Origin of the sequence: Pannonibacter carbonis, from assembly GCF_003012935.1 — a bacterium.
In the GTDB taxonomy this organism is placed as follows: Bacteria; Pseudomonadota; Alphaproteobacteria; order Rhizobiales; family Stappiaceae; genus Pannonibacter; species Pannonibacter carbonis.
Map to the genome: position 1 here is coordinate 1 of NZ_PUDR01000008.1, position 56,362 is coordinate 56,362.

Below are 56,362 nucleotides of genomic sequence, written 5' to 3' on the forward strand. Positions count from 1 at the left end.
CGGTAGCTCGTCAGGCTCATAACCTGAAGGTCGCAGGTTCAAATCCTGCCCCCGCAACCAAAACTCACAAAAAATCACCATCACACCGATCTAAATTGCATCGGCAAAAGAACAAAAAAAGAACATAAGACGCGTCGCAGAATCGACCAACCCCAACCATCTCAACGCTACGCGTCTGACAGCCAATGAGAGCGGGCATTTGCCACACAGCTTGGTCCATTGAGTCGCCAACCAGGATGTGCAGCCCTGCGGTTCAGCTGGCGTTGGCGCTCAGCCGGGCGATATCGAAAAAGGCGCTGACCAGTTTTGCCTGCCGCCGTTCCTGCAGACAGATCAGTGCCTCGTCCATCATCATTTCTTCCTGCGGATACAGGGGGATGCGGACCAGGCGCTGGTCTTCGCCAAATTCGGCGAGCGAGACGAAGCCGACGCCGGCACCGGAGGCGACGATCTCGCGCACGGCCTCGCGGCCTTCCGCCTCGATCACAGGCTTCAGCTCGACGCCCTCGGCGCGGGCCGCGACCTCCAGCTTCATGCGGGTCTTCGAGCCTCTTTCGCGAAACACCAGCGGCAGTTTCGCCAGTTCGGCGAAGGTCACCTGCTTCGCGCCGGAAAGCGGATGATCCTTGGCGACAAACGCGATGATCGGTGAGGAATTGAGCAATTCGCAGTCGAAGTTCTTCAGCGTCGGCCGCTCGCCCAGCACGCCGATGTCGGCTTCATAGTTGTGCAGGGAGGTGACGACCGTTTCGGTGTTGCCCGCGCGTACCGAGATATGCACGCCGGGATAGCGCTGCCGGAATGCGGCCAGGATATGCAGGAGGTGATGCGCGCTGTCGGCGACAATCCGCAGGTTGCCCGACTGCAGCGCCCGGCTTTCCGACAGGAATTCCAGTGCCTGCTGCTCGCAGTCGAACAGGCGCCGGGTGACCTGAAGCAGCTGTTCTCCGGCGGCCGTCAGCGTCACCTGCTTGCGCATCCGGTTGAACAGCAGCACGTCATATTCCTCTTCAAGCTTTCGCACCTGATCGGAAATCGCCGGCTGGGTCAGAAGCAGTTCCTCGGCAGCCCGCGAGAACCCGCCGCAGATCGCGACATAATGAAACGCGCGCAGCTGAACGTAGCGCATCAAGCCCCCTCAAAACTGATGACAGCATCAAATCTAACGATTTGATTTATGGATGGCAACGGCGCTTGTTGAGAGATCATCATCTGGAGCGCCGCCATGCACCCCTTCCTCATCCTGTTGCATCTCGCCGCTGCCGTCATGCTGCTGCTCTGGGCGGTCAGGATGGTGCGCACGGGCATCGAGCGCGCCTATGGGCCGGCGCTACGCAATGCAATGCGCCATGCAAGGGGCGGCGCTCCTGGTATGGCTGCGGCTGGCGTTGTTCTGGCCATCGTGCTCCAGAGTGCGACGGCCGTCGGCGTTCTCGCGGTCGGCTTCTGCGCCTCCGGCATCATCGGTGTCGGCACCGGAATTGCGGCGCTCCTCGGTGCCGATCTTGGCTCCGCCTTGGTGGTCAAGCTTCTGTCGTTCGACCTCAGTGAACTGATCCCGGGTCTGATGCTGGTCGGTGCCACCCTGTTCCTGAAGTTCGAAAGCCGGCAGGTGCGGCAGATCGGGCGCATCACGCTGGGCATTGCCTTCATCCTCCTGTCGCTGCAGCTGGTGGGGCAGGCAACCGCGCCGCTGAGGCAGAGCGAGGTGCTGCCACAGATCGCCGGCTATCTGGCGGGCGATCCGCTGACGGCGCTGGCCGTTTCCGCCCTCATTGCCTGGGGTCTGCATTCATCGGTGGCAACATTGATCCTCTTTGCCAGCTTTGCCGCAAACGGGGTTCTGCCCGTTGAGGCCGCCGCGCCGATGGTGCTCGGTGCGAATGTTGGTGGCGGTCTCGTTGCGATCTGGCTCACGCGCGGTGCAGCGCTGCCCGCCCGGCGGATCCCGCTTGGCAACCTCATCTTCCGCTGTGTCGCGGCGGCTATCGCATTGGTCGCGTTGCAGCTGTTTCCATCGCTGCTTGGCGCGCTGGGGGGCAGTCCGGCGGTGCAGCTGGTGAATTTCCATGTTGCGTTCAACCTGTGCCTTGTGGTGGCCGCGCTGCCGTTCATCCAGCCCATGGAACGGCTGACGGCCCGCCTCAGGCCGGTTCCGGCCCAGGAGATGCAAGAAACGGCCACCTATCGCAGTGCGCTGGACCGCTCGACAACGGCCCGGCCGGTGCTGGCTCTGGCCAGCGCCCAGCGGGAGCTGTTGCGCATGGGGGAGGCCGTCGAGGCCATGCTGCGGCCGGTCCTCGACATGCTCGACGCCGGCGATCCGCTCCAGATCGGCCGCCTCAGGGCCATGGATCAGGAGGTCAACCGCCGGCATACGGACATCAAGCTGTTCATCGCTGATGTGAACCGGGGCAGCCTCAGTGCTGACGAGGCTCGCCGCAGCCTGGAGCTTGCAAGCCTTGCCATCGATTTCGAGGCGATGGGAGACATCATCGCCAAGAACCTCCTGACCCAGGCCGAGGAAATGTCCCGTCTGCGGCTGCGGTTCTCGCGGGAAGGCTGGGGTGAGATCCAGGCTCTGCATGCGCGCGTGCTGGTCAACATGCACATGGCGCTGAACGTCCTCGTGTCCTCCGACCTTGAGAGCGCGCGGCAACTGGCTGCGGAAAAATCCGTTCTGCGCCGGATGGAGCGGGAAAGCCATGACCGGCATCTGGCACGCCTGCGCGCTGGCGCTGCGGAAACGCTCGACACCAGCGACATCCACCTCGAGGTGGTGCGTGCCTTGAAGGAAGTGAACTCGCTGCTGGTGAAGGTCGCCTATCCCATCCTGTCGGAGCAGGGATACCTGCGTGACACGCGTCTGGTCGAGCACGTCTAAAACATCGATTTTATCGATTATCTGATCTTAAATAACGATTTTACAGATGAATTGCTGCGTGTGACGATCAGTCATCGAAGGCCAATCCACAGGGAGGAACGCCATGACCAAAGCCGAAAACGCATTTCCGGATCCCCAGCTGGGAGAGCCGTTCCTGCTCACGCCGGGCCCGCTGACGACCGCCTTCAGCGTCAAGGAAGCCATGCTTCGCGACTGGGGCTCCTGGGATGGTGACTTCCGCGCCATGACAAAGTCGCTGTGCGACCAGCTGGTCGAAATGGCCGGGGATACGGCTGGCGACTATGCCTGCGTCCCCATGCAGGGCTCGGGCTCTTTCTCGGTCGAGGCGATGCTGGGCACGCTGGTGCCGCGCGACGGCAAGGTGCTGGTGCTTGCCAACGGCGCCTACGGCCTGCGCGCCGCCGAAACGCTCCGCGTCATGGGCCGTGCCTTCACCCTGATCAACAAGGGCGACTACCTGCCGCCGCGCGGCGACGAGGTGGCCATGGCGCTCGACGCCGATCCGGCCATCACCCACGTCATCGCCATCCACTGCGAGACCTCGTCCGGCATTCTCAACCCGGTTGCCGAGATCGCCGCTGCCGTCATCTCGCGGGGCTGCAAGCTGCTGATCGACTCCATGAGCGCCTTTGGCGCGGTCGAGCTCGATGTCCGCCAGATCCCCTACGAGGCGATGGTGTCCTCGGCCAACAAATGCGTTGAAGGCGTGCCGGGCTTCGGGTTCGTCATCGCCCGCAAGTCGGCGCTGGAAGCTGCCAAGGGCAACGCCCACTCGCTCAGCCTCGATGTGGCGGCGCAGTGGAGCGCGATGGTCAAGACCGGCCAGTGGCGCTTCACCCCGCCGACCCATGTGGTCGCCGCGTTCCTCGAGGCGCTGCGCCTGCATCGTCTGGAAGGCGGCGTCGCCGGCCGCGGCGCGCGCTACACCCGCAACCGCGACGTGATGGTCGCCGGCATGCGTGCGCTCGGCTTCGAGACCCTGCTCGCCGACCGTTGGCTGTCGCCGATTATCGTCACCTTCTTCAATCCGGCCCATCCGAACTTCGTCTTCGACCGGTTCTACGGGCTGATGAAGGCCAAGGGCTTCATCATCTACCCGGGCAAGCTCACCGTGGTCGACAGCTTCCGCATCGGCTGCATCGGCCGGATGGACGAACACGTCATGCGCCGTGTCGTTGCCGCCGCCGCCGAGGCGCTCACCGACATGGGCGTCGACAGCGCCGCTCCGCCCGCCGCCGCCATTGCCGAGCGCGCCAAGCTCGCCGCCTGATCCTGATCCTGCCAATCGAAAGACCTGCCATGAACGCTCACGCCCGCACGCCCATCGTCGCTAACGACCGCACCTATCCCTGGCCGAAGGTGCCTGCCATCGCTATCTGCCTGGACGGCTGCGAACCGACCTATCTGGACGTTGCCATCGCCAAGGGGCTGATGCCGACGCTGAAGCGGATGCGCGAGACCGGCACCGACCGTCTCGCCCATTCGGTGATCCCGTCCTTCACCAATCCAAACAACCTGTCCATCGCCACCGGCCGCCCGCCCATCGTCCATGGCATCTGCGGCAACTACCTCTACGAGCCGGAGACCGGCAAGGAAGTGATGATGAACGATGTGCGCTTCCTGCGCGCGCCGACCATCTTCAGCCAGTTCTATGCTGCCGGTGCCCGCGTCGCCGTGGTCACGGCCAAGGACAAGCTGCGTGCGCTGCTGGGCGCCGGTCTGAAGTTTGATGAAGGCCGGGCCATCTGCTTCTCCTCCGAGAAGTCCGATGCGACGACCATGGCCGAAAATGGCATCAACAACGCCAGCGCCTGGCTCGGGCGTCCGGTTCCGGAAGTCTACTCCGCGGACCTGTCCGAGTTCGTCTTTGCTGCCGGTGTCCGCCTGCTGAAGGAGTGGAAGCCGGACGTGATGTATCTGACCACGACCGACTACGTGCAGCACAAGTACGCCCCGGAAGATGCCGAAGCGCAGAGCTTCTACAAGATGTTCGACCGCTACCTCACGGAGCTTGACGCGCTGGGCGCCGCAATCGTCGTCACGGCCGACCACGGCATGAAGCCGAAGCATCTGGCCGATGGCTCACCGGCCGTGATCTACGTGCAGGATCTCCTCGACGGCTGGCTCGGCAAGGATGCGGCCCGCGTGATCCTGCCGATCACCGACCCTTACGTCGTGCACCACGGCGCGCTAGGCTCGTTCGCAACTGCATATCTGCCGGCCGGGGCCGACCGCGCCGATATCATTAGCCGGCTCAAGGCCGTGCCGGGCATGCTGCTGGTGGTGGACAAGGACGAGGCCATCCGCCGCTTCGAGCTGCCGGGTGACCGCATCGGCGATCTCGTCATGATCTCCGGCGAGAACATGACGCTGGGCACCAGCGCCCACCGCCATGACCTTGCCGCCCTCAACGAGCCGCTGCGCAGCCATGGCGGCCTGACCGAGCAGGAAGTTCCCTTCATCGTCAACCGCGTGATCGATCTGCCGGCCGCCCCCGTGCTGCGCAATTTCGACGCCTTCTTCTATGCCTGCACGGCGGCGGTGCAGCCATGCTGAAGAAAGCTCCCCCGATCGCAATGCGGCACGAGGCGATGCGGATCGCCGGCCGCAAGGTGGATACGGTGGACCGGGTTCCGGTCCACTATCCCTGGACCAACGAGGTCATCGGTTCGGTGCCGGCCGGCACCGCCGAACACGCCCGCGAGGCCTTTGCCATCGCCGCCGCCTACGAACCGCGTCTTACCCGCTACGAGCGGCAGACGATCCTGCTCAACACCGCCCGGATCATTTCCGAGCGCAAGGCCGAACTGGCGCCGATCATCACGGCGGAGCTTGGCATCTCGCTGGCCGATGCGATGTATGAATGCGGCCGAGCCTATGATGTCTACACGCTTGCCGGGCAGATGTGCATCCACGACGACGGCGAGATCTTCTCCTGCGACCTGACCCCGCATGGCAAGGCGCGCAAGATCTTCACCACGCGGGAACCGCTGCGCGCCATTTCGGCCATCACCCCGTTCAACCATCCGCTGAACATGGTGAGCCACAAGATCGCGCCGGCCATCGCCACCAACAACTGCATCGTGGTGAAGCCGACCGAGCTGACGCCGTTGACGGCGCTGTGGCTGGCCGATGCGCTCTACGAGGCCGGGCTCCCGCCGCAGATGCTGTCGGTGGTCACCGGCTGGCCGAAGGACATCGGCGACGAGATGATCACCAACCCGGACTTCGACCTGATCACCTTCACCGGCGGTGTGCCGGTGGGCAAGATGATCGCAGCGAAGGCGGCCTACAAGCGCCAAGTTCTGGAGCTTGGCGGCAATGATCCGCTGATCATCTGCAATGATCTTAGCGATGCGGATCAGGCCAGGGCCGCCGACCTCGCCGTTGCCGGCGCCACCAAAAACTCCGGCCAGCGCTGCACGGCGGTGAAGCGCATTCTGGTCCAGGAAAGTGTCGCCGACCGGTTCGTGCCGATGGTTCTGGAGCGCGCCAGGGCGCTGCGCTTCGGCGATCCGATGGATCCGGCCACGGAACTGGGCTGCGTCGTGCACGAGCGCGCTGCCGAGGTCTTCGAGGAGCGTGTCTTCAAGGCCGAGGCCCAAGGCGCGAAGATCCTCTATCACCCCGGCCGCCAGGGCGCGCTGCTGCCGCCCATCGTGGTCGACCATGTCCCGCATGAAAGCGAACTGGTGATGGAGGAGACCTTTGGCCCCGTGGTTCCCATCGTCCGGGTGCCGGACAGCGACGTGGAGACCATGCGGATCTCCAACTCGACGCCCTTCGGTCTGTCCTCCGGTGTCTGCACCAACGACTACCGGCGCATGCAGTCCTACATCCGTGGCCTTGTGGTTGGCACGGTCAATGTCTGGGAGGTTCCAGGATACCGGATCGAGATGTCCCCGTTCGGCGGCATCAAGGACAGCGGCAACGGCTACAAGGAAGGCGTGATCGAGGCCATGAAAAGCTTCACCAACGTCAAGACCTTCTCCTTGCCCTGGGCATGAGGCCTCCCCTGACCCATCATTGAACTGGAGGCGGGCTGCTGCAGCTCGCCTCCCATTTTTCCGGGGCTTGGCTGCTTCCGGATCGCAGGATCAAGGAATTCGGTCGATGGGCCTTGGCGCGTTGGGTCTAGTGCTCCTGGCAGCCCTGCTGCACGCAGGCTGGAATGCGCTGATCAAGGCTGTCGATGACAGGGCCGGGGTGCTTGCGGCGGTGTCTGCCGCCCATGCGGTGCTGGGGCTTTGCCTCGTGCTGGTCTCTCCCGTGCCGGCATCGGCAAGCTGGCCGGCCATCGCCACCTCGGCTCTGTTACATTACATCTACTACGCCTTGCTGTTCCGGGCTTACCGGCTTGGAGACCTCAGCCAGGTCTATCCGATCTCGCGCGGGCTCGCGCCGGCTGCCGTCGCGTTGGCTGCGGCGGTCCTCATCGGCGAGCAGCTGCCACCGGCCGGCTGGGTCGGGCTTGCCTGTGTCTGTGCCGGAATTGGCCTTCTTGCCGTTAGGCGCAACCCGTCCTCGCCCGGGGCGATCGGCTTTGCTGTCGCCCTGGGTCTTCTCATCGCCGCCTATTCCGTCGCCGATGGGCTCGGGGTGCGGCACTCACAGTCCGTGTTCGGATACATGGGCTGGCTGTTCCTGCTCGAGTTTCCCGTGCCGCTCGTCATCGCGCTGAACCGGCGTATGCGGGGCGGACATTTCAGGCCAAAGGTCATCCTGCTGGGCAGCCTTGGCGGCGTCGCTGCCGTCACGGCGTATGGAATTGTCTTGTACGTCAAGACGATAGCCCCGCTTGGCGCGGTCTCCGCCGTGCGCGAATCCAGCGTCATCTTTGCTGCCCTCATCGGCATTGTCGCCTTTCGGGAACGCCCGATCCTGGCTCGCCTCTTTGCCTCGGCCGTTGTTGCGGCCGGCGTTGCAGCATTGGCCATGACATAGCGCAGATTGATCTCAGTAAAATCTATGATTGGATAAAATTAATAGATTTTACTTATTCAACGCTCATTCCCAAAGTCAGTCTTACGGTGAGCTGATCAGAACCCAGTACTGGGACTTAAAGAAGTCGGCCCCGCTTCCAGCACGCCCTGCGCGATCAAGGGAAATCGCGTCGAGGCACAGTCGAACGTAGATTTGACCAACGGGGAACCAACATGTTCGGAAAGACCCTCCTCTTTTCTGCCGCTCTTCTGGCGGCTGGCTCAATGTCCGCCGTCGCGGAGACGGAACTGACCGTCTACACCGCTTTCGAAGCAGAATTTCTTGACCGTTATGCTGCTGCTTTCAACAAGGATCACCCGGACATCAAGATCAACTGGGTGCGCGACTCCACCGGCGTCGTCACGGCCAAACTGCTGGCGGAAAAGAACAACCCCAAGGCGGATGTTGTCTGGAGTTTGGCTGCATCCTCTCTGCTGATGCTCAAGGCCGAAGGCATGCTCGAGCCCTACGCGCCGAAGGGCATCGAGGCGCTTGATCCGCGCTACGTCGACAGCGACACCCCGCCAAGCTGGGTCGGTCTGGACGCGTGGCTGGGCGCCATCTGCTACAACACCGTGGAAGGCAAGAAGCGCGGCGTGCCGCAGCCCACGAGCTGGGCCGATCTGACCAAGCCGGAATACGCCGGGCATGTCGTTATGCCAAACCCTGCCTCGTCCGGCACAGGCTTCCTGGACGTTTCAGCCTGGCTGCAGATGTTCGGCGGTGATGGCTGGGACTACATGGACAAGCTCCATGCCAACATTGCGTCCTACACCCATTCGGGTTCCAAGCCCTGCAAGATGGCGGCATCCGGCGAGACCGTTGTCGGAGTTTCCTTTGCGTTCCGCGGTGCGAAATCCAAGACCGACGGCGCGCCAATCGAGGTGATCATTCCCTCGGAGGGCACCGGCTGGGATCTGGAAGCCGCTGCAATCATTGCAGGAACGCCAAATCTTGATGCTGCCAAGACACTGATGGATTGGTCAATCAGCCTTGCAGCGATGGAACAATACAACGTTGGCTATGCGGTCCTCGCAATCCCGGGCGTTGCCAAGCCGGTGCCGAACTATCCGGCCGATGCTGAAGCCAAGATGATCCGCAATGACTTCGAATGGGCCGCGACGAACCGCAAGTCCATCCTCGAGGAATGGTCGAAGCGCTACGACACCAAGAGCGAACCGAAGTCTTGATCTGATCTCCCGAGGGGTGCTGCTGCGCCCCTCGGTCTGCCGCCAGCCGACATCAGCCGTCCGGAGTGAGCGCCATGAACGCCATCATCCCCAACTCTCTTCAATCTGCCGCCCTCCGGACCAGCTATCTCGACATCGAGAATGTCTGGAAGGCCTATGGCAATTTTGTCGCCCTTCGCGATATCTCGCTCTCCATTCAACAGGGTGAGTTCATCTGTTTTCTCGGGCCATCGGGATGCGGCAAGACGACCTTGCTGCGCGCGATTGCCGGGCTCGATCCGCAAAGCCGTGGTTCCATTCGTCAGGCCGGTCGCGACATCTCGAACCTTCCGGCCTCGCAGCGTGATTATGGCATTGTATTCCAGTCCTACGCGCTGTTTCCCAACCTGACGGTCGCTGCCAACATTGCCTTTGGCCTTGAAAACACCGGCCGTCCCTGGGACGAGATCAAGTCGCGGGTCAAGGAACTGCTTGAGCTGGTTGGGCTGCCGGACAAGGCGCTGAGCTATCCGTCTCAGCTGTCGGGTGGCCAGCAGCAGCGCATTGCGCTTGCCCGTGCGATTGCCATCAACCCAGGCTTGCTGCTCCTAGATGAGCCGTTGTCTGCGCTCGACGCAAAGGTCCGCGTCCATCTGCGGCATGAGATCAAGGAACTTCAGCGCAAGCTTCAGGTCACAACCATCATGGTGACCCATGACCAGGAAGAAGCTTTGGCGATGGCAGACCGGATCGTGGTGATGAACCACGGCGTGATCGAACAGGTCGGCACGCCAATTGACGTCTATCGTCATCCTGCGTCGCTGTTTGTTGCCAACTTCATCGGCGAGACGAACCGGATCAAGGCCCATTTCTCCAGGGGCATCGTGACGATTGGCCGAACCCTCCTGGAAACCACTGTGACCGGCTTTGCAGATGAGGCGGACGTCACCGTCGCCGTGCGCCCGGAAGATATCCTGCCGCATGCCCGTGGGCACGAGCAGCTGGCCCAGCCCAATCATCTGCCGGTGACAATCACCGCGATGGAGTTTCTCGGGTCCTTCTGGCGCGTGCATCTGCGCAGCACGGAACTGGGCGGCACCCCGCTGGTTGCCAACTTCTCGATGAATGCCGTGCGCCGGTTCTCGCTTGCGGAAGGGGAAGACCTGACCGTCGAACTGCCCGCTGACCGTGTTCTCGTCTTTCCGGCAGCGAGGTGATCATGGCTGTCACTGAATGGATCCCGAGCGGGCGTGAAACACGTCTCAGGATGGATGGCGACGGACTGATCAAGCGTGGCTTCATGCTGGTCATCGCGCTCTATCTCATCGTCACCCTTGCGCTGCCTCTCTACACGATGCTGTCGAAGTCATTCGTGACCTACAGTTTCGATCTCTCCGAATTCGAACTGCAGGTCAGCGATGCCAGCGGCGCGAACTTCGGTCCTGCCGTCAGTCTTGTTGACCTCAATACCCGGTCAGGCCGCTTTACGCCGCAGGACATGAAGACGAACTCGGATGGCCGGATGGCCGTTGCCGAGTTGCTGCCGGATTTCAGTTTCCGCAGCCCTGTGCGCTACCGGATGCGCGCCGTGGATGATCGTGGCACCTGGCTCGTCGGGCTTGACCGGGTCAGCAGCCGCGACTGGCTGGAATACGACAGCAACACGCTGCGCCGGATCACACTGCGTCCCGTTCCGTCCTACGGCATCCAGAACTACGTCTCGTATTTCTCCAATCCGGCGCTGTTCCAGTCGATCTGGAACTCCCTGTTCATTGCCGTGGTCAGCACGGCCTTGACGGTGCCCTTCGCCTTCGGCTTTGCCTATGCCCTGCACCGCAGCTGCATGCCGTTCAAGGGGGCGATGAAGCTGATCGCGACCATGCCGATCCTCGTGCCATCCCTGCTTCCGGGCATCGCGCTGATCTATCTGTTCGGCAATCAGGGCCTGCTCAAGGATCTGCTGATGGGGCAGTCGATCTATGGTCCGCTCGGGATCGTCATCGGTTCCGTGTTCTTCACCTTCCCCCACGCCCTCATCATCATCTCGACGGCGCTGGCCATCGCGGACCAGCGCCACTACGAGGCGGCCGAGAGCCTGCGTGCCTCGCGCTGGCGCACTTTCTGGACCGTGACGGTTCCCGGTGCGCGGTATGGTCTGATCTCCGCGATGTTCGTGACCTTCACCCTGGTCGTCACCGATTTTGGCTTGCCCAAGGTGATCGGCGGCCAGTTCAGCGTTTTGGCGATCGACATCTACAAGCAGGTGATTGGCCAGCAGAATTTCGAGATGGGTGCGGTGGTGTCCGTCGTGCTCCTGGTTCCGGCGATCCTCGCCTTCTTTGTCGACCGCCAGGTGCAGAAAAAGCAGGTGTCGTTGCTGTCGGCCCGCGCCGTTCCGTTCGAGCCAAAGCCCAACCGCCGGTTCGATGCGCTGTGCCTTGCCTGGTGCGGTCTCATCGCCGCGTTCATCCTGACGATGATGGGGGTCTGCCAGCTGGCGGCGGTGGTGAAGTTCTGGCCTTATGACATGAGCCTGACCCTCGGCAACTTCGCCTTCAACAAGATGGATGGCGGCGGCTGGACGGCCTACTGGAATTCGATCTGGCTGTCGGCTCTGACGGCAGTGGCCGGAACCGCCATCGTCTTCTGTGGCGCCTACATGGTCGAGAAGACCGACGGCTTCCGCCTCGGCCGCAGCCTGTTCCAGTTCCTGGCGATGCTGCCGATGGCGATCCCCGGCATGGTGTTGGGCCTCGCCTACATCTTCTTCTTCAACAATCCGGACAACCCGCTGCACGGGCTTTACGGGACGATGGCAATCCTCGTCATCTCCACGGTCACCCACTTCTACACCGTCGGGCACCTCACGGCACTGACCGCGTTGAAGCAGATCGATGCCGAGTTCGAGCCGGTTGCCGCGTCGATGCGCCAGCCGTTCTACCGGCTGTTTGCCCGGGTGACGGTGCCGATCTGCCTGCCCTCGATCCTCGACATCATGATCTATCTGTTCGTGAATGCGATGACGACGGTCTCGGCGATGGTGTTCCTGTACTCGACCCACACCGCGCTCGCGTCCATCGCCGTGCTCAACATGGATGATGCGGGCGACATCGCGCCGGCTGCGGCAATGGGGATGATGATCTTCTACACCAATGTCGCCGCCCGCCTGCTTCATGCGCTTGTGTCCCGGCGCCTCCTGGCGTCAACCCAGGCCTGGCGCACGCGCTAGCACAAGTCCGGCAGGCAAGGCTTGGGCCCGGCCTTGCCTGCCCGAGAGCATTCGCCTGCCTGCGCCAGGCGTGCAGGAGGCGGTTGGCTCAGATGCATCCGACGAGCCTTCTGCCGCAGGGGGCTGAGATTAGTCTGCAACCGATCGTTCCTCAGATGGACCAAGGTTGTGACCCAAGCCGCCGACACGCCCGCCGCCGGCATCGTCGTTTCCGCTCAAGGAAACACGCTGGTTTCCTTCACGACGCCATAGACAAGGCTCGTGTTGATCGACGCGATGCCGGGGATGTGGTGCAGCTGGTCGCGCACGAAGGCCTCGTAGGCCTTGAGGTCCGCGACGACGACGCGCAGCAGGTAGTCCGCCTCGCCGGTCATCAGATAGCAGGCGAGGATTTCCGGAATGCGGCGGACGCGGGCCTCGAAGTCCGAGACATTTGCACCTTCGTGCCGCTGCAGCGAGATGCGGATGAAGGCCGTGATCTCCAGCCCGCAGGCGGCCGGGTCAACCTTGGCCGCATAGCCGGTGATGACCCCGCGCTCCTCCAGCAAGCGGACCCGGCGCAGGCAGGGGGAGGGCGAGAGGTTTACCTTCTCGGCAAGGTCCTGGTTCGTGAGGCGGCCGTCCTCCTGCAAGGCACGGATGATCTGGCGATCCTTGGTATCAAGCGGTGGCATCGACGGTCGTAGCTCTGGCTGGTTATGGCAGTATCTGCTAATATGAGTTGCCAACGTGGCATATCTTGAAAGCACATGCCAGTCCGTCAGCAGTATTCTCCTTGCATCATCTGATTTGGAGGAGTTGCCCATGACCCTGAAGTCCAACGCCGGCTTTGCAACGCGCGCCATCCATCACGGCTATGACCCGATGGAGAACGAGGGCGCGCTGACGCCGCCGATGCATCTCACCTCCACCTTCGCCTTCGACAGCGCCGAGCAGGGTGCTGCGATCTTCGCCGGCCGCGAGGGCGGCTATTTCTACTCGCGCATTTCCAACCCGACGCTCGACTTGCTGGAACGGCGCTGCGCCGTGCTCGAAGGGGCGGAAGCTGGCCTTGCGCTGGCCTCCGGCATGGGCGCGATCACCTCGGTGCTGTGGACGTTTCTTGCGCCGGGCGATGAGGTCATCACCGACAAGACGCTCTATGGCTGCACCTTCGCCTTCCTGCGCCATGGCCTTGCCCGCTTCGGCATCACCATCACCCATGTGGACCTGACGAGCCCGTCCGATCTGGAAGCGGCGATCAGCGACAAGACGAAGATCGTCTATTTCGAAACGCCGGCGAACCCGAACATGCGGCTCGTCGACATCGCCGCCATCTCCGCCATTGCCCGCAAGGCCGGGGCGCGCACCGTGGTCGACAACACCTATGCGACACCGGTGCTGACCCGCCCGATCGAGCTGGGCGCCGACATCGTCGTGCATTCGGCGACCAAGTACATGGGCGGCCACGGCGATCTGGTCGGCGGCATTGCGGTGGGTCCGGGTGCGGACATCCAGCAGATCCGTCTGGTCGGGATGAAGGACATGACGGGAGCCGTGATGGCACCGTTCAATGCCCATCTGGTGCTGCGTGGCCTTAAGACGCTGAAGCTGCGGATGGAGCGCCACTGTGCGTCCGCGATGGAGGTGGCGCGGTTCCTGGAAGCGCATCCGTCGGTGGCCAAGGTTTACTATCCGGGCCTCGAAAGCTTTGCGCAGCATGAGCTGGCCCGCCGCCAGATGCCGGGCTTCGGCGGCATGATCGCCTTTGAACTGAAGGGTGGCTTTGCCGCCGGGTCTGCGCTGATGAACCGCCTGATGTTGATCCGGCGCGCGGTGTCGCTCGGCGATTGCGAAAGCCTGATCCAGCATCCGGCCTCGATGACCCATTCCACCTATACGCCGGAAGAGCGGGCCGCGCATGGCATTGCGGAAGGCTTGATCCGCCTGTCTGTCGGGCTTGAGGATGTCGCCGACATCCTCGGCGATCTGGACAGCGCGCTGGCGGGCCGGGACGCAGCGGCAGCCTGATTTCCTTGCCCCTCGCTGCAAGCGGTGAAGAAAAACCTCTCGGCGGCAGAATTGCGAAATGGTGTTCCGGTTCGGGCGTTGAAGAACGCACGATCCGGTAACATCTTGCTGTGAAATGCTGGCATGACTTGGGCCTGGAAGCGGTACCGAACGGTACGGTTCGCGGCGAGGAGACAGGATGATGGACCAGTTGAAGGTGATCGAGCAGCGGCTTTTGTGGCTGGCCTGCTGGATGGTGCACAACGCCAACCACCTGCGCGACAAGGGCGACGGCGATGTGAAGGTCGGCGGCCATCAGGCCAGCTCCGCCTCCATGGTGTCGCTGATGACCGCGCTCTATTTCCATGCGCTGAAGCCGGAAGACCGGGTGGCGGTGAAGCCGCATGCCTCGCCGGTGTTTCATGCGATCCAGTATCTCATGGGCAACCAGACGCTGGAGAAGCTGCAGGATTTCCGCGCCTATGGCGGGGCGCAGAGCTATCCCTCGCGCACCAAGGACGTGGATGACGTCGATTTCTCCACCGGCTCGGTCGGCCTCGGTGTGGCGTTGCCGATCTTCGCCTCGATGACGCAGGACTATCTCGAAGGCCACGGCTGGCTGAAGCAGCCGAAGGGCCGCATGGTGGCGCTGATCGGCGACGCCGAGCTGGACGAAGGCAACATTTACGAGGCACTGCAGGAAGGCTGGAAGCACGAGGTCCGCAATGTCTGGTGGATCATCGACTACAACCGCCAGAGCCTTGACGGCGTCGTCCGCGAGGGCCTGTGGGCTCACATGGAGCAGATATTCGATGCCTTCGGCTGGCGTGTGCTGCGCCTCAAGCATGGCGCGCTGCAGCGGGCCGCCTTCGCCGAGCCTGGCGGCGACAAGCTGCGTGCCTGGATCGACGCCTGCCCCAATGCGCTCTACTCCGCGCTGACCTTCCGCGGCGGGGCTGCCTGGCGCGAGCGGCTGATGGCGGATCTGGGCGACCAGGGGGTTGTCTCCGCGCTCATCGACCGCCGCTCGGATGCCGAGCTTGCCGCCTTGATGGAGAACCTCGGCGGCCACTGCCTCGACACGCTGAAGGACGCCTTCGACAGTGCGCAGGACGAGCGGCCGACCGTGTTCCTTGCCTACACGATCAAGGGCTGGGGCACGCCGCTGGCCGGACACAAGGACAACCACGCCGGCCTGATGACGCCGACGCAGATGGAAGAATTCCGCAGCCGCATGGGCGTGCCGCACGGGGCGGAGTGGGAGCCCTTTGCCGCCGTCGAGGATGTGGCCGGGCTGAAGGCCTTCCTCGGCACGGTGCCTTTCTTTGCCCGGGGCCGCCGGCGTTACACCGCCGAGACCCTGCCGGCGCCGGGTGTCGTGGCGTTGTCCGACAAGATGCTGTCGACCCAGGCTGGCTTCGGCAAGATCATGGACGAGATCGCGCGCGCGGGCGGCCCGCTCGCCGACCGCATCGTCACCACCTCGCCGGACGTGACCGTCTCGACGAACCTCGGCGGCTGGGTCAACCGGCGCGGGCTGTTCGCCCGTGATCCGCGTGGCGACACGTTCCGCGACGAGCGCATTCCGTCGGCGCAGAAATGGGCCTTCTCGCCGCAGGGCCAGCACATTGAACTGGGCATTGCCGAGATGAACCTGATGCTGATGCTGGGGGCGGCGGGGCTGTCGCACAGCCTGTTCGGCGAGCGCCTGATCCCGGTTGGCACCGTTTACGATCCCTTCGTCGTGCGCGGCCTCGATGCCCTCAACTATGCCTGTTACCAGGATGCCCGCTTCCTGCTGGTCGGCACGCCGTCCGGTGTCACGCTGGCACCGGAGGGCGGGGCGCACCAGTCCATCGGTACACCGCTGATCGGCATGTCGCAGGATGGCCTTGCCAGTTTCGAGCCGGCCTATCTGGACGAACTGGCGATCATCATGGACTGGGCCTTTGACTACATGCAGCGCGAAGGCAAGGGCGATCTGGACGAGCGCACCTGGCTGCGCGAGGAGACCGGCGGTTCGGTCTACCTGCGCCTGTCGACGCGTCCGGTCGAGCAGGTGCTGCGCCGGCCGGATCCGGGCTTCAAGCAGGGCGTCATCGACGGCGCCTACTGGCTGCGCGAACCGGGCCCGAATGCTGAGGTCGTCATTGCCTATCAGGGCACGGTGGCAACCGAGGCCATCGAGGCGGCCGGCCGCATGATGGGCGCGCGGCGTGACATTGGCGTTTTGGCGGTCACCTCCGCCGACCGGCTCAACGCCGGCTGGACGGCGGCGCGGCGGGCGCGGGCCCGGGGGCACGAGACGGCGACGAGCCTTGCCGAACGGCTGATGGGCCAGTTGCCGCCGCATTGCACGCTGATCACCGTGATTGACGGCCATCCGGCGACGCTGTCCTGGCTCGGCGCGGTGACCGGTCACAGGACCATCCCGCTCGGGGTCGAGCATTTCGGCCAGACCGGCACGATTGCCGATCTCTACCGGCATTTCGGCATCGATGCGGATGCCATCGTGGCTGCTGCCGCCCGGATCACGCAGGGACGACCGATCCAGCTTCGCGCGTGATGTCCCGCTGATTGAAACCGGACCGGAGGCCTCAGGCCTCCGGTTCTGTCCTGGCCGTGCCCGTGTCGTCGGTGTTGCCGGGCGCGCCATAGGCGGGGCCACGCAGGGGCTGCCACAGCATCCGGTCCAGCCAGAGATCGCGGCGGGTGCGGAACTGCGGCACGCCGATGCGCATGCCCTCATGTCCCTCGGCCGGCTGCGCGATATAGGTGCCGAGCAACCGGTCCCACCACGACAGGGAGAAGCCGAAGTTCGAGTTCGTCTCACGCGGGATCACGGAATGGTGGACCCGGTGCATGTCCGGCGTGACCAGGAACAGCCTCAGCACGCGATCGACGCGCGCGGGAAGCTGGATGTTCGAGTGGTTGAACATCGCACAGGCGTTGAGCAGCACCTCGAACACCAGAACGGCTGCGGCAGGCGCCCCGAGCGCTGCCACGGCACCAAGTTTCAAGACCATAGACAACAGGATCTCGACCGGATGGAACCGCAGGCCGGTGGTCACATCGATGTCGAGGTCCGCATGATGCACCCGGTGCAGACGCCAGAGGCCTGGCACGAAGTGAAACAGCACGTGCTGCAGGTAAATCACCAGATCCAGCAACACGACGCTGAGGAGAAATGCAATCCAGCCGGGCACCTCGAGCGCGTTGAAGAGCCCCCACCCGCCAGCTTCCGCCTTCAGGGCGAGACCTACAGCCAGAACCGGGAAAGCCAGCCGGACGATCACCGTGTCGAGACCGACGAGCAACAGGTTGTTGGACCAGCGCAGCACGCGGGGAACCTCGAGCCGGCGGCGGGGGGAGGCGAGCTCCCACAATGCCATCGCGATCAGCACGCCCAGAAAGGCGGAGAGCCTAAGCGCTTGTTCTTGTGCCAGCAGCCAGTCCTGCGTCAACGCGCTGCTCCATCGCTGTTCAGTCGGAAAGAGTTCATGGTGTCATCAGAGGGGGCCGGTGGCTTGCCGTCAATGCGGCAGGCCGTCCCTGGCGCAAACGTGATGCATCGGGAGGGCAGGCGATATGTCGTGTCCCTTTGGCTGATTGTTCCGGCTCTCCCGTCGCTTTCGGCGCGCGGGGGCTAGCGTTGTCGTCGCCGGACCCGGCGTGTCGGATATTCGGGGAATGGTGGCGGATTCCCTTGTGCCGGGAGGTACGTGAGCAGGCAAGACTGAACGCAACGGCTCACTGTGGCCGATGCGGAATGCGTCAAAGCGCCGTCAGGCGCGGCTTTTCTCCCGGTGTTGCTGTGCTAAAAGACACGCCCCATGAACCGAAAGGGATCCGCCTTGTCGATGAAATCCTTCGTATTCACCCTGTCCTGTGAAGACCGGCCGGGCATTGTCGCGGCGGTGACGACTGAACTCGCCGACCTTGGCGCTAACATTGCCGAGAGCGACCAGTTCTGGGATCAGGTGACCAACCGGTTCTTCATGCGTATCGCCTTTCTGGCACCCGATACCCTGACCAGGGACGCGATCTCCAAGGCTCTTGCGCCGGCGATTGCCCGGTTCGACATGAAGACCGAGCTGACGGACCAGTCACAACGCAAGAAGATGATTGTCATGGTCTCGAAATTCGACCATGCGCTGCTGCATATCCTCTACCAGATCCGCGTTGGCTGGATGGATGCAGAGGTCGTCGCGATTGTCTCCAACCACGAAGACAGCCGCCGAACGGCCGAGATTGAAGGCATTCCCTTCCATTACTGGCCGGTCAATAAGGACAACAAGGCGCAGCAGGAAGAGAAGCTGCTTGGATTGGTGAAGGAGACGGGAGCGGATCTGGTCGTGCTCGCCCGCTACATGCAGGTCCTGTCCGACAGCCTGTCAAAGCGGCTCTTCGGCAAGGTCATCAACATCCACCACTCGTTCCTGCCAAGTTTCAAGGGCGCGCGTCCCTATCACCAGGCGCATGAGCGTGGCGTGAAGATGATTGGTGCGACGGCGCACTATGTCACCGCCGACCTCGACGAGGGGCCGATCATCGAGCAGGACGCCGAGCGCGTGAATCATTCGCTGTCGGCTAATGATTTCGTTGCACGTGGCCGTGATATCGAGGCGCGCGTGCTGGCACGGGCAGTCAAGTATCACCTTGAAAACCGGGTGATGATCGTCGGCAACAAGACCATTGTCTTCGCCCGCTGAGTGACACAGGCCGCGCCTAGAGCGCGGCCGCCACCATCTTGAGCATTGCATCAATGTCCTGAGGGCGGGACAGCCGGTGGTCGCCGTCCGGTATCAGGGTTAAGGACACGTCGTCATGCGGCAGGTGATCCACCAGGCGCTGGGCGTGCTGCCAGGGCACGTCCGGATCAAGCCGGCCTTGCAGGATTGACACCGGGCAGCCGAGATGCAGGCTCCGGTTCAGGACAAGGTGATGCCGGCCGTCCTCGATGAGAGCCCTGGTGATGACATAGGGGCCATCGCCATAGGCCGATGGTCGTTCATAGCGCCCTGTTTCCATGATTTCGCGGCGGATGGCGTCGTCGAAGCGCTGGTTCCACATCAGCTCCTGCGTGAAGTCTGCAGCCGGGGCGATGAGGACCAGTGCCTTGATCCGGCTGTTGACCGGGCCGACCTCCGCGACATGGGCAAGGGTCAGCAGCAGGGCGAGCCAGCCGCCCATGGAGGAGCCGACGATGACGCGCTGACCCGGAGCCTCCTGGTCAAACACGGTCTTTGCCTCCTCCAGCCAGCGACTGATGGTGCCGTCCTCGAACGGCCCGCCGGACGCGCCATGGCCGGAGTAATCCATCCGGGTAAGCCCATGTCCCGATGTGGCTGCGAAGGCGGCAAGGGCTTCTGCCTTTGTGCCTGTCATGTCCGACTTGAAGCCCGAGAGCCAGAACAAGCCGGGCTGCCTCCCGTCGCAGCGCCGGAAGGCGATCTCGCGCCGGTTTGTGCCTTCGCCGACGGACAGGAATTGCGGCGCGGTCGTCCCCATTGTATGGCTCCGGTCAACTGAACTGTGCCCTGCCGGTTTGCCATAGACGGCCGGCAGACAAAAGGGCCGTGGCGCCCCGGAGGACCTCTTGGCCACCTCGACCGATCATCCTGTCATCCTTCAGGTCATACCGGACCTCGATACCGGCGGGGCCGAGCGCACGACGATCGATGTTGCTGCCGCACTTGTAGCCCGGGGCTGGAGGGCGCTGGTTGTCAGCGAAGGCGGACGGCTGGTGCCCGAGCTGGAGGCCGCAGGTGCAGAGCATGTTGTTCTGCCGGTTGCCTCGAAGAACCCCCTGGCCATCCTCGCGAATGCAAGGCGCCTGGAGAAGCTTGCCCGGGACCAGGGCGTTGCGCTGATCCACGCCCGCAGCCGGGCGCCGGCCTGGTCTGCGTTCCTCGCGGCACGTCGTCTGGGTGTGCCTTTCGTGACCACCTATCATGGCATCTACAAGCAGACCAACGCCCTGAAGGGGCTGTATAATTCGGTGATGGCACGCGGCGACGCGGTGATTGCCAATTCGCGCTATACGGCGGACCTGATCGCAGCTCGGCATGGCTTTGCCCGCGACCGCATGACGGTGATCCATCGCGGTTCGGACCTGACAGCGCTGGCGCCGGGGGCGGTGACGGCCGAGCGAAGAACCGCCATGGCCGCCCAGTTCGGTGTCGTTGATGACCGGCCAGTGCTGCTGCAACTGGCGCGGCTGACCGGATGGAAGGGCCAGCGCGTTCTGGTCTCCGCGATGGAAATCCTCAAGCGGCGCGGATCCATAGTGCCGCTGGCAATCCTGGCTGGAGATGATCAGGGGCGGACGGGATACACAGCTGAGCTGCGGGCACAGATCGCAAGCGCGGGACTTCAGGACGATGTGAGGTTGGTGGGGCACTGCGCGGATGTGGCCGCCGCCCTGGCGCTCAGCCATCTCAGTGTGGTCGCGTCAACCGAACCTGAGGCCTTTGGCCGGGCGGCAGTCGAGGCGCAGGCCGCCGGCGTGCCCGTGATTGTTTCGGATCTTGGCGCGGTACCGGAGACCGTTCTGGCCCCCCCTGATGTGCCGGATGCAGAGCGGACTGGCTGGCGGGTGCCTGCCGGGAACGCTGAAGTCCTGGCAAATGCCATCGAGACGGTGCTCGCACTGTCGCCCGAAGCCCGTGCGGACTTGTGCCAGCGCGCTGTAGCCCATGTCCAGGGGCACTTTACGGTCGGGGCCATGTGCGCTGCAACGCTTGAAACTTACGCGAAGCTGCTTGGCTGGTCGCCGGCAAAGCGATCCTGAGGCTTTCCGCCGCTTCTACTGTTGACTTTCGGTGAGGATGGGCGGATTCTGTAGGGGCTTCAGACCAACAGCGTGTGGTCATTGATCCTGGCGTTCACGACCGGGATTTTTGGTGCATTCGCCGCCTGAAGTGAAGCTGCCCAATTGCAACGACAGAGGAGATAGCGACCATTCGCCGTCCGTTCCGCGCCCCGCCTCCTACTAAGGATGGCCCGCGCACCAATGATGAAATTCGCGTTCGCGAAGTCCAGTTGATCGATCACGAAGGCCAGAACCGGGGCGTTGTCCCGACTCAGGAGGCCCTCGATCTGGCTATTGAAGCCGGGATGGATCTGGTCGAGATTCAGCCGAACGCGGAGCCGCCGGTTTGCAAGATCCTCGACTACGGCCGGTTCAAGTACCAGTCGCAGAAGAAGGCGTCCGAGACTCGCAAGAAGCAGAAGACCGTCGAGATCAAGGAGATCAAGATGCGTCCGAATATCGACACCCATGACTATGAGGTGAAGATGAAGGCTATCCAGCGTTTCTTCTCGGAAGGCGACAAGGTCAAGGTCACCCTGCGATTCCGTGGTCGTGAAATGGCGCACCAGGATCTCGGCATGAAACTGCTGATGCAAGTTCGTGACGAGACTGCAGATGTTGCCAAGATCGAATCTTCGCCGCGCCTTGAAGGCCGGCAGATGGTGATGGTTCTGGCCCCGATCCAGCGCTGAGGCGTTTGGTTCGCGGTTTTGCCAGTCATGGAACGATGGTGCGGTGACCGCAGCATCCCTTGCAAGTCGGCAGCCCGGGCGCATCGTCCGGGCTGTTTCGTTTTCTGCAGCTCGTTTGCCGGATTCAGGTTGCTTTCGCAGCGCCCTGTCCCTATAAGCCACCGGTCCAGAGTCGTCCGGCTCTTTGCGGGCGCGTTCTTCTGTTGTCTCAAGCCAGTCTTTTGCATCAGTCCGTGCCTCGTGAAACCCGGGCATGCCGTGGCGACCTCTCGATGCACCAACAAACGAGCGGGTGGTTATACCTCCTGCACCAATGAAAGGATGCAAAATGCCCAAGCTGAAGACGAAGTCTGGAGCTAAGAAGCGCTTCAAGCTGACCGCGACCGGCAAGGTGAAGACCGGTCAGGCTGGCAAGCGTCATGGCATGATCAAGCGCACGGCCAAGTTCGTCCGCAACGCCCGTGGTTCGACCACGCTGGCACCGCAGGACGCCAAGATCGTGAAGCAGTACATGCCGAACGCATAACCACCTGACAATCAAGGAGTTTACCCATGGCGCGTGTCAAGCGGGGCGTAACGGCCCATGCCCGTCATAAAAAAGTTATCAAGGCTGCCAAGGGCTACTATGGCCGCCGCAAGAACACCATCCGCATTGCTAAGCAGGCCGTCGAGAAGGCCGCTCAGTATTCCTACCGCGACCGTAAGGTCAGGAAGCGGAACTTCCGCTCGCTGTGGATCCAGCGCATCAACGCTGCCACCCGCGCGCACGGCCTGACCTACGGCCGCTTCATCGACGGCCTGAACAAGGCTGGCATTGAAGTCGACCGCAAGGTTCTGTCCGATCTCGCCATCAACCAGCCGGCCGCTTTCCAGGTCCTGGTCGAGAAGGCACAGGGCGCCCTGGCGGCCTGAGACTTCCACGGTTCATCCGTTTGAAAGAGGCGTCTCCGCAAGGAGGCGCCTTTTTTGTTGTCTCGACGTCAGCCATGACAGGCGGATGTTGTCGATTTGTTTAAAAACATCTGATGCAGTGTTAACCATTCTGCATGAAAGCATAATGAAATCAGCGGTCAAAGATTAACGGATCCCGCTGTCTGGCACGGGGCTTGCGATGAACGAGGGGAGTTCACCCCGGGCGTCCCGAACCGGAACAGACAGAGGCAGATCCGTTGCGTATCGATCCATTCCGTCCGTTTGACCGCTTTTCCGATCGTCGCCGGGCCCAGGTCCGGGCCCAGGTGCGTGCCAAGTCGCGCGCACGCGAGGCCAGCGCCGATGAAATGGAAGAGGTTGTCCGCACACCGCTCAGCCTGCCGGCCCCGATGGTGTTCGCTGCCGAGGAGCGCCAGGCGGGATACGGGTTGTATCGGCCTGACGCCGCGTTCCTGGCGCATCTGATCGCCATGCGGGACATGGACGTCATCGCTTTGACCGCGCAGCCGGCCGAAGCGCTGGGCGGAGTGCTCAGCTATCGCAGTGTTGCCGCCTCTCCGCGCCGCCGCGCGCCGGGTCATGTGGTTTCGACACAGCTCTGATCTGGAAAGACTATCGGTATTGAGGGATTGACCCGGGCCGGCGCTGCCGCTTCCGGGTCAATCTGTTCAGTACCCCGCCGCGTGGCCATCCTTGCGCGGATCCGAGCCACCCGTCAGGATGCCCCGCTTGCGGTCGATCATGATCGCCTGTGCCCCGCCGATGGGGGCGCTCGCCTTGACGACGTCATGCCCGCGGGCGGACAGTCCGTCTACAGCCGCTTGGGGAATCCCGCTTTCGACCTGCAGCTTGGTGAATGTGTCATCCAGGAACAGGCGCGGGGCATCGATGGCCTCCTGAACGTCCATGCCGTGGTCAATGATGTTGGTCAGGACATGCACATGGCCGCAGGGCTGGTAGTGACCGCCCATGACGCCGAAGGACAACCAGGGTGCGCCGTCCTTCAGGCCGAAGGCTGGCAGGATGGTGTGCATCGGCCGCTTGCCGCCCTCGATCGTGTTGGGGTGGCCAGGCTCGACGCGGAAGCTGCAGCCGCGGTTGTGCAGCAGAACCCCGGACTCAGGTGCCAGCACGCCCGACCCGAACTCCTTGAAGATCGAGTTGATGAAGGAGACGGCGAGCCCGTCCTTGTCGACCACGCTGAGATAGACCGTATCCGTTTGCGGGGCGAGGCTGGGAAGCGCTATGGCATCGTTGCGCTTGTCGAGTGAGATCTGGGCCGCAAGCCGGTCCAGCGCTTCCGGGCTGATCAGGGCCGAGTGGCACACGTCCATGTGGCCCGGGTCAGCTATGAAGCGGTTCCGCATGGCATAGGCGAGGCGTGCTACCTCGATTTCCAGATGCAGCCGTTCCGGGCTCATCGGATCCAATGCGGCCATGTCGTGGCGTTCGAGCAGGCCCAGCATGATCAGGGCAACCAGACCCTGGCCGTTGGGTGGCAGTTCCGCCAGCGTATAGCCACGATAGTCCTTCAGGACCGGAGCGACCGCCGTGGTATGACAGGCGCCCAGATCCTCAAGGGTCATGTAGCTGCCGCGTGCCTTGAGCGTGGCGATGATATCCTCGGCGATGTCTCCGGTGTAGAAGGCATCCGCTCCACCGGAGGCAATTGCGCTCAAGGTGTCGGCCAGGCGGGGCAGGCGGAGGATATCCCCGGCCCGTGGCGCCTCACCATTTATCAGATAGGTTTTTGCGCTGGCCGGATCAGCGGTCAGTTTGTCGATGCTGTGAGGCCAATCCCGAGCGACGCGCGGGGCAACCGGAAATCCGTCACGGGCGTAGGAAATGGCCCGGCGTAAGAGCTTGCTCAGCGGCTGGCTGCCATGTGCTTGCAGGAGGGTTTCCCAGGCACGCACAGCGCCAGGAACCGTGATTGCATGGACACTGTCCGGTGTGATTTCGGTCAGGCCCTGGTCCAGCAACGCAGCCGTGCTGATGGCTCTGGGTGCTGCGCCTGATCCGTTGAAGCCGGCCATGTGCCCGTCGGCTTCCGTGACGATGGCAAAGCAGTCGCCGCCAAGGCCGGTCATGTGCGGCTCGACCACGCATTGCACGGCGACGGCTGCGATGGCTGCGTCGACGGCATTGCCGCCCTCCTGCAGGATCTCCATGGCAGCTGCGGTCGAAAGCGGATGTGACGTTGCGGCCATGCCGCTGGAAGCTATGACCGGCGATCTGCCGGGCAGGTCAAAGTTGCGGGCCACGTGGCTGTTCCCCCCGGTTCAATTTATTCCGCAGCGGTGGAAGTGTTTTCCATGCGGGCTTTCTGTGCTTTGCCGCCGCGTCGTGCTAGCCCGTTGATGTTGGCATTCAGTCTTAGCGGAGATTTTGGGTCATGGGAAAGATGACACTTGCGACGGCACAGACAATCATTTCTGCCGCTTTCGAAAAAGCGGCCAGCTTGTCGCTGAAACCATTGACGGTGGTCGTGATGGACGCGGGCGGCCATGTGGTTGCGCTCGCCCGTCAGGATGGCTCGTCGATCCTGCGGCCGCAGATCGCCAGTGGCAAGGCTTATGGCGCGCTCGCAATCGGAACCGGTACCCGTTGGCTGCACGCCAATGCGGAAACCCGGCCGCATTTCGTTCAGGCGCTCAACGGCGCATCCGGTGGCGCGATCATTCCTGTGCCGGGCGGGGTGCTTGTGCGCGATCTGGACGGCGAAGTGCTGGGTGCCGTCGGTATAACGGGTGACACATCAGATAGTGATGAAGCCTGTGCGACCGCCGGTATCGCTGCGGTCGGGCTGCAGGCAGACTGCGGCTAAGTCCACAAATCAGGGTGTTCTCCGGCGCAGGGAAGCTGCGCCGGACACCTGGTCAGGTCTTGTCAGACCCGAGTGCGTCGATCTTCTTCTGCATGGACGCCAATTGCTGCTTGAGGTCGTCAAGATCGGATGTGCTTGCCGCTGCGGGTCGGGCCTTGGCTGGATCGACCGCATCCGCCGTTGGCGGGACGCCTGCGCCGCCGAGGCCGAACGGCAGGAACATCTTCATTGCCCGCTCGAACATCTCGCTGTTTCGCTTGACCTGCTCTTCCATGGCTTCCAGAGCTGTGGAGCCGAAGGCGCCCGACATGTGGCTGCGCAGCTTTTCCTGCTCTTTCGTTAGGGATGCGATGGAGAACTCCAGGTACCCCGGTACAAGGCCCTGCATGCTGTCGCCATAGAACCGGATCAACTGGCGCAGGAACGTGATCGGCAGCAGGTTCTGGCCGTCCTTGCCTTCCTGTTCGACTATGATCTGGGTCAGCACTGCGCGCGTGATGTCCTCGCCGGATTTTGCATCGTAAACGACGAAGTCTTCCTCGCCCTTCACCATGACCGCAAGGTCCTCAAGGGTGACATACGTGCTGGTGCCGGTGTTATAGAGCCGACGGTTGGCGTATTTCTTGATAATGGTCGGCTCGCTGGTCTTTGCCATCTTGTTGTTAGCTCCCGGCAGACCGCAGGCAGACCGCTTTCCGGTTCACGCGCTGCGGCGGCAAGTTCTCGTTTGGCACCAAGCCTTTCGGTCCGGTGCCGCTCCTCCTGAGAGGAGACTATGCCAATCCCGGCGTGTCTGACCACCCCTTTCATGTTGCTTGACGAAAGGATGACGGTTTGCACCGCAATACGCGCCATTGCGCATGTTAAGTCAGGTTGACTTGCGCCAGTCGCCGGTTTCTAGTCGGGGCGAGTGGGGGCCGCCGGATCCGGATAAAAAACAGCGGAGGATCTGCCGTGCCCTTGGGGGAATCAGTCATCCGGAGGTCTTCATGAGCGCTTCAACCGACGTCGTTATCGTCAGTGCCACCCGTACCCCAGTGGGTTCCTTCAATGGTTCCTTCGCCAATGTTCCCGCCCATGAGTTGGGCGCAACAGTCATCAAGGCCGCACTCGCCAAGGCCGGCGTGTCCGGTGCTGAAGTCGACGAACTGGTCTTTGGCCAGGTCCTGACCGCAGGCCAGGGCCAGAACCCGGCCCGTCAGGCCGCAATTGCCGCCGGTTTGTCCGAAGGCTCCACCGCCTGGCTGCTGAACCAGGTCTGTGGTTCCGGCCTTCGCACTGTCGCCATCGCAGCCCAGCAGATCATGTGCGGCGATGCTACGATCATGGTCGCCGGTGGCCAGGAAAACATGTCGCTCTCGCCGCACTGCGCTCCGATGCGCGCCGGCTACAAGATGGGCGACTACAAGATGATCGATACAATGATCAAGGACGGCCTCTGGGATGCCTTCAACGGCTATCACATGGGCCAGACCGCCGAGAACGTCGCTCAGAAGTGGCAGATTTCCCGCGAAGAGCAGGACGCCTTTGCCCTCGCCTCCCAGAACAAGGCTGAAGCTGCCCAGAAGGCCGGCAAGTTCATTAACGAAATCACTCCGGTGACTGTGGCCGACCGCAAGGTCGACAAGGTGATTGACGCGGACGAATACATCCGTCACGGCGCTACGCTGGACAGCATGGTGAAGCTTCGTCCGGCCTTCACCAAGGACGGCAGTGTGACCGCCGGCAACGCTTCGGGCCTGAATGACGGTGCGGCCGCCCTGGTGGTGATGAGCGCTGCTGAAGCTGCGCGTCGTGGCCTGACCCCGCTCGCTCGCATCGCCTCCTGGGCGACGGTCGGCGTCGACCCGGCCGTGATGGGCTCCGGTCCGATCCCGGCATCGCGCAAGGCGCTTGAGAAGGCTGGCTGGTCTGCGGCCGATCTGGATCTGGTCGAGGCCAACGAAGCCTTTGCCGCCCAGGCCTGTGCGGTCAACAAGGACCTCGGCTGGAACCCGGACATCGTCAACGTCAATGGTGGCGCCATCGCTATCGGTCATCCGATCGGTGCTTCGGGTGCCCGCATTCTCGTGACCTTGCTGCACGAAATGGGCCGCCGTGATGCCAAGAAGGGCCTGGCGACCTTGTGCATCGGCGGTGGCATGGGTGTTGCCATGTGCGTCGAGCGCGCCTGAGATCGCGCCTGACAAGTCTGGAGTGACAGCCAGTCTCACTCCGGTTCCAGATCTGGACTTGCGGACGGGCGCTTTGCCTGCCCGCAAGTCTGATGATGGCGAGGCCCGGTCCGAACGGCCAATTGCGGTGTCCGCCTGAAATGCAGCAGTCAGAAGGGAACAGGGCCTCGCGTCAAGAAGGCCCGAAGCATTGGGAGACGAGAATGAGCAAGGTCGCACTGGTAACCGGCGGGACGCGTGGCATTGGCGAAGCCATTTCACTGGCCCTCAAGGCGGCGGGCTATACCGTTGCCGCGACATATGCGGGCAACACGGAGAAGGCGGAAGCCTTCAAGGCGGCCACCGGCATTCATGTCTACAAGTGGGATGTCGCCAGCGAAGAAGAATGCGCCAAGGGTATTGCCCAGGTCGAGGCCGATCTCGGACCCGTCGAGATCCTCGTCAACAACGCCGGCATCACCCGCGACGGCATGTTCCACAAGATGAGCTTCGACCAGTGGCGGGCCGTGCTGTCGACCAACCTCGACAGCATGTTCACCATGACCCGCCCGGTCATTGAAGGCATGCGCAATCGCAGCTTTGGCCGTATCATCAACATTTCCTCGATCAACGGCCAGAAGGGCCAGATGGGCCAGGCCAACTACTCCGCTGCAAAGGCGGGTGTGATCGGCTTCACCAAGGCGCTGGCGCAGGAGAATGCGTTCAAGGGCATTACGGTCAACGCCATCTGCCCGGGCTACATCAACACGGACATGGTCGCGGCCATGCCGGAAAAAGTGCTGCAGCAGATTATCGCCGGCATTCCTGTTGGCCGTCTCGGCCATCCTGAAGAGATTGCCCAGGCCGTGGTCTATCTTGCCGCCGACAGCGCCGCTTTCATGACCGGTGCAGTCCTGACGCTGAACGGCGGCCAGTATATCGCCAACGGCTGAACCAGATTCTGGTTGGCTCAAAAGGGGCGCCCGGCTGTGGCGCCCCTTTTTTGTTTGGCACATTCCTGGGTGATTGGTGTTGACCCGCCGGGCCCTGTGTCCCTATCTGCGGGGATCGAACACACTCAAGGCTGAACGGCCAGTGGAGAGACAATGGACCTGGAACGCGCACCGAATGATCCGCAGCGGCTAAAGGACATGGGCGGCAAGGAAATGTCGCCGCTGTTGAAGCTGGCGCTGGAACTCGGGCCGCTCGCGGTGTTCTTCCTTTTCAATGCACGGGGCGAACAGATCCAGGCGGCGGTGCCGCAGTTGGCGGTTTTGGGCGGCCCCATCTTTCTCGCGACGGCCGCCTTTATGGTGGCGATCTCGCTGTCGCTGGGCGTGTCGCTGTGGCTGACCCGGCGTTTGCCGATCATGCCGCTTGTCTCCGGCCTTATCGTACTGGTTTTCGGTGCGCTGACCCTGTGGCTGCATGACGAGCTTTTCATCAAGCTGAAGCCGACGATCATCAACACCCTGTTCGGAGTTATCCTGCTTGGCGGGCTGCTGTTCGGCCGTTCGCTGCTTGGTTATGTCTTCGACAGCGCCTTCCGCCTCACGGATGAAGGCTGGCGTGTGCTGACGCTGCGCTGGGGACTGTTCTTCCTGTTTCTGGCCGGCGTCAATGAAGCGGTCTGGCGCAGCTTCTCGACGGATTTCTGGGTCAGTTTCAAGGTGTTCGGCATGATGCCGATCACACTGGTGTTTACCCTGTTCCAGTTACCGCTGATCCAGCGCCATGCGCTGCCGGAACCGGAAACTGCGGCAGGGCAAGGGCCGGACCTGAAGTCCTGAAGCCGATGCTCCCCGGAACTTCCCGATCGGGTTTCGGCTCAGCCCTGTCCGTCTTCAGTTTCCGTTGCTGTTAAAGCTGACGTCGCGCCGGGCTCCTGAAATCGTGACCGTGAAGCCGGCAATGACATCGATCGCGGCAATGACCATCAGCAGGAAAAAGGTGGACGTCGCCGCCTCGCGGACGGTCAGGAACTCGATCAGATAAACGACAAACACCAGCATCGACAGGATGTGGTCGGAGAGCACGGCTGTGCCGGTTCGCGTCGCCTTCAGGATCTCGACAAACAGCAGCGCCAGTGCAAGCGTGAGGATCATGTCGCTGAGGACCAGGGTGAACCGGGCTGACGAGACCATCTCGACCGTCATGACAGGGGCGAACCACGGATCTCCGGCGATGGGTCCAAACCAACCGAATGCCACGAAATTATAGAGCACCAACGGCAGCATGGTCAGAGGAACGGCCAGAAGCAGCGACATGAAATACCTCCGAAAGCGTCGGCAAGGGTGCTCGGGAACCTGCACATGTCAGGTAGGCTGATACGGTATCATAGACTGAAACCAGTCTTGGCGGCTTGGAGTGAATGAACAGCGCAGGGACCAGCGCACATGAAAAAGGCCGGCGTTGCCGCCGGCCTTGATCAGGATTTCAGTCGCCGCAGCGATCCTTGATCAAACGTCTTGCTTGATCGAGAGGATCTGACGGCCCCGGTACATGCCAGTCTTGAGGTCGACGTGATGCGGGCGGCGCAGTTCGCCCGAATCCTTGTCCTCGACGTAAGTCGGCTGCTTCAGGGCGTCCGCGGAACGGCGAAAACCGCGCTTCATGCGCGAAGTTTTTCTCTTCGGAACGGCCATGTTCTTGTTCTCCGTAGTCCATAGTCCACGCCGCCCGGACCGGGTTTGCCCGGGGCGTGATACCACGCAGCGTGTCGGAATGCTGGGCCTTATACAGGCAATGTCCGGCATATGCCAGAGGAGAGCCGAATTTTTCTTTTGCCCCTTAAGGACGTCTGAGGACGCAGGAGAAAATGTTCCCGGCCTGGGCAACGCGGCTTTCATTGGTGCGGGCCAGACGGGCGTGGCCACGGCCCGGCTTGGCAGGATTGCGCAGAAACGGATTGGGCAGGGCGGTTGCCAGCCGCGAGGCCTCAGCCTGGGTCAGTTTCGCTGCCGGCTTGCCGAACCAGGCTTGTGCCGCCGCCTCGGCTCCAAAGATGCCTTCGCCCCACTCGGCGATGTTAAGATAGAGTTCCATGATCCTGCGTTTGGTCAGCATAAGGTCGAGCATCATGGCCAAAGGCAGCTCGAGTGCCTTGCGAATGAAGCTGCGATCGCCCCACAGGAACAGGTTCTTGGCAAGCTGCATGGAAATGGTACTGGCGCCGCGCACATCCTTACCGGCGTTCAGGCGATTGATCTGGCTCTGGAGCGCATCCCAGTCGACCCCTTTGTGGCTGCAGAAGGCGCTGTCTTCAGACGTGATGACCGCGCGGACCAGGCTGGGGGAGATTTCGTCGAGCGAGCGCCACTGCCGGTCGACCCATAGCCCTTGCGCATAGCGGCCTACCATCAGGGTGCTGACCGGGGGTACGACGGCATAGACCAGGGTCAGCAGGGGCGGGGTCAGGATCAGCAACAGGCAACTGATGAGTACGAAACGCAAGATTCGCCGGGCAAGGCTCTTGCGCGGGCGGCTCTCGCTCATGGCTGCGACCGGCTCGGGCCCGGTGGTTGCATCAGAAGCGTCATCCCGCCGGCTGTCTCCCGCCACAGGTTCAAACATCGCTCAGCCAGTCGCCCCTTTGATGCAAACCGGAATACTTGCCGGATGTGGCCCGTCCCGACTGTTCTACATGCGCCGGGTGACCGCGTCAAAGTGGCGAGGACCTTGCCCTGTCCCAAGACGCTTGACGGGGCGCTGAAAACCGGACACGCAAGGCTCCGTTCGACCACGCCGGTGCAGGCAGGGCAAGACAGGCCTTTCAAGCTGCGGCGTGTGAACGGGCAAGGCAATGGCAGGGGACAGGTATGGGCATTGGCGTGGCTTGGCTGGAAGAGACCCTGCGCGACACGGCGCTGAAAATGGAGCACACGATCACGGAGGCGCTGTCAGCCGAACCGCGACCGGGTGAAAGGGTCCGGCCCGAGCGGCTCCTGGCCGCGATGCGTCATGCGACCCTGAATGGCGGCAAGCGGTTGCGCCCGCTGTTGATGATCGAGTGTGCGAGGGCGTTTGGCCGTCAGGATCCAGGTGTCCTGGTAGCGGCTGCCGCGCTTGAGTGCCTGCACAGCTATTCGCTGGTGCATGACGACCTGCCGGCGATGGACGATGATGACTTGCGCCGGGGCCTGCCCACCGTGCACAAAGCTTATGACGAGGCTACGGCGATCCTGGCGGGCGACAGTCTCCTGACGCTTGCCTTTGACCTGATCGCGGATCCGCGGGTGCATGAAGACCCGGCCGTCCGGCTGGTGCTGTCCCGTGACCTGGCCCGGGCGTCCGGCGTCGGCGGCATGGCCGGCGGGCAGATGCTGGACCTTCAGTCGGAGCATCGGACCCTGGTGGAAGACGAGATCCGGACGCTGCAGGCGATGAAGACCGGCGCGTTGCTTCGTTATGCGTGCGAGGCCGGTGCCCGGCTTGGCGATGCCTCGGATGAGGATATTGTCCGTTTGCGCCGCTATGGTGAGGTGATCGGCCTGGCTTTCCAGCTTGCCGATGATCTGCTGGACCTGGAGGCAACACCCGAGGTCATGGGCAAGGCGACGGGCAAGGACGCTGAGGCCGGAAAGGCGACGCTGGTCAGCCTGTATGGTCCTGAGCGGACGCGCGCCATCCTTTCTGAACTGGTCGCCGACGCTTCCCGGTTGGCCGGGGAGCTTGGCCCGGTCGGCCAGAGACTGGCTGACATTGCAAGCTTCGTGGCTTTCCGCAGCCATTGACGCCTGCTGTTGCTGCCTCGGCAAGGATCAGGAGATGGCGACCGTCCTGGTCCGGCCGGTTTCCGGAAGTTCGGCCACCTGATTGACCGTTTGCAGGAACTCATTCAGCAGGCTCGCGGGGATTTCGATATCCGCCATGGGCTTGCCGAACAGATAGCCTTGCAACCGGTCACAGGCGACCGTCTCGAGGGCTCGTGCCTGAAACACCGTTTCGACGCCTTCGATGGTCACCTGCATGTTGAGGGCATGTCCAAGCGCCACCGTCGCAGACAGGATTTTCTGGACCGTCTCGGTTGATTGCGCATAGGCGGCCATGAAGCTGCGGTCGATCTTGATCTTGTCGAAGGGAAAGCGCCAGAGATAGCTGAGGCTGGAATAGCCGGACCCGAAGTCGTCCATAACGATGCTGACGCCGAGCGCCTTGAGCTGACGAAGCTGGGCCATGACTGTTTCATCATCGCGGAGCAGGAGTGTCTCGGTGATTTCCAGTTCGAGCCGGGAGGGCTCCAGTCCCGTCTCGGCGAGGATTTCCGCGACGCGGCCAGGCAGGGTTCCCGCTTCAAACTGCGAGGGGGAGAGATTGGCGGCGATCGAAATGCCGTCCGGCCACTGCACGGCTGCTTCGCAGGCCCGGGCCAGCACCCAGTCCCCGATGTGAGGCAGGAGGCCGAGCTTTTCTGCAAGGGGCAAGAACTCGTTTGGTGACACCAGCCCGCCATGTCCGTCCGGCAGGCGCAGCAGCGCCTCGAAGCCGACCACCTTGGCGCTTGCGACACTCATGATGGGCTGGAAGAAGAGGACGAAGTCGTTTTCCCGCGCCGCCAGTCGCAGCCGGCGTTCCAGTTGGCGACGGCGTTGCATGTCCGCTTCCATCGTATCGCGGAAAAAGCCCGTGTCGCGGCCGCCGGCATTCTTGACGAACATCAGTGCGAGGCTTGCCTTGTGCACCAGATCACGGCCTGAGGTGGCGTCCTCGGGCGCCAGCGCCGAGCCAATGCTGAAGCTGAGCCGAATGTCCCGTTCCTCCAGCGCGTAGGGTTCGCTCAGCCGTGCAACAAGCCGCGCGACCATGGCCTGTGCCTGCTCGCGGGAGGTGAGACTGCACTGGGCAATCAGCAGTTCATCACTGCCAAGGCGGCCGACGAAATCAAGGGTTCGGACCGTCTCACGCGCCCGCATGGCGACGAGCCGGATGAGCGTGTCGCTGAGGTCAGGGCCCAGGTCCTCGGCCAACGCCTTGAAGCCGTCGATGTCGATGTGGTGAATGGCGAGGCCGGGCGAAGTGGCGGTGACGCTTGCTAGCCGTTTGTCGAGCTGGCTGAGAAAGGCGCTGCGGTTCAGCAGCCCGGTGAGGGTGTCATGTTGGGCGAGGAAGGTGGCGCGGGCATCGCTCAGGGCCCGGGCGCGAGCCATGCGTCGCAAGGTAAGGAAAGGGCCAATCACCAATGTCAGCAGCAGTAGGCTGATGCCGATCCCGGCCGTGGTAAGCTCACGGCGGAACAGGGCTGCGGTTTCTGCCTCGTCGACATAGGTCTCGACAACGGCGATCAACCGACCATCGCGATAGATCGGTAGATATGTGGAGGCATAGACTTTTGGGCGGCCCTCAGCGGCTCCCTCTTTCACCACGGTGAAGGGCTTGCCGGACGCCACGACCTGTGCGGCCAGCGGGTTATGGTCGGACAGTGTCTCTTTGGAGAGGGTGCTGATGCCTTCCGCATCGGACGTGAGCCGGGCCCGGCCTTCGCGGTCGAAAATTTTCAGCTTGAAGACCTTGCCCATGCCCTTTGCCATCTCGATCCGGTCAAGAGCCTCTGCTGAGGGAGGGGCGCCTTCAGCGATGCCTTCCAGATCCGGGATGGCATTTGCGAGGGTCTGCGCCCAGAGGGTCGAGTGGGCCTCGGCGTCCTTCGAGATCCAGTGATTGACGGCCATGCCGGTGACAAAGAAAGCGCCGGCAACAAAGGCCAGCGCGCCCAGCAGGACGCCTGCAATCAGTCGTGAATCCTTGCGCCCCGAAAACACCTGCATGCCCATCCCCCAAGGTTCTGTCAGGCATTACACAGGTGAAAATGCTAAGATATCCTGAGTAAATTCAGGCCGATCTGCTGCATGTCTAAGAAAATCTGAACAGTTCAGACCTTCTGGCGACCGAAGTCGGGGGCTTCCGTTTCCTGGCCGGCCTCAATGATCGAGCGGCGGATGCTGCGGGTGCGTGTGAACAGGTCGAACAGGGCCTGTCCATCGCCCCAGCGGATCGCGCGCTGAAGCGCCGCCAGATCCTCGGAGAATCGCGAGAGCATTTCAAGGATCGCATCCTTGTTGTGCAGGCAGACGTCGCGCCACATGACAGGATCCGAAGCGGCCAGGCGGGTAAAGTCGCGGAAACCCGAGGCCGAATATTTGATTACTTCTGACTTTGTCACTGTCTCCAGGTCATCGGCGGTGCCGACGATGTTGTAGGCAATGATATGCGGCAGGTGCGACACGATGGCGAGCACCAGGTCATGGTGCTCCGGATCCATCACGTCGACATTGGAGCCGCAGGCGGTCCAGAAGGCGGAGAGGCGATCGATTGCGCCCTGGTCGGTCCCCTCGACTGGCGTCAGGATGCACCAGCGGTTCTGGAACAGGCTGGCAAAGCCTGCGTCGGGACCGGAATGCTCGGTGCCGGCGATCGGGTGGCCGGGAATGAAATGGACTCCCTCGGGCACATGCGGCGCCATCTGGGACACAACCGAGGCTTTTGTGGAGCCGACATCCGTCAGGATCGCGCCTGGCTTCAGGTGCTGAGCAATGATGCGTGCCACCGCCTCGCTTGCGCCGACGGGCACGCTGACGATCACGAGGTCAGCATCGGTCACTGCTTCGCCAGCATCGGTGCAATATCGGTCGCCGAGCTGCAGCTCTTCCGCCCGCGCCAGGGTTTCCGGCGAGCGGGTGGAGATGACGATTTCCCGGGCGAGGTTTTCCTGCCGGATGATCCGGGCAAGGGAAGACCCGATCAGGCCAATGCCGATAAGGGCGATACGGTCGAAAAGGACGCTGGACATGCTTTGATCTTGATGGGTTGCGCGGTCCGGCAAAGGTCTGCCGGACCGGTTTTCAGGCTGTGCTGACGTGCAGCAGCCTTACTTGCGGAGAAAATCACCGATGGCGGCAACGACGGCGCGGTTGGCTTCCTCTGTGCCGATGGTCAGGCGCAGGGCATCCGGCAGGCCGTAGTTGGCCACCGCGCGCAGGATGAAACCGTGCTCCGACAAATAGGCGTCGGCATCACGGGCGCGCTTGCCATCCGTGTCCGGGAAATGGACCAGAACGAAGTTGCCAACGCTCGGCGTGACCTTTAGGCCAAGGGCTTCCAGCTGCGAGGCGACCCAGGGCAGCCATTCGTCGTTATGGGCGATCGCCTTCTCGACAAAGGCCCGGTCCCGGATCGCGGCAATGCCGGCGGCCATGGCCGGGCCGGAGACGTTGAACGGCCCGCGGATGCGGTTCATCGCATCGATCATTTCGGCCGGGCCGAAGCACCAGCCGAGGCGCAGATTGGCAAGGCCGTAAATCTTGGAGAAGGTGCGCGTCATGATGACATTGTCGGACGTCGCGGCCAGTTCCAGCCCGCTCTCGTAGTCATTGCGCCGAACATATTCGGCATAGGCCGCGTCCAGAACGAGGATGACGTTGCCGGGAAGGCCGGCATGAAGGCGCCGCACTTCATCGAAGGGCAGATAGGTTCCGGTCGGGTTGTTCGGGTTGGCCAGGAAGACGATCCTGGTCTTGTCGTTGACCAGGGCGAGAATGCCGTCGACATCTGCGGTCAGGTTCTTCTCCGGAGCGACGACAGGCGTGGCGCCTGCGCCCCGGATGACGATCGGGTAGACCAGGAACCCGAACTCCGAATAGATCGCCTCGTCGCCAGGGGCGAGATAGGTGTTGGCGATCAGGGTCAGGATCTCGTCGGACCCGGCACCGCAGATGATGCGGTCAGGGTTGATGCCGGTGACCTCGCCGATGGCCTCGCGCAGGGCGCTGGAGGAGCCATCCGGGTAAAGCTCGAGCTGGCCGGCGACTGCGGCGATGGCTGCCTTTGCGGCCTCACTTGCGCCAATGGGCGATTCGTTCGACGACAGCTTGTAGATCTTCGATCCGCCGCTGGCCTTCGACTTGCCGGGGACGTAAGGGGCGATGTCCAGGATGCCGGCGCGCGGGGTCGGGCGGCTCTTTGTGCTGTTGCTCATGTCAGTTCCTCAACTCAAATCGTGTCTGGCCGGCTTGGCGGCCCCAAGTCAAGAGAGCGCCGGATTACTCCGCTTCGGTGCCAAATTCCTCGTCGCTGTCCAGATCGGTCTCGATATCAATGGGCGATGCGTATCCGCCGACAAACCGGATGACATCCGGCTCAGCCCCGGCCGCCGCGCAAAGGGCGAGCACGTCGCCCTCGCTCAAATCACCGGAGGCCGCCAGAAGCGCGTCCACGCCTTCTGCCGTGCGGAAGAAACTCAGCACTTCGAGGCCGCTGCTCATCAGGTTGCCCGGAAGGATGCCGTTCCAACGTGCATCGAACACGGCGGTGTCCGGCGTGCCGGCATCGGGAACCGGGCGGCTGATGACAACGGCATCGAGATCCGCCGGGCGGTCATGAGCGACGAAGAACGGCAGGCGGGCGATGATCTGTGCGCCGTCAACGCCGAGGCCACGCCACCACGGCACTTCCGCGCGTTCGGCAAGCGAGATGATCCCGAGATCCGAATGGGAGGCCGCCACGGTTCCCACCACATCTGCCGCATCGCCGGGCGATTCCATCTCGACCGAAAATCCGAAGTAGTAGCGGGCCAGATCGCGCATGTCGGCAACATCGGCGCCGCCATCGAGATGCACGGCAAAGTCACCCTGCAAACGGGTGCAGGAGGTGATGATCTCGCGCCAGATATGTTCGACGGTGGTCAGCGGCAGGGTGCCGGAATGTCGCTCGACCAGCCGGCGCATCATGTCGGCCTCACGGTCAGGGCGGAACATGACGGTGTCCGCTCCACTGGCACGTTTGGCGGCCACGATGCCATCGATCACCCTCACGCGCTCCATGAGCAGGCGGTGCAACTCGGCATCGATGCTATCGATGCGCTGGCGCAGGGCGTCGAGAGCCGATGAGGGGGCCGATGAGGGGGCCTGGTCGTTGGTCATGACGGGATGGGCCTTCCTGAAACTGCTGTCCTCGCGGCGGATAGTCATAGGCAGGAGCCATCCGGAAAGCAAAAGAAAACATTGACACCACAGGGGGTGCAACCCTAGCTAACAACCCCTTGAAACGGGTGGTCTGTCCATGCCATCCCCTGTAAGACAGGCGCGAAACGGTTCTTATGAACGAGACCCAAAACAGGGACGTTGCTGCGGACAATGAGCGACATACCAGTCCAGGACAGTCCGGCCCCGGCCGGTCTCACACCGGCGGAACTTGAGCTGGCACAACGGCGCGAGATCGACACGCCCAGCAGTCAGTGCATGCGCTGTGGTGCCGAGGATGCCTTGCCGCTGGATTCCGGCGTCATCCTGTCGCCCTGGCAGATCGCTTATGAGACCTATGGCACGCTGAACGATGACCGTTCCAATGCCATCCTGATCTGCCACGCACTTACCGGTGACCAGTATGTGGCCTCGACCAACCCTGTGACCCGCAAGCCCGGCTGGTGGACATCACTGGTCGGACCCGGCAAGCCGGTGGATACGGATCGCTATTTTGTCATCTGCTCGAATGTTCTTGGCGGCTGCATGGGCACGACGGGCCCGGCCTCGACCGATCCGAAGACAGGCGCGCCTTACGCCCTGACCCTGCCCCTGGTCACGATCCGTGACATGGTGCGCGCGCAGGCGCGGTTGGTCGAGCATCTGGGCATCGACACGCTGTTTTCGGTGATCGGTGGTTCCATGGGCGGCATGCAGGTGCTGCAATGGGCCTCGCTGTTTCCGCAGAAGGTGTTCTCTGCGATCCCGATTGCGGCCGGCGCCCGGCACTCGTCGCAGAATATCGCGTTTCACGAGGTTGGGCGGCAGGCGGTCATGGCGGACCCGGACTGGTGCGGCGGCGCTTATCTCAGCGCCGGACGGCGACCGAGCAAGGGCCTGTCCGTTGCGCGCATGGCAGCGCATATCACCTACATGTCCGACACGTCGCTGCACCGGAAATTCGGCCGCAACCTGCAGGACCGGGAGGCGCTGACCTTCGGTTTCGACGCGGATTTCCAGATCGAGAGCTACCTGCGACATCAGGGCATGACCTTTGTCGACCGCTTTGATGCCAACTCCTATCTCTATGTCACGCGGGCAATGGACTATTTTGATCTGGCCGCCGAGCATGGCGGATCCCTCGCCAAGGCATTCCTACGGACCAATACAAGGTTCTGCGTGATTTCCTTCACCACGGACTGGCTGTTCCCGACCTCGGAGAGCAAGGCGGTGGTTCGGGCGCTCAACGCGGCAGCGGCAAACGTGTCCTTTGTTGAAGTTGAAAGCGACCGGGGCCACGATGCCTTCCTGCTGGATGAGCCGGAGATGTTCCGCACCGTGCGCGGTTTCCTGACCGGTGCGGCGCGCGCGCGCGGAATTCCGGCCCCCGGAGGAGCTGCCTGATGGGTATCGAGTTGTCATCTGTTTCCGGCCTGCCGCAGGTGCGCGGCGACCATCTTGTCGTTTGCGACCTGGTGCCGGAAGGCGCGCGGGTGCTGGATGTCGGTTGCGAGGATGGAGCCTTGCTGCAGCTTCTGACCGAGCGGCGGCATATAGACGGGCGCGGCATCGAACTTTCACAGAGCGGCGTGAACAAGGCCGTGGCGCGCGGACTGTCGGTGGTCCAGGGCGATGCCGACATGGACCTGTCGGACTATCCCGACAACGCCTTCGATGTGGTCATTCTCAGCCAGACGCTGCAGGCGACGCGGGATCCCAAAGGCGTGCTGGAGCAGCTTTTGCGCATCGGCGGCCAGGTCGTGGTCTCGATCCCGAATTTCGCGCATTGGCGCAACCGCATGCAGCTCCTGTGGCGCGGGCGCATGCCGGTGACCAAGTACCTGTCCTACCAGTGGTATGACACGCCGAACATTCACTTCTGCTCCATCCGGGACTTCGTCGCGCTGGTCGAGGAAATGGATGCAACAGTGGTCAAGGCTGTGGCGCTCAGCGGTCGCGGTGAGCGAATCGGATTTTCTGCGCCCTGGTGGCTGTGGAACCTGATCGGCGAACAGGCCGTCTTCCTGCTGAAGCGCTGAGGCGTCAGCGGGACCTTGGCTTGCGCCGGACATGCGGGTGCCTGGCCGAGCCGGGGCCGGCCGGCTTCATTCCGGTGGTGACACCTTCGGGCACGAAGACCGGCCGCAGGATGCGCAGCATGCTCTTGCCGTTTTCCGCCTGAAGGCCGCGATGGACCCGCTTTTCCGCTTCGATCACCAGAATGCCGCCAAAGGCTGGCCAAAGCGCCCGCCCCAGAGCTTCCCAAGTCCGGGCACTGCGCAGGATAAACCTGGATCGGCTTGGGGGCAGATACAGCGCCTCCTCCTTCGCAATCACGTCGAACTGGCAGGTCTTCAGAAGGCTCTGAATCTGTCCCTTTGAAAAGGGCCGGCCATAGCCAAAGGGTGATGTTTCGGACTGCGACCACAGGCCACTGCGGTTGGGCACGATGACGATGAGCTTGCCGCCGGGCACCAGAACCCGCCAGGCCTCGCGCAATGTGGCGGCCGGGTCGCCGCTGAAGTCCAGCGCGTGGACAATGATGGCCCGGTCAAACACGGCATCCGAAAACGGCAACTGGTTCACTTCGACGAGGACGGCACCATTGGCGCGCTCCCGTGGCCAATGCACGCAACCCTGCTGGGCCGGCATGGCTGCAACACAACGGGCCGCTTCATCCATGTAGGGGCGCAGGAATGGGCCGGCATAACCGAGGCCGAGCAGTGCTTCGCCCTTCGCACTCGGCCACAGGGCGCGGATCCGGGTGCCGACAAGGCTGCGCAGGAGGCGGCCAAGCGGCAGGTCATAGAAGGTTCTGAGGTCGGCGACGTCGAGATACATGGGCCATCCGCTTCTGGTCGGCGCGATTGAACCTTGCCTTGCCCGGCAACGCAAGCCGTTATGCCGTCGCGCTTTTGCTTGCCCCCGCGCCGCCACTTTGCCACTCTCCGCCCGACCAACGGCACAGGGAGCCAACCATGACACGCCTCGCCCGGCGGCAGTTCATCTGCCTCACCGACAATTACGGCGTCCTTCTGAAGGATGAGGTCAGCCACACGGTCATTGCCGTCGATGTGCCTGATGCAGCACCTTACCTTCAGGAACTGCGCGAAACCGGCTGGCGGCTGACGCATATCCTGATCACCCACCATCACTGGGATCACGTCCAGGGGCTCAGCGCCCTCAAGCAGGCAACGGGCGCGAAAGTGATCGGTCCTGCCTTGTCGCGGGACAAGATCCAGGATCTGGATGACGTCGTCGAGGACGGTGATACGCTCGATGTCGGCGGGTTGCGCGTCGATGCGCTTGCCACGCCCGGGCATACGCTGGACCAGATTTCCTGGCACTTCCCGGAAGGCGGTGTGGCGCATACCGGCGACACGCTGTTCTCGCTCGGCTGCGGCCGTGTGTTTGAGGGCGACCTGGCGATGATGTGGGCGTCGCTGGCCAAGCTGATGCGCCAGCTGCCCGATGAAACCGTGATTTACTGCGGCCATGAGTATACGCTGTCGAATGCCCGGTTTGCTCTGGCGATGGACCCGGATAACGCGGCGCTGCGGCAGCGGGTGCAGGAGGTGGAGCGGCTGCGCAGCGAACACCTGCCAACGCTGCCGACCACGATGGCCAGGGAGAAGGCGACCAATCCGTTCTTGCGTGCTGCCGATCCCGTCTTCGCCGAGAAACTCGGCATGGCGGGTGCCGCGCCGGCCGAGGTCTTTGCCAAACTGCGCAATGCTAAGGACACGTTCTGAACCATGCACCTGACTGATCTTTCCCTCACCGAAGTCATCGACCGCCTTGGCATGCAACCTCACCCGGAAGGAGGCTTCTATGTCGAAGCCTTTCGGGACAGCGAAACCGACGAGACCGGGCGTCCGGTCTCGACATCGATCTATTTCCTGTTGCCCGAAGGGGTGGTCTCGCGCTGGCACCGGATTGATGCCGTGGAAGTCTGGCACTGGTACGGCGGTGCGCCGCTTGAACTGTTCGTCAGCGAAGATGGTCAGACCGCCAAGCTTGTGACCCTCGGGGACGATCTGCCGGCTGGCCAGCATCCGCAGGCGATCGTTCCGCGTCATGCCTGGCAGCAGGCGCAGAGCCTTGGGGACTACACGCTCGTCGGCTGCACGGTCGCGCCCGGCTTCATCTTTGATACATTCGAAATGGCCCCGGAGGGCTGGGAACCTGGCAAGCGCTAGGATCGCAGCCAGAACAGGCCATACAAACGAAAAAGGGCCGCCCGGCGAACGGGCGGCTCTTAGACTGCTGACAAACCCTCTATGGTCATCCCGGACGCAGCGAAGCGGAGATCCGGGACCGGAGAGCCAATGTCTCTCACGGGTTAGCTGGTTGAAATATAGAGGCCTCGACTCTCCGGTCCCGGCTCGGCGCTGCGCTTGGCCGGGATGACGATGGTTAGGTCGAGGGTCATACAAACAAAAAGGGCCGCCCGGTGACGGGCGGCCCTTTAAATTTGCAGATAACACAGTCTGGCTCAGTTGCCCTTGGAGGCCGAGCGTTCGGCGCGCTTGCGGTCGTTCGGGTCCAGCAGGGCCTTGCGCAGGCGAATGCTCTTCGGTGTCACTTCGACCAGTTCGTCATCGGCGATGTAGGACAGCGCGGCTTCGAGGCTGAGGCGGATCGGCGTGGTCAGCTTCACGGCTTCGTCCTTGCCGGCGGCACGGATGTTGGTGAGCTGCTTGCCCTTGAGGATGTTCACCTCGAGGTCATTGCCACGGGTGTGCTCGCCGATGATCATGCCCTGGTAAACCTTGACGCCCGGCTCGATCATCATCGAGCCGCGATCTTCCAGGTTGAACATGGCGTAAGCCACCGCTTCACCGTCGCCGTTGGAGATCAGCACGCCGGTGTGGCGGGTCGGAATGTCGCCCTTGTAGGGGGCGTATTCGTGGAACACGCGGTTGAAGATTGCGGTGCCACGGGTGTCAGACAGCAGCTCGCCCTGGTAGCCGATCAGGCCACGGGTCGGCGCATAGAACTGCAGGCGCGTGCGACCACCACCGGACGGGCGCATCTCGCGCAGCTCGCCCTTGCGCTCGGACAGCTTCTGCACGACGACGCCGGAATGTTCCTCGTCGACGTCGATGGTGACTTCCTCGATCGGCTCGAGACGGTTGCCCTTCTCGTCGAACTGATACACCACGCGCGGACGGCCGACGCAGAGTTCGAAGCCTTCGCGGCGCATGTTTTCGATCAGGATGGCGAGCTGCAGTTCGCCGCGGCCTGCGACGATGAAGGCATCACCCTCGGCAGTGTCTTCAATCTTCAGCGCGACGTTGCCTTCGGCTTCGTCCATCAGGCGCTTGCGGATCACGCGGGACTGGACCTTGTCGCCCTCGGTGCCGGCGAGCGGGCCGTCGTTGACGAAGAAGGTCATCGAGAGGGTCGGCGGATCAATCGGCTGGGCCTTGATTGGAAGGCTCACGTCCATCGAGCAGAGCGTGTCGGCGACGGTGGCTTCCTGCATGCCGGCAATGGCGATGATGTCGCCAGCTTCGCCCTTTTCAATTGGCTGGCGCTCCAGGCCACGGAACGCGAGCACCTTCGAAATGCGACCGGTCTCGACAACCTTGCCTTCGCGGGACAGGGCCTTGATCGGCATGTTCGGGATCGCTTCGCCAGCGACAATGCGGCCGGTCAGGATGCGGCCCAGGAACGGGTTGCTCTCGATCGTGGTGGCCAGCATCCGGAACGAGCCTTCTTCGGCCGTCGGTGCGGGGATGTGCTTGATGATCAGATCAAACAGCGGAGCCATGGATTCGGCCGGGCCGGCCGGGTCGTTGGCCATCCACTCCTGCTTGGCAGAACCGTAGATGACCGGGAAGTCGAGCTGCTCTTCGTTGGCGTCAAGAGCGGCGAAAAGGTCGAACACTTCGTCGAGGACTTCTTCGGCGCGCTGTTCCGGCTTGTCGATCTTGTTGATCGCGACGATCGGCTTGAGGCCGAGCTTCAGCGCCTTGCCGAGCACGAACTTGGTCTGCGGCATCGGGCCTTCTGCGGCATCCACCAGCAGGACGACGCCGTCGACCATGTGCAGGATGCGCTCGACTTCGCCGCCAAAGTCAGCGTGACCCGGGGTGTCCACGATGTTGATGCGGGTGTCGTTCCAGACGAGGGAGGTCACCTTCGCCAGAATGGTGATGCCGCGCTCACGCTCCAGGTCGTTGGAGTCCATCATGCGCTCTTCCGTGCGCTGGTTGTCGCGGAAGGAGCCCGACTTCTTGAGAAGGACGTCGATCAGGGTGGTCTTGCCATGGTCGACGTGGGCGATGATGGCGATGTTGCGCAGGTTCATTAATGGCTCCAAAAGACACGACGGGCCTTGGCCCGCAGTCGCGTGTCCTTGCATAGTGGCTCCCCGCCATCTGCTGGCGGTACGAAAAGTCGCGCTCTGTATAGTGCGGAAGCCGGATTTGTGCAACGCGGCAGCTTCACTTGACGTGATGTCGAGGCATGTGTAGTTAATAAGGAAGCCTTACTATCAGTCTGTCTTATCAAAATGCCCGATTTTGTCGCTCCTCAACGCCGGCCTGAACCGCTGGATCCGCCCCTTGGGCTGCTCTTGACCGACGTTGCCCGGTTGCTACGCCGCCGCCTCGATGTCGCGCTGGAACAGGTCGACACCGGCCTCACGCCGGCAGAGGCGCGGGCCATCAACATCATTCGCCGCATGCCCGGCCGGCGGCAGGGCGTGCTTGCCGAACTGATGGGGATCGAGCCCATGAGCCTCGTCAGTCATCTCGACCGGCTGGAGCAGGGCGGCATCATTCGCCGGGTTGTCGATCCGGGTGACCGGCGGGCGCGGATCATAGAGCTGACTGACGCGGCCGCTCCTGTTCTGCTGCGCATCGATGAAGCGTTGGCCCTGGTGAGGGCGGAACTGACTGCCGGTCTCGATGAAGCGCAGGCCGAACAACTCCATGCCCTGCTGCAGCACGTGAAGTCCAGCCTGGGCGAAGCTGATGCCCGGCCGCAACCGGTCTTTCCCTGCTTTTGAGTGAAGGTGCGCAATGCGTGACCAGTCGATACCCTTGATGAGTGAACGGCGAACTGCTGCCCTGGGCGCGGCGCTGGTTGCCATCGGTCCGGTGACCATGGCGCTCTACACGCCGGCCATGCCTGTGCTCGCAGAGGCATTCGACACCAGCCGGTCGATGATCAAGCTGACGTTGACAGCCTATTTCGCGGGTTTTGCCCTGACCCAGCTGTTCTGCGGCCCGTTGACCGATGCGTTCGGGCGGCGACCCGTGACCTTGGCTTTCCTGCTGCTTTATCTCGGGTCGACCTTGCTTGCGACCTTTGCCCCGACCGTCGAGTGGATGATTGTCGCACGGACCTTGCAAGGGGTTGGAGCGGCCGTCGGCATTTCGGTGTCGCGCGCAATCGTGCGCGACCAGTTCACCGGGCAGACGTCGGCGCGGATCATGAATGCCATTGGCACCATGCTGGCCATCGGGCCGGCGGTTTCCCCGACCATTGGCGGCCTGACGCTGGAGTATTTTGGCTGGCGTGAGATCTTCTGGTTCATGGTCGTCTACGGCGTCGTCCTGATGCTGGCGGTTGCGCTCTGGATGGCGGAGACGAACCGCTTTATCGACCGGGCCAACCTGCGCCCGGCGCGGCTTGTTGCCAACTACCTCGCGCTCTTGCGCGATCCGCAGTTCTTGCGGCCCAGCCTTCTGGTCGGGTTTGGCATTGGCTCGATCTACACGCTGGCAACGATCCTGCCCTTCGTCCTGATCGACCGGATCGGCCTGTCCCCCAGCCAGTTCGGGGTCGGCATGATGGTCCAGTCGGGCTGCTTTATCAGCGGGACACTGGTGACAGGGCGGCTGTTGCGGCGTGTGGATGCAGATCGGCTCATCCCCTACGGGCTGGCCGGGCTCGTCCTCGCCTCGCTGGCGATGGTTGCGGCGCACCAGCTGCTGCCGCCGTCCTTTCTTGGTGTCATGCTGCCAGTTGGCCTGTTCGCTTTCTCTCTGGCGACCGTATTGCCGGCTGCAATGACTGCGTCGCTCCAGGGCTTCCCGCAGATGGCCGGAGCGGCGGCTTCGATGACCGGGTTCCTGCAGTTCGGAACCGGGATCCTCGGCAGTCTCCTGGCGGCCTGGCTCGGGGATCCGTATCTCGCGATGTTGATCGTGGCGCCGGGTATGCCTTTGCTGGCAGTGCTGTCCTATCTCGCCCTGACCCCGCTGGCGAAGCCTCGGTAACAAGTTCATGGCGGTTTCTTGCGGGCCGGCACCGTGTCGTGGCTTGACCTTGGCCAGGGGACGCGCGATGACGCACGACCGTGACGTTCTTGCTTGTCCGGGCGCCGGTCCTGGGCCTGTCCTGGCGGTCGCGGGGCCTTTGAGGAACCACTCGGTAATGGCGCATAAACAATACATCCTGCCCTCGGCTGGCGATCGCTGCCATGTCATGGGCATACTCAATGTCACACCGGACTCCTTTTCCGACGGCGGCCGTCACGAGGCGGCCGAAGCGGCCCTGGCGCATGCCAGGGCAATGATCGCCGAAGGCGCTGACATCATCGACATCGGTGCCGAGAGCACCCGGCCGGGGGCTGCTGCCGTCGATGAAACAGCCGAGTGGGCGCGGCTGGAACCGGTTCTGGAGCCTGTGATCGCGCTCGGGGTCCCCGTTTCCATCGACACCTATAAGGCCGCAATTGCCCGCAGGGCCTGTGCGCTGGGCGCTGCCCTTGTCAATGATGTCTGGGGCCTGCAGAAAGATCCTGCCATGGCTGATGTGGTGGCCGAGGCGGGCGTCCCGGTGGTAATGATGCACAATCGGCTTGAGGCCGATGCGTCCATCGACATCCTTTCGGACATGGACCGCTTTTTCGAGCGCTCGATGGAGATGGCAGCGCGCGCCAGGATCCCGCGTGAACGGCAGATTCTTGATCCGGGCTTTGGTTTCGGCAAGACGATGGACCAGAACTATCTTGTCCTAAACCGCCTTGATCACCTTGCCCGCCATGGATTGCCCGTCCTTGCGGGCGCATCGCGCAAGCGCATGATCGGTGCCGTTCTGGACGTTCCGACCGGGGAGCGGCTGTTTGGTTCGCTAGCCGTGCATCTCCTGGCTTCCGAGCGGGGGGCGGTGATTGTGCGGGTGCATGATGTGCGGCCGCATGTCGAGGCGCTCGCCATTCAGGCTGCCATGCGGCGCGAGGCATTTGCTGGCGAACCAGTGAGGACAGGGCATTGACGCATGTTGCGGGCGCCTGGCAGCGCGCGGCGCTGGGCCTTGGCTCAAATATGGGCGATCCAAAGGCCAATCTTGCCCGGGCCATTGCCCTTATTGATACCACTCCCGGTATCCGGGTCCGCGATGTTTCTCCGGCCTACCGGACGCCGCCGTGGGGACCGGTGCCGCAGGATGATTATCGCAATATCTGCCTTGTCATCGAGACGACGCTCGCGCCGGTCGATCTGCTGCGCCGCTGTCTGGCGGTAGAGAAGCAGATGGGGCGGGTGCGGGATGTGCGCTGGGGGCCGCGTCTCATTGATATCGACGTGCTGTTGTATGAAGACACCAAGCTCGATCATCCCGAGCTGACCATCCCGCATCCGCGCATGGCCGAGCGGGCCTTTGTGCTGGTGCCGCTCGCCGATATCTGGCCTGATGCGGTGATCAGGGAGGGCCTGACGGTTGCTGGTGCTTTTGCCTCCTGCTCCGGCCGGGAAGGCGTCACCCGCCTCGAGGATTGATAACTCGCCTCAAGGAAAACGCCCGGAAAGCCGGGCGTTTTTGTTCGCGATCATATTGTGGCTCACGTCACGGGTTCGGCAACTCGCCGCGCAGCCATTGCTGCCACTGTCGCTTGGTACCGAAGAAGACGTTACGGTCGACATCACCCTTGATGCCGGGGACCTGGCCTTTGGCGGTGTATTGCCAGAACACCCAGTCGTCCCGCTTCGAGTACATGTGCATCGGGTGCCGCGCCACCGAGCGGATCCAGAAGTCATGTGCGGTAAAGTGCCCGACAAGGATTTCGCGGTGGAAGTCGACGGTTGTGTAGACGATGGGACGCTTGCCATAATGTGCCTGCAGCGCATCGAGGAAGAGGGTCATTTCGGCGACAATCTTGCCCTGCGGCGGACGGATCCGGCAGTTCTTGGATTCGCCGTTCCACTCCATGTCCAGGACCGGTGGCAGGGCTGTAGGATCGACCGGAACGTTCTGGATGAACCAGGCGATCTGGTCCTCAACCGGCCGGCAGAAGTAATAGAAATGGTAAGCGCCGCGCGGCACGCCGGCGGCTTTGGCCGCGTTCCAGTTTTCCACGAATTTCGGATCGAGGAAATCGCCGCCCTCTGTCGCCTTGATAAAGGCGAACTGAGTGCCGGCCTTGCGCACGGTGTGCCAGTCGATATCGCCCTGCCAGCGGGAGATGTCGATGCCGTGGATCGGGAAATCCGATGGCACAGGGTCCCTGTCCTCATAGGACGCGCAGGCTGTGAGCGAGAAGGTCAGCAGGAAGACGGCCAGACGGCGCGGGAACGCGAGCACGGGAACCCCTCAGGTTAACGAAATACAAAAATCGACCCTCAAAATGCGGCAAATTCCCTAACGGACCGTAGAGAAATCGTGGCGGGAATGGGGCATTTGTGATCGGCACGTCGGTGTGGTCTTGTCTGGATCCAACTGGCCCTTGGGGACAGGGCGCGGGAGAATGGAAATGGATGGCATCACACTGTATGGCGCGTTGAATTCGGGGCATTCCTTCAAGGTTCGCCTGTTGCTGCTGATGGCCGGGGTGCCGCATCACTATGTCGCGATCGATATCAGCCAGCCCCGAGATGCGCGTCCGGCTGATTTCCGAAGCGTATCGCCGTTCGGCGAGGTGCCGGTTTTGGTCCAGAACGGCCAGAACCTGGCGCAGTCGAACGCCCTGCTCCTGCACTTGTCGCGGCAGACTGGCGTACTCGGGGCCGAAGATGAGGCGGGTTGGACCGCGATCACGTCGTGGCTGTTCTGGGAGGCGAACCGGATCGGCCGGTCCTACCCGAACCTGCGCTGGTATCGCCGGTTTGACGACAGCGGTGATCCTGCCCTGGTGCGCTGGTTTGAAGAGACGGCCCGGGTAGATCTCGATCGGATGGAGCGCGAACTTGCCTCGCGCGCCTTCCTGCTGGGGCACCCGACCATCGCGGATCTCTCGTTGGGCGCTTATCTCCTGTATGGCGACGATGTCGGTCTCGACATGAACGCGTGGCCGGCGGTGATGGCCTGGCTCGACCGGATCCGTGCGTTGCCTGGCTATCGTCCGCCGCTGGACATCATGGGCTGACGCCGGCCCAGGGCCTGGAAAACGCTCTAGGCTTGCCCGGGCAAGCCGCATATGAATGACACTCCTGCCTGATTTTCCGGATTCGCCCATGACCGACCGCCTGACGATTGCCACCTGGAACATCAATTCCGTGCGTCTGCGCATGCCGATTGTCGAGAAGTTCCTGAACGAGCAGGCGCCGGATGTCCTGTGCCTGCAGGAAACCAAATGTCCAGACGCGAACTTTCCGGAGGGAGCTTTCCGCAAGCTCGGCTACGAGCATCTCGCAATCAACGGGCAGAAGGGCTACCACGGTGTGGCGATTGTCTCGAAGCGCCCGCTGTCGGACCTTGAACGCCGTGACTTCTGCGGCAAGGGCGATGCGCGGCATCTGGCCGTCACTGTGCCTTTTGGCGAGGATCAGGTCCGGGTGCATAATTTCTACGTTCCGGCCGGCGGCGACGAACCTGACCGCGAGATCAACGACAAGTTCGGTCACAAGCTCGACTTCATGGCCGAGATGCGGGCCTGGCTGGTTGATGGTGAGGCCAGTCGTCCTGCGGTCGTCGTAGGCGATCTCAATGTCGCGCCCTATGAGCATGATGTCTGGTCACACAAGGCACTGTTGAAAGTTGTGTCGCACACGCCGGTCGAGACGGAGTTGTTCGAGGCCATTCGCACCGGCGGGGACTGGGTTGATGCCATGCGCCAGATCGTGCCGATGTCCGACAAGCTCTATACGTGGTGGAGCTACCGGGCCAAGGACTGGAATGCGGCGGACAAGGGGCGCCGGCTTGACCATGTCTGGCTTTCGCGCCCGCTCGCGGGTGCGTTGAAGGAAACCATTGTTCTGCGCGAGGCGCGGGGCTGGGAAAAGCCCTCGGACCACGTGCCTGTGATCGCCGTCCTGGAAGCCTGAGCGGGCGTTTGTCCCGCCTCAGGGCCTGACGATGATCTTGCCACGTACCTTGCGGTCGGCGATCTCCTGGATCGCTTCCGCAGTCCGGTCCATCGGATAGATCGCGTGGATATGCGGCTTCAGTTTGCCCTGGCGGACCCAGTCGAGGATCTGCGTCATGTTTGACCAGTGGCCTTCCGGGTCGCGGATGATCGCTTCGCCCCAGAACACGCCCTGGACATCGCAGCCCTTCAGCATGACGAGGTTCAGCGGGATCTTCGGGATTTCGCCAGCGGCAAAGCCGACGACCAGATAACGGCCTTCCCACGCAGTGGCGCGCAGTGCCTGTTCCGCCATGTCGCCGCCAACCGGGTCATAGACGACGTCAGCCCCCATACCACTGGTCAGGGCCTTGAGCCTTTCCTTCAGCGGTTCGTTTGCATAGTTGATGGTCTCATGGGCGCCGAGGCTGCGGGCGAAGGCCAGCTTGTCGTCGGAGGATGCGCAGGCGATCACCCGGGCCCCCATGATGTTGGCGATTTCGATGGCGGCCTGCCCGACACCGCCGGCTGCGCCCAGGACGGCGACCGTCTCGCCCTCCTGCAGTTTTGCCCGGTCCCGGAAGGCATGCAGTGTTGTGCCGTATGTCACCGAAAGGCCTGCAGCTGCCTCGAAAGAAATTCCGTCCGGCATCGGAACGAGATCATCTTCGATGGCGATGACAAACTCGCGGGCGGCCCCAAAGCGCACGTAGCCGATCACCGGGTCGCCCGGGCGGAACCGGTCAACATCGTCGCCGATTGCCTCGACAATGCCGGAAAACTCGGCAGCCGGAGAAAACGGCAGTTCCGGCCGGATCTGGTACTTGCCCTCGATGATCAGCGTGTCGAAAAAATTGAGCGCGAAAGCCTTCACGCGGACCTTGACCTCACCTGGTCCCGGATGAGGATCGTCCAGCGTTTCGAGTGTCAGGCTGGATGCCGGTCCAAGGCTGCGGCACAAAACGGCTTTCACGATCATTTCCCCCCGGAATTCCCGAATAACGTAGCGTATTGCCTAGCATGGCCCGGGCCCTGCGGAAAGATTCCGCGTTGCAAAAGATAACGAGGCTGCGCTTGAACCGATCCGGAACGTCAGGCAAACAGGCCGCACGAACAAGGCGGGTCACGTGAGTGTGACATGTGCCGCAATCAGGGAAGCAGGGAAGCAGCCGGCGATGCGTGGATATTTTGCAGTAGGGGCGGAAGGCCTGTCGAAACGGATGAACCTCGGCAACCTGATGCGCTCGGCCCACGCCTTTGGCGCCAGTTTCTTTTTCACCGTTGATGCAGGACCCGCGATCCGGCGTGCGCCGCGCTCGGACACATCGAACAGCCCGGATCATCTCCCCTTGTTCGCCTGGGACACCGTGGAGATGATGGACTTGCCGGCAAAATGCCAGCTGGTTGGCGTTGAACTGACCGACGATGCCATTGACCTGCCGAGCTTCATGCATCCCTTGAGGGCGGCCTATGTGCTGGGGCCGGAGCGGGGCTCGCTGTCCTCGGCGATGCTTGCCCGTTGTGACCATGTGATCCGGATCCCGACCAAGTTCTGCATCAACGTGGCGACTGCCGGGGCTATTGTTCTCTATGACCGGCACCGTGCCCTCGGCCGCTACGCTGATCGGCCGGTTGCCTCAGGCGGGCCGAAGGGTGACAGGGCGGCTCATGCCCATGGTGGCCCCATTTTTCGCAGCGGTCGGCAGGTGCCGGGATGGGAGCGCGGCGGCGGGGCAGGCAGTTCCGGCGATCCGGTGGAATAGGTCAGATACCTGTACGAAGCTGGCCGGCACAGTGCCGGTAGCCTTCAGTCGATATCGACGGCGGCATCGGCCTCGAGCAGTTGCCGCAGCCGGGCAAAGGCAAGGCGGATACGGGACTTGACGGTTCCGAGCGGCAGGCCGGTCTGCTCGGCAATTTCGCTGTGCGACAGACCCAGGAAAAACGCCTGCCGCACAACTTCGCGCTGGTTCTCAGGCAACTGGCTGATGGCTGCCCTGACCCGCTCTTCCCGCAGTCCGGCGTCCATCTGGACATCGGCATCTTCAGGGGCCACAGGATGCAGTGACGGGTCTTCCGCGTCCAGGGCCCCGGACTTCTGACGGCGAAGAGCGTCAATGCGGCGATTGCGGGCGATACGGAACAGCCAGGTGCTTGCCGAGGCTTTGGAGGCATCGAACAGCGCAGCCTTACGCCACAAGATAACCATCGCCTCCTGCGCGATTTCCTCGGCCGTGGCCGCATCGCTGCCCAGTTGCATCAGGTATCCCTTGATGCGCGGCGCGAAGTGATCGAACAACTCGGCAAATGCAGCTTGATCCTGAGACTGCGCAACCTGTTCGATCAGTTTTGAAAAATACTGCGCCTGAATCACCGCAGACTTCACTCCCAGACCTTGTGTTTTGCGTGCGTGCTTGCCGGTGTAACCGGTTTTGACGTCACACTCTCGCCCGATTTATGCAGCCAGCGTGCTCGAATTGGGAGCCAATAATACCGACTGCGACGACAAGCGCCATCCGTGAGATTGGCTTTCAACCCTTTCGTAACCGTCTTTAAGGTAGGCTTAAGCCACTGTTTATAAGCCGGTAGGCGTTTGAATAAAATCGAAGCGAATAACGCGCAAGGAAACGGTGTGGAGATGATGCAAGCACGTACACTGGTTACCGCCGGTCTGTTCCTGGCCCTGTCCGGTGCTGCCGCCTTCGCCCAGGCCCCGACGCCGCTGGGTGAACCGACTCGGGATTGGGCAGCTTTCACGCATTCAAGCGGAGGCGGCAAGGTCTGCTTCGCGCTGACGCGGCCGAAGGTGATGGCGCCAAGCGACCGCAATCACGGAGAAGTGTTCTTCTTCGTTTCGACCCGCAAGGCTGAAGGTGTGGCCAATGAGCCGAGCTTTCAGGTTGGTTATCCCTTGAAGGAAGGGACGCCGGCGGTGGTCGATATTGATGGAAAGACCTTCAACATGTTCACCAAGGGCGATGGCGCCTGGGTGGAAAACGCAGCAGCAGAGCAGCAGCTCATAGCGGCGATGAAGGCTGGCAAGAAAATGTTGATCAAGGCCCAGTCGGCGCGTGGGACTGCAACCAGCTATGAATTCTCGCTGGCAGGCGTTTCCGCTTCCGTTGACACGGCCGCCAAGGCCTGTCGCTGACATTACTTTCCTGCGGGCCCTTGCATGGGCCCGTCTGGGATTGCACCTGGTTTGTTCCGGAGGGGCTGCTCTCGCTCCGGGACTGGTGCTCCCGTGTCGGCAGGCTGGTTGATTTTCTCTCGGTTTTGTGGTTCTTCCCTTGTAAAGGTCGTGGCTCCGTGAGGATGCCGCGCCATTTTTGTTTGATGCGCGGGACTTTCCTTCGGAAGCCGCGCGGCGCAGGTGCCCAGGTGGCGGGATGCGCCCTATCCCTTGAAGCAGGACAGAAGCGACCGACATGGCGATCACGCTTGACCTTGCGCAGCGCGCAGACATTTCCCGGCCGGCATCTGCCGCCATGGCGGCGAACCTTGTTGCCGCCCCGGAGAAGCCGACGCTCATCGGGCTTGATCGCGCTGGCCTTGCTGAGGCAATGGCCTCGATCGACATTCCCGAGCGCCAGCGCAAGATGCGAGCGCAGCAACTGTGGCATTGGCTTTATGTGCGCGGCGCCTCCGACTTTGGTCAGATGACCAACATCGCCAAGGACCTGCGTGTCACGCTCGATGATCATTTCAGCATTGCACGGCCGGAAATCGTGTCCGAGCAGATCTCGGTCGACGGCACCCGCAAGTGGCTGTTTCGCTTTCCGCCGCGTGGCGCAGGTCGCCCTGTCGAGATTGAAACGGTCTACATTCCGGAAGAAGGGCGCGGCACGCTCTGCGTTTCCTCTCAAGTTGGCTGCACGTTGACCTGTACCTTCTGCCATACCGGCACCCAGAAGATGGTCCGCAACCTGACCTCGGAAGAGATCCTGTCGCAGGTGCTGATCGCGCGCGACCGCCTTGGCGATTTCCCGGATGCGGCGACACCGCAGGGTGCCATCGTCCCCTCCGAAGGCCGGCTGGTGACCAATGTGGTCATGATGGGCATGGGTGAGCCGCTCTATAATTTCGACAATGTGAAACAGGCACTTCTGATCGCGTCTGACGGTGATGGTCTGTCCCTGTCCAAGCGCCGGATTACGTTGTCGACCTCCGGCGTGGTGCCGGAAATTGCCCGCACGGGTGACGAAATCGGCTGCATGCTGGCGATTTCGCTCCATGCTGTCCGCGATGACCTGCGCGACGTGCTTGTACCGATCAACAAGAAGTGGCCGATCAAGGATCTTCTGGACGCCTGCCGCCGCTATCCGGGGCTGTCCAATGCCAAACGCATCACGTTCGAATATGTGATGCTCAAGGGCGTCAATGACAGCGATGCGGACGCACGCGAACTGGTGCGGCTGCTGGCTGGTATTCCGGCGAAGATCAACCTGATCCCGTTCAATCCCTGGCCGGGCTCTGAATACGAGTGCTCGGACTGGGAGCGCATCGAGCATTTCGCCGACATCGTCAACCGAGCCGGTTATGCCTCTCCGATCCGCACGCCGCGCGGCCGCGATATCTTTGCCGCCTGCGGTCAGCTGAAATCAGCATCGGAGCGGATGCGCAAGAAAGACCGCGACGCGCTGGACGGTGCGGCCTGATCTTACGGAGTTGCGTGACAACAGGTCTGAGGCCGCCCATTGGGCGGCCTCTTCTCTTTCAGGCCAGACCGCTGCGGGAGAACGGCAGGTTTGTCACCCACTCGCCACGTGCCGCAGCAATCGCATTGGCAACGGCCGGGCCGATGGGCGGCGTTCCAGGTTCGCCGATGCCGGTCGGGGCCTCCGTCGAGGGGATGATGTGGACCTCGATCTGTGGCATGTCCGTCAGGCGCAGCGGCAGATAGCTGTCGAAGTTTGACTGGTCCACTTCGCCCGCCGTCAGCGTGATCTCGTTGCGCAGGATGGCACCAAGGCCATAACCGATGCCGCCTTCGATCTGGGCCTTGATGTTGTCCGGATTGACCGGCACGCCGCAGTCGACAGCGCAGACGACCTTTTCCACTTTCACCGTTCCGTCATCCCGGAACGAGATTTCTGCGATCTCTGCCACGTAGCTGTTGAATGACTTGTGCACGGCGACACCACGGAAACGGCCCTCGGCCAAGGGAGTACCCCAGCCCGCTTTCTCTGCCGTCAGCTTCAGCACCGCCAGCTTGCGCGGGTCGTTCTTCAGCAGCTCCTCGCGATAGGCGACCGGGTCCTTGCCGGCTTCCCGGGCGACCCGGTCCAGCATCGTTTCCATGACATAGGCCGTGTGAGTGTGGCCGACCGATCGCCACCACAGGACAGGCACTGCGGTCTTGGCGTTGTGGACCTCGACATGCAGGTTTTCCAGCGCGTAAGGGGTGTTGCCAAGTCCCTCGACGCTGGTCTCATCAACGCCGTTCTTGACGACGAAAGACTCGAAGGCCGTACCGATCATGATCGACTTGCCGGCAACCCGATGATTCCAGCCGACGATCCGGCCTTCGGCATCGAGGCCGACGCGAACCTTGTGCGCCATCATGGGACGATAGTAGCCGCCCTTGATGTCATCCTCGCGGGTCCAGACAATCTTCAAGTGACGGGGCGCATTGCCCTTGTCGAGCCAGGCCTTCGCCAGAAGGGCAGCCTCGGCAAAATAGTGGCTGTCCGGCTGGGCGCGGCGACCGAACGAACCGCCTGCCCATAGGGTGTTGATGGCAATCTTGTCCGGGGTGAGGCCGAGGACCTGGGCTGCGACCATCTGGTCGATGGTCTGGAACTGGGCCCCGGTCCAGAAGGTCGCCGTGCTGCCGTCGAACAGCACGGTGATATCCAGCGGCTCCATCGGTGCATGGGCAAGGAAGGGGAAGCTGTAGTCGGCTTCGATGACCTTGGCAGCGCCGGCAAGCGCGGCTTCGGCGTCGCCCTCGCCGTGGGCCTTGAGGCCGGGCTGGGCAGTCAGTTCGGCCAGTTCCTTTGCCATTTCGTCACTTGAGCGCATTTCGGCTGCGCTGTCGTCAAAGGTGACGCTCAGTGCGTCGCGTCCCTGCATGGCGGACCAGGTGTCCTTTGCCAGAACGGCGACACCGCTGGGCAGGCCAATGATATCACTGACCCCGTCGACTGCCCGTGCGGCGCTGTCATCGAAGCTGGCCACTGTGCCGCCGAAGCGGTTCGGCCGGGCAAGGACGGCAACCAGCATGTTGTCGAAGCGCTGGTCCATGCCGTAGACGCCGGCAGCGCCGGTCGTCTTGCTGCGCGTATCCAGGCGCGGGAACGATTTGCCGATATAGACCCACTGGTCGGGCGTCTTGAGCGGTGCTTCGGCCGGAACTGGCTCGGCGGACGCGAGGCCGGCCATCTCGCCAAATCCTGCAGACTTGCCCGAGGCATGGCTGAGATTGCCCGCGCTGACGGTGATCTCGCCGGCCGGAACCGACCAGGCCTTGGCCGC

General features: G+C 62.8%; 53 protein-coding genes (1 of these 53 cut by a window edge). 34 read left to right on the plus strand and 19 right to left on the minus strand.

The features are described 5' to 3' along the window. Window positions 1-253: 253 nt before the first annotated feature. Window positions 254-1,129: a LysR substrate-binding domain-containing protein gene (locus C8348_RS12160; protein ID WP_106753621.1), complete on the minus strand. Its 876-nt coding sequence runs from the start codon at window positions 1,127-1,129 to the stop codon at window positions 254-256. Window positions 1,130-1,225: 96 nt separating this feature from the next. Here C8348_RS12160 and C8348_RS12165 point away from each other — a divergent pair, with 96 nt between their 5' ends. From C8348_RS12165 to C8348_RS12200, 8 genes are all read left to right on the plus strand, one after another. Continuing rightward, on the plus strand, window positions 1,226-2,884 hold the full coding sequence (locus tag C8348_RS12165) for a Na/Pi cotransporter family protein (RefSeq protein WP_106753622.1): 1,659 nt from the start codon (window positions 1,226-1,228) through the stop codon (window positions 2,882-2,884). Window positions 2,885-2,987: 103 nt separating this feature from the next. Beyond that, the gene (locus tag C8348_RS12170; protein ID WP_106753623.1) at window positions 2,988-4,175 is read left to right on the plus strand and encodes a 2-aminoethylphosphonate--pyruvate transaminase; all 1,188 of its coding nucleotides are present in this window, start codon (window positions 2,988-2,990) and stop codon (window positions 4,173-4,175) included. Between the two features lie 29 nt (window positions 4,176-4,204). Then, on the plus strand, window positions 4,205-5,461 hold the full coding sequence (gene phnA, locus C8348_RS12175; RefSeq protein ID WP_106753624.1) for a phosphonoacetate hydrolase: 1,257 nt from the start codon (window positions 4,205-4,207) through the stop codon (window positions 5,459-5,461). Then, on the plus strand, window positions 5,455-6,912 hold the full coding sequence (gene phnY, locus C8348_RS12180) for a phosphonoacetaldehyde dehydrogenase (protein WP_106753625.1): 1,458 nt from the start codon (window positions 5,455-5,457) through the stop codon (window positions 6,910-6,912). Before phnA ends, phnY begins: the two co-directional genes overlap by 7 nt. A gap of 106 nt (window positions 6,913-7,018) precedes the next feature. Continuing rightward, window positions 7,019-7,849, plus strand: a complete 831-nt coding sequence (locus tag C8348_RS12185) for an EamA family transporter (RefSeq protein WP_106753626.1) — start codon at window positions 7,019-7,021, stop codon at window positions 7,847-7,849. A gap of 212 nt (window positions 7,850-8,061) precedes the next feature. Next, a complete protein-coding gene (locus C8348_RS12190; protein ID WP_106753627.1) occupies window positions 8,062-9,078 on the plus strand; it encodes a putative 2-aminoethylphosphonate ABC transporter substrate-binding protein in 1,017 nt (338 codons plus the stop codon). A gap of 74 nt (window positions 9,079-9,152) precedes the next feature. Further along, window positions 9,153-10,274: a putative 2-aminoethylphosphonate ABC transporter ATP-binding protein gene (locus tag C8348_RS12195; protein WP_106753628.1), complete on the plus strand. Its 1,122-nt coding sequence runs from the start codon at window positions 9,153-9,155 to the stop codon at window positions 10,272-10,274. Then, window positions 10,274-12,286: a putative 2-aminoethylphosphonate ABC transporter permease subunit gene (locus C8348_RS12200; protein WP_425270818.1), complete on the plus strand. Its 2,013-nt coding sequence runs from the start codon at window positions 10,274-10,276 to the stop codon at window positions 12,284-12,286. Before C8348_RS12195 ends, C8348_RS12200 begins: the two co-directional genes overlap by 1 nt. 215 nt (window positions 12,287-12,501) lie before the next feature. On the opposite strand, the gene C8348_RS12205 is transcribed toward C8348_RS12200, so the two are convergent. Next, window positions 12,502-12,960, minus strand: a complete 459-nt coding sequence (locus tag C8348_RS12205; protein ID WP_106753630.1) for an Lrp/AsnC family transcriptional regulator — start codon at window positions 12,958-12,960, stop codon at window positions 12,502-12,504. A 130-nt stretch (window positions 12,961-13,090) separates the two neighbouring features. Here C8348_RS12205 and C8348_RS12210 point away from each other — a divergent pair, with 130 nt between their 5' ends. Together C8348_RS12210 and C8348_RS12215 are read left to right on the plus strand one after the other, a co-directional pair. Continuing rightward, entirely contained in the window at window positions 13,091-14,296 is a 1,206-nt protein-coding gene (locus C8348_RS12210; protein ID WP_106753631.1) for a methionine gamma-lyase, read from the plus strand. A 178-nt stretch (window positions 14,297-14,474) separates the two neighbouring features. Then, window positions 14,475-16,841 carry a 1-deoxy-D-xylulose-5-phosphate synthase N-terminal domain-containing protein gene (locus tag C8348_RS12215; RefSeq protein ID WP_106753632.1) on the plus strand — a complete coding sequence of 789 codons (2,367 nt, stop codon included), beginning with the start codon at window positions 14,475-14,477 and terminating at the stop codon, window positions 16,839-16,841. Window positions 16,842-16,872: 31 nt separating this feature from the next. On the opposite strand, the gene C8348_RS12220 is transcribed toward C8348_RS12215, so the two are convergent. Beyond that, window positions 16,873-17,739, minus strand: a complete 867-nt coding sequence (locus C8348_RS12220) for a sterol desaturase family protein (protein WP_244293998.1) — start codon at window positions 17,737-17,739, stop codon at window positions 16,873-16,875. A gap of 396 nt (window positions 17,740-18,135) precedes the next feature. On the opposite strand from C8348_RS12220, the gene purU reads away from it, so the two are divergent. Continuing rightward, on the plus strand, window positions 18,136-18,987 hold the full coding sequence (purU, locus tag C8348_RS12225) for a formyltetrahydrofolate deformylase (protein WP_198647030.1): 852 nt from the start codon (window positions 18,136-18,138) through the stop codon (window positions 18,985-18,987). A 16-nt stretch (window positions 18,988-19,003) separates the two neighbouring features. Here the strand turns inward: purU and C8348_RS12230 are convergent, their stop codons facing one another. After that, window positions 19,004-19,786, minus strand: coding sequence for an alpha/beta hydrolase (locus tag C8348_RS12230; protein WP_106753633.1), 783 nt, complete (start codon window positions 19,784-19,786; stop codon window positions 19,004-19,006). Between the two features lie 88 nt (window positions 19,787-19,874). Between C8348_RS12230 and C8348_RS12235 the strand changes: the two genes are divergently transcribed. The 5 genes from C8348_RS12235 to C8348_RS12255 all read left to right on the plus strand — a co-directional run bounded on the left by C8348_RS12235 (window position 19,875) and on the right by C8348_RS12255 (window position 23,316). Next, window positions 19,875-21,068 carry a glycosyltransferase family 4 protein gene (locus C8348_RS12235; protein WP_106753634.1) on the plus strand — a complete coding sequence of 398 codons (1,194 nt, stop codon included), beginning with the start codon at window positions 19,875-19,877 and terminating at the stop codon, window positions 21,066-21,068. 170 nt (window positions 21,069-21,238) lie between these two features. Next, entirely contained in the window at window positions 21,239-21,781 is a 543-nt protein-coding gene (gene infC, locus C8348_RS12240; protein ID WP_106753635.1) for a translation initiation factor IF-3, read from the plus strand. A gap of 328 nt (window positions 21,782-22,109) precedes the next feature. After that, complete coding sequence (gene rpmI, locus C8348_RS12245) at window positions 22,110-22,307, plus strand: 50S ribosomal protein L35 (RefSeq protein WP_106753636.1); 198 nt, start codon at window positions 22,110-22,112, stop codon at window positions 22,305-22,307. A gap of 26 nt (window positions 22,308-22,333) precedes the next feature. Then, window positions 22,334-22,693 carry a 50S ribosomal protein L20 gene (rplT, locus tag C8348_RS12250; protein WP_106753637.1) on the plus strand — a complete coding sequence of 120 codons (360 nt, stop codon included), beginning with the start codon at window positions 22,334-22,336 and terminating at the stop codon, window positions 22,691-22,693. A gap of 257 nt (window positions 22,694-22,950) precedes the next feature. Continuing rightward, complete coding sequence (locus C8348_RS12255) at window positions 22,951-23,316, plus strand: hypothetical protein (protein WP_106753638.1); 366 nt, start codon at window positions 22,951-22,953, stop codon at window positions 23,314-23,316. A gap of 66 nt (window positions 23,317-23,382) precedes the next feature. Here C8348_RS12255 and ggt read toward each other — a convergent pair whose 3' ends face one another. Continuing rightward, a complete protein-coding gene (ggt, locus tag C8348_RS12260) occupies window positions 23,383-24,978 on the minus strand; it encodes a gamma-glutamyltransferase (protein ID WP_106753639.1) in 1,596 nt (531 codons plus the stop codon). Window positions 24,979-25,109: 131 nt separating this feature from the next. Here ggt and C8348_RS12265 point away from each other — a divergent pair, with 131 nt between their 5' ends. Then, a complete protein-coding gene (locus C8348_RS12265; protein WP_106753640.1) occupies window positions 25,110-25,541 on the plus strand; it encodes a GlcG/HbpS family heme-binding protein in 432 nt (143 codons plus the stop codon). A 52-nt stretch (window positions 25,542-25,593) separates the two neighbouring features. Here C8348_RS12265 and phaR read toward each other — a convergent pair whose 3' ends face one another. Further along, window positions 25,594-26,196 (minus strand): polyhydroxyalkanoate synthesis repressor PhaR, encoded by a 603-nt coding sequence (gene phaR / locus C8348_RS12270; protein WP_106753641.1) that lies wholly within the window; start codon window positions 26,194-26,196, stop codon window positions 25,594-25,596. Between the two features lie 334 nt (window positions 26,197-26,530). Between phaR and C8348_RS12275 the strand changes: the two genes are divergently transcribed. The 3 genes from C8348_RS12275 to C8348_RS12285 all read left to right on the plus strand — a co-directional run bounded on the left by C8348_RS12275 (window position 26,531) and on the right by C8348_RS12285 (window position 29,484). Then, entirely contained in the window at window positions 26,531-27,715 is a 1,185-nt protein-coding gene (locus tag C8348_RS12275) for an acetyl-CoA C-acetyltransferase (RefSeq protein WP_106753642.1), read from the plus strand. 203 nt (window positions 27,716-27,918) lie between these two features. Further along, entirely contained in the window at window positions 27,919-28,647 is a 729-nt protein-coding gene (gene phbB, locus C8348_RS12280; RefSeq protein WP_106753643.1) for an acetoacetyl-CoA reductase, read from the plus strand. A gap of 153 nt (window positions 28,648-28,800) precedes the next feature. Beyond that, window positions 28,801-29,484: a septation protein A gene (locus tag C8348_RS12285; protein WP_106753644.1), complete on the plus strand. Its 684-nt coding sequence runs from the start codon at window positions 28,801-28,803 to the stop codon at window positions 29,482-29,484. Window positions 29,485-29,538: 54 nt separating this feature from the next. Here C8348_RS12285 and C8348_RS12290 read toward each other — a convergent pair whose 3' ends face one another. From C8348_RS12290 to mtgA, 3 genes are all read right to left on the minus strand, one after another. Further along, window positions 29,539-29,961 carry a hypothetical protein gene (locus tag C8348_RS12290; protein ID WP_106753645.1) on the minus strand — a complete coding sequence of 141 codons (423 nt, stop codon included), beginning with the start codon at window positions 29,959-29,961 and terminating at the stop codon, window positions 29,539-29,541. Window positions 29,962-30,153: 192 nt separating this feature from the next. Next, on the minus strand, window positions 30,154-30,339 hold the full coding sequence (gene rpmF, locus C8348_RS12295; RefSeq protein WP_106753646.1) for a 50S ribosomal protein L32: 186 nt from the start codon (window positions 30,337-30,339) through the stop codon (window positions 30,154-30,156). A 145-nt stretch (window positions 30,340-30,484) separates the two neighbouring features. Continuing rightward, complete coding sequence (gene mtgA, locus C8348_RS12300) at window positions 30,485-31,189, minus strand: monofunctional biosynthetic peptidoglycan transglycosylase (RefSeq protein ID WP_106753830.1); 705 nt, start codon at window positions 31,187-31,189, stop codon at window positions 30,485-30,487. A gap of 323 nt (window positions 31,190-31,512) precedes the next feature. Between mtgA and C8348_RS12305 the strand changes: the two genes are divergently transcribed. Further along, a complete protein-coding gene (locus tag C8348_RS12305) occupies window positions 31,513-32,427 on the plus strand; it encodes a polyprenyl synthetase family protein (protein WP_198647031.1) in 915 nt (304 codons plus the stop codon). A gap of 27 nt (window positions 32,428-32,454) precedes the next feature. On the opposite strand, the gene C8348_RS12310 is transcribed toward C8348_RS12305, so the two are convergent. The 4 genes from C8348_RS12310 to pheA form a co-directional block, all read right to left on the minus strand. Further along, window positions 32,455-34,458: a putative bifunctional diguanylate cyclase/phosphodiesterase gene (locus tag C8348_RS12310; protein WP_198647032.1), complete on the minus strand. Its 2,004-nt coding sequence runs from the start codon at window positions 34,456-34,458 to the stop codon at window positions 32,455-32,457. Window positions 34,459-34,562: 104 nt separating this feature from the next. Continuing rightward, on the minus strand, window positions 34,563-35,480 hold the full coding sequence (locus tag C8348_RS12315) for a prephenate/arogenate dehydrogenase family protein (RefSeq protein WP_106753648.1): 918 nt from the start codon (window positions 35,478-35,480) through the stop codon (window positions 34,563-34,565). A gap of 78 nt (window positions 35,481-35,558) precedes the next feature. Further along, the gene (gene hisC, locus C8348_RS12320) at window positions 35,559-36,665 is read right to left on the minus strand and encodes a histidinol-phosphate transaminase (protein ID WP_106753649.1); all 1,107 of its coding nucleotides are present in this window, start codon (window positions 36,663-36,665) and stop codon (window positions 35,559-35,561) included. Window positions 36,666-36,729: 64 nt separating this feature from the next. Continuing rightward, window positions 36,730-37,656 carry a chorismate mutase gene (pheA, locus tag C8348_RS12325; protein ID WP_208983723.1) on the minus strand — a complete coding sequence of 309 codons (927 nt, stop codon included), beginning with the start codon at window positions 37,654-37,656 and terminating at the stop codon, window positions 36,730-36,732. Between the two features lie 270 nt (window positions 37,657-37,926). Between pheA and metX the strand changes: the two genes are divergently transcribed. Next, on the plus strand, window positions 37,927-39,051 hold the full coding sequence (gene metX, locus C8348_RS12330) for a homoserine O-acetyltransferase MetX (RefSeq protein WP_244294006.1): 1,125 nt from the start codon (window positions 37,927-37,929) through the stop codon (window positions 39,049-39,051). Then, window positions 39,051-39,686, plus strand: a complete 636-nt coding sequence (metW, locus tag C8348_RS12335; protein ID WP_106753651.1) for a methionine biosynthesis protein MetW — start codon at window positions 39,051-39,053, stop codon at window positions 39,684-39,686. Before metX ends, metW begins: the two co-directional genes overlap by 1 nt. 4 nt (window positions 39,687-39,690) lie before the next feature. Here the strand turns inward: metW and C8348_RS12340 are convergent, their stop codons facing one another. After that, on the minus strand, window positions 39,691-40,488 hold the full coding sequence (locus C8348_RS12340; RefSeq protein WP_106753652.1) for a class I SAM-dependent methyltransferase: 798 nt from the start codon (window positions 40,486-40,488) through the stop codon (window positions 39,691-39,693). A 137-nt stretch (window positions 40,489-40,625) separates the two neighbouring features. Between C8348_RS12340 and gloB the strand changes: the two genes are divergently transcribed. Together gloB and C8348_RS12350 are read left to right on the plus strand one after the other, a co-directional pair. After that, window positions 40,626-41,399, plus strand: coding sequence for a hydroxyacylglutathione hydrolase (gloB, locus tag C8348_RS12345; protein ID WP_106753653.1), 774 nt, complete (start codon window positions 40,626-40,628; stop codon window positions 41,397-41,399). Between the two features lie 3 nt (window positions 41,400-41,402). Continuing rightward, window positions 41,403-41,846 carry a cupin domain-containing protein gene (locus tag C8348_RS12350; protein ID WP_106753654.1) on the plus strand — a complete coding sequence of 148 codons (444 nt, stop codon included), beginning with the start codon at window positions 41,403-41,405 and terminating at the stop codon, window positions 41,844-41,846. Window positions 41,847-42,142: 296 nt separating this feature from the next. Here C8348_RS12350 and typA read toward each other — a convergent pair whose 3' ends face one another. Further along, window positions 42,143-43,963, minus strand: a complete 1,821-nt coding sequence (gene typA / locus C8348_RS12355) for a translational GTPase TypA (RefSeq protein ID WP_106753655.1) — start codon at window positions 43,961-43,963, stop codon at window positions 42,143-42,145. Between the two features lie 267 nt (window positions 43,964-44,230). Between typA and C8348_RS12360 the strand changes: the two genes are divergently transcribed. The 4 genes from C8348_RS12360 (at window position 44,231) to folK (ending at window position 47,384) form a co-directional block, all read left to right on the plus strand. Continuing rightward, window positions 44,231-44,665, plus strand: a complete 435-nt coding sequence (locus tag C8348_RS12360) for a MarR family winged helix-turn-helix transcriptional regulator (RefSeq protein WP_208983724.1) — start codon at window positions 44,231-44,233, stop codon at window positions 44,663-44,665. 37 nt (window positions 44,666-44,702) lie between these two features. Continuing rightward, entirely contained in the window at window positions 44,703-45,881 is a 1,179-nt protein-coding gene (locus C8348_RS12365) for a multidrug effflux MFS transporter (RefSeq protein ID WP_244293999.1), read from the plus strand. 157 nt (window positions 45,882-46,038) lie between these two features. Next, entirely contained in the window at window positions 46,039-46,881 is an 843-nt protein-coding gene (gene folP / locus C8348_RS12370) for a dihydropteroate synthase (RefSeq protein WP_198647033.1), read from the plus strand. After that, window positions 46,878-47,384, plus strand: coding sequence for a 2-amino-4-hydroxy-6-hydroxymethyldihydropteridine diphosphokinase (folK, locus tag C8348_RS12375; RefSeq protein ID WP_279629393.1), 507 nt, complete (start codon window positions 46,878-46,880; stop codon window positions 47,382-47,384). Before folP ends, folK begins: the two co-directional genes overlap by 4 nt. A 67-nt stretch (window positions 47,385-47,451) precedes the next feature. On the opposite strand, the gene C8348_RS12380 is transcribed toward folK, so the two are convergent. After that, on the minus strand, window positions 47,452-48,186 hold the full coding sequence (locus C8348_RS12380) for a glycoside hydrolase family 25 protein (RefSeq protein WP_106753658.1): 735 nt from the start codon (window positions 48,184-48,186) through the stop codon (window positions 47,452-47,454). A gap of 169 nt (window positions 48,187-48,355) precedes the next feature. On the opposite strand from C8348_RS12380, the gene C8348_RS12385 reads away from it, so the two are divergent. Both C8348_RS12385 and xth read left to right on the plus strand, forming a co-directional pair. Beyond that, window positions 48,356-48,967, plus strand: coding sequence for a glutathione S-transferase family protein (locus C8348_RS12385; RefSeq protein WP_106753659.1), 612 nt, complete (start codon window positions 48,356-48,358; stop codon window positions 48,965-48,967). Window positions 48,968-49,055: 88 nt separating this feature from the next. Next, a complete protein-coding gene (gene xth, locus C8348_RS12390; protein ID WP_106753835.1) occupies window positions 49,056-49,865 on the plus strand; it encodes an exodeoxyribonuclease III in 810 nt (269 codons plus the stop codon). A gap of 18 nt (window positions 49,866-49,883) precedes the next feature. On the opposite strand, the gene C8348_RS12395 is transcribed toward xth, so the two are convergent. After that, on the minus strand, window positions 49,884-50,858 hold the full coding sequence (locus C8348_RS12395; RefSeq protein ID WP_106753836.1) for an NADPH:quinone oxidoreductase family protein: 975 nt from the start codon (window positions 50,856-50,858) through the stop codon (window positions 49,884-49,886). A 202-nt stretch (window positions 50,859-51,060) separates the two neighbouring features. Here C8348_RS12395 and C8348_RS12400 point away from each other — a divergent pair, with 202 nt between their 5' ends. Then, on the plus strand, window positions 51,061-51,648 hold the full coding sequence (locus C8348_RS12400) for an RNA methyltransferase (RefSeq protein WP_106753660.1): 588 nt from the start codon (window positions 51,061-51,063) through the stop codon (window positions 51,646-51,648). Between the two features lie 44 nt (window positions 51,649-51,692). Here the strand turns inward: C8348_RS12400 and C8348_RS12405 are convergent, their stop codons facing one another. Beyond that, window positions 51,693-52,271, minus strand: a complete 579-nt coding sequence (locus C8348_RS12405; RefSeq protein ID WP_279629394.1) for a sigma-70 family RNA polymerase sigma factor — start codon at window positions 52,269-52,271, stop codon at window positions 51,693-51,695. Window positions 52,272-52,478: 207 nt separating this feature from the next. On the opposite strand from C8348_RS12405, the gene C8348_RS12410 reads away from it, so the two are divergent. Together C8348_RS12410 and rlmN are read left to right on the plus strand one after the other, a co-directional pair. After that, entirely contained in the window at window positions 52,479-53,036 is a 558-nt protein-coding gene (locus C8348_RS12410) for an invasion associated locus B family protein (RefSeq protein ID WP_208983725.1), read from the plus strand. Between the two features lie 277 nt (window positions 53,037-53,313). Further along, window positions 53,314-54,543, plus strand: coding sequence for a dual-specificity RNA methyltransferase RlmN (rlmN, locus tag C8348_RS12415; protein ID WP_106753662.1), 1,230 nt, complete (start codon window positions 53,314-53,316; stop codon window positions 54,541-54,543). A gap of 58 nt (window positions 54,544-54,601) precedes the next feature. Here rlmN and C8348_RS12420 read toward each other — a convergent pair whose 3' ends face one another. Continuing rightward, window positions 54,602-56,362, minus strand: partial view of a xanthine dehydrogenase family protein molybdopterin-binding subunit gene (locus tag C8348_RS12420; RefSeq protein WP_106753663.1) — the 3' portion only. The gene runs 429 nt beyond the window's last position; only the last 1,761 of its 2,190 coding nucleotides appear in the window; its start codon lies off the right edge, out of view; the stop codon is at window positions 54,602-54,604.

Bases quoted from the DNA above. Each gene is read 5' to 3' on its own strand.
- C8348_RS12160 (WP_106753621.1), bottom strand. From the start codon at position 1,129: ATGCGCTACGTTCAGCTGCGCGCGTTTCATTATGTCGCGATCTGCGGC.
- C8348_RS12165 (WP_106753622.1), top strand. From the start codon at position 1,226: ATGCACCCCTTCCTCATCCTGTTGCATCTCGCCGCTGCCGTCATGCTG.
- C8348_RS12170 (WP_106753623.1), top strand. From the start codon at position 2,988: ATGACCAAAGCCGAAAACGCATTTCCGGATCCCCAGCTGGGAGAGCCG.
- phnA (WP_106753624.1), top strand. From the start codon at position 4,205: ATGAACGCTCACGCCCGCACGCCCATCGTCGCTAACGACCGCACCTAT.
- phnY (WP_106753625.1), top strand. From the start codon at position 5,455: ATGCTGAAGAAAGCTCCCCCGATCGCAATGCGGCACGAGGCGATGCGG.
- C8348_RS12185 (WP_106753626.1), top strand. From the start codon at position 7,019: ATGGGCCTTGGCGCGTTGGGTCTAGTGCTCCTGGCAGCCCTGCTGCAC.
- C8348_RS12190 (WP_106753627.1), top strand. From the start codon at position 8,062: ATGTTCGGAAAGACCCTCCTCTTTTCTGCCGCTCTTCTGGCGGCTGGC.
- C8348_RS12195 (WP_106753628.1), top strand. From the start codon at position 9,153: ATGAACGCCATCATCCCCAACTCTCTTCAATCTGCCGCCCTCCGGACC.
- C8348_RS12205 (WP_106753630.1), bottom strand. From the start codon at position 12,960: ATGCCACCGCTTGATACCAAGGATCGCCAGATCATCCGTGCCTTGCAG.
- C8348_RS12210 (WP_106753631.1), top strand. From the start codon at position 13,091: ATGACCCTGAAGTCCAACGCCGGCTTTGCAACGCGCGCCATCCATCAC.
- C8348_RS12215 (WP_106753632.1), top strand. From the start codon at position 14,475: ATGATGGACCAGTTGAAGGTGATCGAGCAGCGGCTTTTGTGGCTGGCC.
- purU (WP_198647030.1), top strand. From the start codon at position 18,136: ATGAAATCCTTCGTATTCACCCTGTCCTGTGAAGACCGGCCGGGCATT.
- C8348_RS12230 (WP_106753633.1), bottom strand. From the start codon at position 19,786: ATGGGGACGACCGCGCCGCAATTCCTGTCCGTCGGCGAAGGCACAAAC.
- rpmI (WP_106753636.1), top strand. From the start codon at position 22,110: ATGCCCAAGCTGAAGACGAAGTCTGGAGCTAAGAAGCGCTTCAAGCTG.
- rplT (WP_106753637.1), top strand. From the start codon at position 22,334: ATGGCGCGTGTCAAGCGGGGCGTAACGGCCCATGCCCGTCATAAAAAA.
- C8348_RS12265 (WP_106753640.1), top strand. From the start codon at position 25,110: ATGGGAAAGATGACACTTGCGACGGCACAGACAATCATTTCTGCCGCT.
- phaR (WP_106753641.1), bottom strand. From the start codon at position 26,196: ATGGCAAAGACCAGCGAGCCGACCATTATCAAGAAATACGCCAACCGT.
- C8348_RS12275 (WP_106753642.1), top strand. From the start codon at position 26,531: ATGAGCGCTTCAACCGACGTCGTTATCGTCAGTGCCACCCGTACCCCA.
- phbB (WP_106753643.1), top strand. From the start codon at position 27,919: ATGAGCAAGGTCGCACTGGTAACCGGCGGGACGCGTGGCATTGGCGAA.
- C8348_RS12285 (WP_106753644.1), top strand. From the start codon at position 28,801: ATGGACCTGGAACGCGCACCGAATGATCCGCAGCGGCTAAAGGACATG.
- C8348_RS12290 (WP_106753645.1), bottom strand. From the start codon at position 29,961: ATGTCGCTGCTTCTGGCCGTTCCTCTGACCATGCTGCCGTTGGTGCTC.
- rpmF (WP_106753646.1), bottom strand. From the start codon at position 30,339: ATGGCCGTTCCGAAGAGAAAAACTTCGCGCATGAAGCGCGGTTTTCGC.
- mtgA (WP_106753830.1), bottom strand. From the start codon at position 31,189: ATGAGCGAGAGCCGCCCGCGCAAGAGCCTTGCCCGGCGAATCTTGCGT.
- C8348_RS12305 (WP_198647031.1), top strand. From the start codon at position 31,513: ATGGGCATTGGCGTGGCTTGGCTGGAAGAGACCCTGCGCGACACGGCG.
- C8348_RS12310 (WP_198647032.1), bottom strand. From the start codon at position 34,458: ATGCAGGTGTTTTCGGGGCGCAAGGATTCACGACTGATTGCAGGCGTC.
- C8348_RS12315 (WP_106753648.1), bottom strand. From the start codon at position 35,480: ATGTCCAGCGTCCTTTTCGACCGTATCGCCCTTATCGGCATTGGCCTG.
- hisC (WP_106753649.1), bottom strand. From the start codon at position 36,665: ATGAGCAACAGCACAAAGAGCCGCCCGACCCCGCGCGCCGGCATCCTG.
- pheA (WP_208983723.1), bottom strand. From the start codon at position 37,656: ATGACTATCCGCCGCGAGGACAGCAGTTTCAGGAAGGCCCATCCCGTC.
- metX (WP_244294006.1), top strand. From the start codon at position 37,927: ATGCGCTGTGGTGCCGAGGATGCCTTGCCGCTGGATTCCGGCGTCATC.
- metW (WP_106753651.1), top strand. From the start codon at position 39,051: ATGGGTATCGAGTTGTCATCTGTTTCCGGCCTGCCGCAGGTGCGCGGC.
- C8348_RS12340 (WP_106753652.1), bottom strand. From the start codon at position 40,488: ATGTATCTCGACGTCGCCGACCTCAGAACCTTCTATGACCTGCCGCTT.
- gloB (WP_106753653.1), top strand. From the start codon at position 40,626: ATGACACGCCTCGCCCGGCGGCAGTTCATCTGCCTCACCGACAATTAC.
- C8348_RS12350 (WP_106753654.1), top strand. From the start codon at position 41,403: ATGCACCTGACTGATCTTTCCCTCACCGAAGTCATCGACCGCCTTGGC.
- typA (WP_106753655.1), bottom strand. From the start codon at position 43,963: ATGAACCTGCGCAACATCGCCATCATCGCCCACGTCGACCATGGCAAG.
- C8348_RS12365 (WP_244293999.1), top strand. From the start codon at position 44,703: ATGAGTGAACGGCGAACTGCTGCCCTGGGCGCGGCGCTGGTTGCCATC.
- folP (WP_198647033.1), top strand. From the start codon at position 46,039: ATGGCGCATAAACAATACATCCTGCCCTCGGCTGGCGATCGCTGCCAT.
- C8348_RS12385 (WP_106753659.1), top strand. From the start codon at position 48,356: ATGGATGGCATCACACTGTATGGCGCGTTGAATTCGGGGCATTCCTTC.
- xth (WP_106753835.1), top strand. From the start codon at position 49,056: ATGACCGACCGCCTGACGATTGCCACCTGGAACATCAATTCCGTGCGT.
- C8348_RS12400 (WP_106753660.1), top strand. From the start codon at position 51,061: ATGCGTGGATATTTTGCAGTAGGGGCGGAAGGCCTGTCGAAACGGATG.
- rlmN (WP_106753662.1), top strand. From the start codon at position 53,314: ATGGCGATCACGCTTGACCTTGCGCAGCGCGCAGACATTTCCCGGCCG.